Origin of the sequence: Falsiroseomonas sp. HC035 (genome assembly GCF_050563525.1) — a bacterium.
Classification (GTDB): domain Bacteria; phylum Pseudomonadota; class Alphaproteobacteria; order Acetobacterales; family Acetobacteraceae; genus Falsiroseomonas.
Genome location: NZ_JBNXUN010000001.1, coordinates 1 through 54521 on the forward strand (window position 1 = coordinate 1; position 54521 = coordinate 54521).

Annotated in this window: 59 protein-coding genes and 1 tRNA gene (1 of these 60 running past the window's edge); 46 read left to right on the forward strand and 14 right to left on the reverse strand. The window is 69.7% G+C overall.

The genetic code is table 11. The features are described from left to right. Positions 1-335: 335 nt before the first annotated feature. Complete coding sequence (locus ACLF3G_RS00005; protein ID WP_430667258.1) at positions 336-656, forward strand: hypothetical protein; 321 nt, start codon at positions 336-338, stop codon at positions 654-656. Positions 657-667: 11 nt separating this feature from the next. Here the strand turns inward: ACLF3G_RS00005 and ACLF3G_RS00010 are convergent, their stop codons facing one another. Beyond that, the gene (locus tag ACLF3G_RS00010) at positions 668-2179 is read right to left on the reverse strand and encodes an aldehyde dehydrogenase family protein (RefSeq protein WP_430667259.1); all 1512 of its coding nucleotides are present in this window, start codon (positions 2177-2179) and stop codon (positions 668-670) included. Between the two features lie 132 nt (positions 2180-2311). Between ACLF3G_RS00010 and ACLF3G_RS00015 the strand changes: the two genes are divergently transcribed. Together ACLF3G_RS00015 and ACLF3G_RS00020 are read left to right on the forward strand one after the other, a co-directional pair. Continuing rightward, complete coding sequence (locus ACLF3G_RS00015) at positions 2312-3520, forward strand: CaiB/BaiF CoA transferase family protein (protein ID WP_430667260.1); 1209 nt, start codon at positions 2312-2314, stop codon at positions 3518-3520. Next, the gene (locus ACLF3G_RS00020; protein WP_430667261.1) at positions 3521-4354 is read left to right on the forward strand and encodes an alpha/beta fold hydrolase; all 834 of its coding nucleotides are present in this window, start codon (positions 3521-3523) and stop codon (positions 4352-4354) included. It abuts the gene before it with no gap. Positions 4355-4358: 4 nt separating this feature from the next. Here ACLF3G_RS00020 and ACLF3G_RS00025 read toward each other — a convergent pair whose 3' ends face one another. The 3 genes from ACLF3G_RS00025 to ACLF3G_RS00035 are packed head-to-tail and all read right to left on the reverse strand — an operon-like array spanning position 4359 to position 7016. After that, positions 4359-4673, reverse strand: a complete 315-nt coding sequence (locus tag ACLF3G_RS00025; protein ID WP_430667262.1) for a hypothetical protein — start codon at positions 4671-4673, stop codon at positions 4359-4361. Between the two features lie 49 nt (positions 4674-4722). Then, positions 4723-5727, reverse strand: a complete 1005-nt coding sequence (hemB, locus tag ACLF3G_RS00030; protein ID WP_430667263.1) for a porphobilinogen synthase — start codon at positions 5725-5727, stop codon at positions 4723-4725. Further along, the gene (locus ACLF3G_RS00035) at positions 5724-7016 is read right to left on the reverse strand and encodes an O-acetylhomoserine aminocarboxypropyltransferase/cysteine synthase family protein (RefSeq protein ID WP_430667264.1); all 1293 of its coding nucleotides are present in this window, start codon (positions 7014-7016) and stop codon (positions 5724-5726) included. The genes hemB and ACLF3G_RS00035 overlap by 4 nt, the downstream gene beginning before the upstream one ends. A 233-nt stretch (positions 7017-7249) precedes the next feature. Between ACLF3G_RS00035 and rpiB the strand changes: the two genes are divergently transcribed. The 10 genes from rpiB to ACLF3G_RS00085 all read left to right on the forward strand — a co-directional run bounded on the left by rpiB (position 7250) and on the right by ACLF3G_RS00085 (position 15612). Continuing rightward, positions 7250-7711 carry a ribose 5-phosphate isomerase B gene (rpiB, locus tag ACLF3G_RS00040; protein WP_430667265.1) on the forward strand — a complete coding sequence of 154 codons (462 nt, stop codon included), beginning with the start codon at positions 7250-7252 and terminating at the stop codon, positions 7709-7711. Beyond that, positions 7708-9009 (forward strand): serine hydroxymethyltransferase, encoded by a 1302-nt coding sequence (gene glyA, locus ACLF3G_RS00045; RefSeq protein ID WP_430667266.1) that lies wholly within the window; start codon positions 7708-7710, stop codon positions 9007-9009. Before rpiB ends, glyA begins: the two co-directional genes overlap by 4 nt. A 200-nt stretch (positions 9010-9209) precedes the next feature. Further along, positions 9210-9662: a transcriptional regulator NrdR gene (gene nrdR, locus ACLF3G_RS00050; RefSeq protein ID WP_430667267.1), complete on the forward strand. Its 453-nt coding sequence runs from the start codon at positions 9210-9212 to the stop codon at positions 9660-9662. After that, positions 9662-10762, forward strand: a complete 1101-nt coding sequence (gene ribD / locus ACLF3G_RS00055) for a bifunctional diaminohydroxyphosphoribosylaminopyrimidine deaminase/5-amino-6-(5-phosphoribosylamino)uracil reductase RibD (RefSeq protein WP_430667268.1) — start codon at positions 9662-9664, stop codon at positions 10760-10762. The genes nrdR and ribD overlap by 1 nt, the downstream gene beginning before the upstream one ends. After that, positions 10763-11365: a riboflavin synthase gene (locus ACLF3G_RS00060; RefSeq protein WP_430667269.1), complete on the forward strand. Its 603-nt coding sequence runs from the start codon at positions 10763-10765 to the stop codon at positions 11363-11365. Beyond that, positions 11362-12486, forward strand: coding sequence for a 3,4-dihydroxy-2-butanone-4-phosphate synthase (gene ribB, locus ACLF3G_RS00065; protein ID WP_430667270.1), 1125 nt, complete (start codon positions 11362-11364; stop codon positions 12484-12486). Before ACLF3G_RS00060 ends, ribB begins: the two co-directional genes overlap by 4 nt. Then, positions 12483-12962, forward strand: a complete 480-nt coding sequence (gene ribH, locus ACLF3G_RS00070) for a 6,7-dimethyl-8-ribityllumazine synthase (RefSeq protein ID WP_430667271.1) — start codon at positions 12483-12485, stop codon at positions 12960-12962. Before ribB ends, ribH begins: the two co-directional genes overlap by 4 nt. Then, the gene (nusB, locus tag ACLF3G_RS00075) at positions 12959-13468 is read left to right on the forward strand and encodes a transcription antitermination factor NusB (protein WP_430667272.1); all 510 of its coding nucleotides are present in this window, start codon (positions 12959-12961) and stop codon (positions 13466-13468) included. The genes ribH and nusB overlap by 4 nt, the downstream gene beginning before the upstream one ends. 3 nt (positions 13469-13471) lie before the next feature. Further along, entirely contained in the window at positions 13472-14431 is a 960-nt protein-coding gene (gene thiL / locus ACLF3G_RS00080) for a thiamine-phosphate kinase (RefSeq protein WP_430667273.1), read from the forward strand. Beyond that, positions 14431-15612 (forward strand): MFS transporter, encoded by a 1182-nt coding sequence (locus ACLF3G_RS00085; protein WP_430667274.1) that lies wholly within the window; start codon positions 14431-14433, stop codon positions 15610-15612. Before thiL ends, ACLF3G_RS00085 begins: the two co-directional genes overlap by 1 nt. A 10-nt stretch (positions 15613-15622) precedes the next feature. On the opposite strand, the gene ACLF3G_RS00090 is transcribed toward ACLF3G_RS00085, so the two are convergent. Then, positions 15623-16168: an outer membrane protein assembly factor BamE gene (locus ACLF3G_RS00090; protein WP_430667275.1), complete on the reverse strand. Its 546-nt coding sequence runs from the start codon at positions 16166-16168 to the stop codon at positions 15623-15625. An 87-nt stretch (positions 16169-16255) separates the two neighbouring features. Between ACLF3G_RS00090 and ACLF3G_RS00095 the strand changes: the two genes are divergently transcribed. The 9 genes from ACLF3G_RS00095 to ACLF3G_RS00135 all read left to right on the forward strand — a co-directional run bounded on the left by ACLF3G_RS00095 (position 16256) and on the right by ACLF3G_RS00135 (position 21992). Further along, the gene (locus ACLF3G_RS00095; RefSeq protein ID WP_430667276.1) at positions 16256-16813 is read left to right on the forward strand and encodes a ubiquinol-cytochrome C chaperone family protein; all 558 of its coding nucleotides are present in this window, start codon (positions 16256-16258) and stop codon (positions 16811-16813) included. Beyond that, entirely contained in the window at positions 16810-17343 is a 534-nt protein-coding gene (locus ACLF3G_RS00100) for a YceD family protein (protein WP_430667277.1), read from the forward strand. Before ACLF3G_RS00095 ends, ACLF3G_RS00100 begins: the two co-directional genes overlap by 4 nt. Before the next feature lie 86 nt (positions 17344-17429). Beyond that, complete coding sequence (gene rpmF / locus ACLF3G_RS00105; protein ID WP_430667278.1) at positions 17430-17630, forward strand: 50S ribosomal protein L32; 201 nt, start codon at positions 17430-17432, stop codon at positions 17628-17630. Between the two features lie 58 nt (positions 17631-17688). Then, the gene (gene plsX, locus ACLF3G_RS00110; RefSeq protein ID WP_430668119.1) at positions 17689-18759 is read left to right on the forward strand and encodes a phosphate acyltransferase PlsX; all 1071 of its coding nucleotides are present in this window, start codon (positions 17689-17691) and stop codon (positions 18757-18759) included. 11 nt (positions 18760-18770) lie between these two features. Continuing rightward, on the forward strand, positions 18771-19757 hold the full coding sequence (locus ACLF3G_RS00115; RefSeq protein WP_430667279.1) for a beta-ketoacyl-ACP synthase III: 987 nt from the start codon (positions 18771-18773) through the stop codon (positions 19755-19757). A 137-nt stretch (positions 19758-19894) separates the two neighbouring features. Then, the gene (locus ACLF3G_RS00120) at positions 19895-20215 is read left to right on the forward strand and encodes an integration host factor subunit alpha (protein WP_430667280.1); all 321 of its coding nucleotides are present in this window, start codon (positions 19895-19897) and stop codon (positions 20213-20215) included. After that, positions 20212-20628 (forward strand): MerR family transcriptional regulator, encoded by a 417-nt coding sequence (locus ACLF3G_RS00125; RefSeq protein ID WP_430667281.1) that lies wholly within the window; start codon positions 20212-20214, stop codon positions 20626-20628. The genes ACLF3G_RS00120 and ACLF3G_RS00125 overlap by 4 nt, the downstream gene beginning before the upstream one ends. Positions 20629-20682: 54 nt before the next feature. Beyond that, a tRNA-Pro gene (locus tag ACLF3G_RS00130) sits at positions 20683-20759 on the forward strand. Between the two features lie 447 nt (positions 20760-21206). Further along, positions 21207-21992 (forward strand): TylF/MycF/NovP-related O-methyltransferase, encoded by a 786-nt coding sequence (locus ACLF3G_RS00135; protein ID WP_430667282.1) that lies wholly within the window; start codon positions 21207-21209, stop codon positions 21990-21992. Between the two features lie 9 nt (positions 21993-22001). Here ACLF3G_RS00135 and ACLF3G_RS00140 read toward each other — a convergent pair whose 3' ends face one another. Beyond that, positions 22002-23165 (reverse strand): multidrug effflux MFS transporter, encoded by a 1164-nt coding sequence (locus tag ACLF3G_RS00140; RefSeq protein WP_430667283.1) that lies wholly within the window; start codon positions 23163-23165, stop codon positions 22002-22004. 178 nt (positions 23166-23343) lie between these two features. Between ACLF3G_RS00140 and ACLF3G_RS00145 the strand changes: the two genes are divergently transcribed. From ACLF3G_RS00145 to ACLF3G_RS00230, 18 genes are all read left to right on the forward strand, one after another. Further along, on the forward strand, positions 23344-24120 hold the full coding sequence (locus ACLF3G_RS00145; RefSeq protein WP_430667284.1) for a cyclase family protein: 777 nt from the start codon (positions 23344-23346) through the stop codon (positions 24118-24120). Between the two features lie 100 nt (positions 24121-24220). Beyond that, positions 24221-25039, forward strand: coding sequence for an FAD binding domain-containing protein (locus ACLF3G_RS00150; RefSeq protein WP_430667285.1), 819 nt, complete (start codon positions 24221-24223; stop codon positions 25037-25039). Further along, positions 25036-25497 (forward strand): (2Fe-2S)-binding protein, encoded by a 462-nt coding sequence (locus ACLF3G_RS00155; RefSeq protein ID WP_430667286.1) that lies wholly within the window; start codon positions 25036-25038, stop codon positions 25495-25497. The genes ACLF3G_RS00150 and ACLF3G_RS00155 overlap by 4 nt, the downstream gene beginning before the upstream one ends. Next, the gene (locus tag ACLF3G_RS00160; protein WP_430667287.1) at positions 25494-27869 is read left to right on the forward strand and encodes a xanthine dehydrogenase family protein molybdopterin-binding subunit; all 2376 of its coding nucleotides are present in this window, start codon (positions 25494-25496) and stop codon (positions 27867-27869) included. Before ACLF3G_RS00155 ends, ACLF3G_RS00160 begins: the two co-directional genes overlap by 4 nt. Positions 27870-27885: 16 nt before the next feature. Then, positions 27886-28953: a C4-dicarboxylate TRAP transporter substrate-binding protein gene (locus tag ACLF3G_RS00165; RefSeq protein WP_430667288.1), complete on the forward strand. Its 1068-nt coding sequence runs from the start codon at positions 27886-27888 to the stop codon at positions 28951-28953. Between the two features lie 85 nt (positions 28954-29038). Continuing rightward, entirely contained in the window at positions 29039-29599 is a 561-nt protein-coding gene (locus tag ACLF3G_RS00170; RefSeq protein ID WP_430667289.1) for a TRAP transporter small permease subunit, read from the forward strand. Next, positions 29596-30909, forward strand: a complete 1314-nt coding sequence (locus tag ACLF3G_RS00175; protein ID WP_430667290.1) for a TRAP transporter large permease — start codon at positions 29596-29598, stop codon at positions 30907-30909. The genes ACLF3G_RS00170 and ACLF3G_RS00175 overlap by 4 nt, the downstream gene beginning before the upstream one ends. Positions 30910-31064: 155 nt before the next feature. Beyond that, positions 31065-31841 carry an ABC transporter ATP-binding protein gene (locus tag ACLF3G_RS00180; RefSeq protein ID WP_430667291.1) on the forward strand — a complete coding sequence of 259 codons (777 nt, stop codon included), beginning with the start codon at positions 31065-31067 and terminating at the stop codon, positions 31839-31841. Positions 31842-31902: 61 nt separating this feature from the next. After that, positions 31903-32595, forward strand: a complete 693-nt coding sequence (locus tag ACLF3G_RS00185) for an ABC transporter ATP-binding protein (protein ID WP_430668120.1) — start codon at positions 31903-31905, stop codon at positions 32593-32595. 54 nt (positions 32596-32649) lie between these two features. Continuing rightward, the gene (locus tag ACLF3G_RS00190; RefSeq protein WP_430667292.1) at positions 32650-33894 is read left to right on the forward strand and encodes an ABC transporter substrate-binding protein; all 1245 of its coding nucleotides are present in this window, start codon (positions 32650-32652) and stop codon (positions 33892-33894) included. Between the two features lie 108 nt (positions 33895-34002). Continuing rightward, the gene (locus ACLF3G_RS00195) at positions 34003-34890 is read left to right on the forward strand and encodes a branched-chain amino acid ABC transporter permease (RefSeq protein WP_430667293.1); all 888 of its coding nucleotides are present in this window, start codon (positions 34003-34005) and stop codon (positions 34888-34890) included. A gap of 3 nt (positions 34891-34893) precedes the next feature. Beyond that, a complete protein-coding gene (locus ACLF3G_RS00200; protein ID WP_430667294.1) occupies positions 34894-35883 on the forward strand; it encodes a branched-chain amino acid ABC transporter permease in 990 nt (329 codons plus the stop codon). A gap of 127 nt (positions 35884-36010) precedes the next feature. After that, positions 36011-36712, forward strand: a complete 702-nt coding sequence (locus tag ACLF3G_RS00205) for a DUF1028 domain-containing protein (protein ID WP_430667295.1) — start codon at positions 36011-36013, stop codon at positions 36710-36712. Next, complete coding sequence (locus tag ACLF3G_RS00210; RefSeq protein WP_430667296.1) at positions 36709-37695, forward strand: ABC transporter ATP-binding protein; 987 nt, start codon at positions 36709-36711, stop codon at positions 37693-37695. Before ACLF3G_RS00205 ends, ACLF3G_RS00210 begins: the two co-directional genes overlap by 4 nt. After that, positions 37692-38753 carry an ABC transporter ATP-binding protein gene (locus ACLF3G_RS00215; RefSeq protein ID WP_430667297.1) on the forward strand — a complete coding sequence of 354 codons (1062 nt, stop codon included), beginning with the start codon at positions 37692-37694 and terminating at the stop codon, positions 38751-38753. Before ACLF3G_RS00210 ends, ACLF3G_RS00215 begins: the two co-directional genes overlap by 4 nt. Beyond that, positions 38750-40264 carry an ABC transporter substrate-binding protein gene (locus tag ACLF3G_RS00220; protein WP_430667298.1) on the forward strand — a complete coding sequence of 505 codons (1515 nt, stop codon included), beginning with the start codon at positions 38750-38752 and terminating at the stop codon, positions 40262-40264. The genes ACLF3G_RS00215 and ACLF3G_RS00220 overlap by 4 nt, the downstream gene beginning before the upstream one ends. Positions 40265-40406: 142 nt before the next feature. Continuing rightward, the gene (locus tag ACLF3G_RS00225) at positions 40407-41354 is read left to right on the forward strand and encodes an ABC transporter permease (protein ID WP_430667299.1); all 948 of its coding nucleotides are present in this window, start codon (positions 40407-40409) and stop codon (positions 41352-41354) included. Between the two features lie 3 nt (positions 41355-41357). Next, positions 41358-42239 carry an ABC transporter permease gene (locus ACLF3G_RS00230; protein ID WP_430667300.1) on the forward strand — a complete coding sequence of 294 codons (882 nt, stop codon included), beginning with the start codon at positions 41358-41360 and terminating at the stop codon, positions 42237-42239. Between the two features lie 15 nt (positions 42240-42254). On the opposite strand, the gene ACLF3G_RS00235 is transcribed toward ACLF3G_RS00230, so the two are convergent. After that, complete coding sequence (locus ACLF3G_RS00235; RefSeq protein ID WP_430667301.1) at positions 42255-42608, reverse strand: pyridoxamine 5'-phosphate oxidase family protein; 354 nt, start codon at positions 42606-42608, stop codon at positions 42255-42257. Positions 42609-42858: 250 nt separating this feature from the next. Here ACLF3G_RS00235 and ACLF3G_RS00240 point away from each other — a divergent pair, with 250 nt between their 5' ends. Further along, a complete protein-coding gene (locus ACLF3G_RS00240) occupies positions 42859-43620 on the forward strand; it encodes a hypothetical protein (protein ID WP_430667302.1) in 762 nt (253 codons plus the stop codon). Next, complete coding sequence (locus ACLF3G_RS00245; RefSeq protein ID WP_430667303.1) at positions 43617-44771, forward strand: toxic anion resistance protein; 1155 nt, start codon at positions 43617-43619, stop codon at positions 44769-44771. The genes ACLF3G_RS00240 and ACLF3G_RS00245 overlap by 4 nt, the downstream gene beginning before the upstream one ends. A gap of 3 nt (positions 44772-44774) precedes the next feature. Here the strand turns inward: ACLF3G_RS00245 and ACLF3G_RS00250 are convergent, their stop codons facing one another. Continuing rightward, complete coding sequence (locus ACLF3G_RS00250) at positions 44775-45434, reverse strand: YidB family protein (RefSeq protein ID WP_430667304.1); 660 nt, start codon at positions 45432-45434, stop codon at positions 44775-44777. Between the two features lie 131 nt (positions 45435-45565). On the opposite strand from ACLF3G_RS00250, the gene ACLF3G_RS00255 reads away from it, so the two are divergent. From ACLF3G_RS00255 to ACLF3G_RS00270, 4 genes are read left to right on the forward strand one after another with little or no spacing between them, the layout of a single operon-like run. Continuing rightward, complete coding sequence (locus ACLF3G_RS00255; RefSeq protein WP_430667305.1) at positions 45566-46540, forward strand: tripartite tricarboxylate transporter substrate-binding protein; 975 nt, start codon at positions 45566-45568, stop codon at positions 46538-46540. Between the two features lie 50 nt (positions 46541-46590). Beyond that, entirely contained in the window at positions 46591-47652 is a 1062-nt protein-coding gene (locus tag ACLF3G_RS00260; protein ID WP_430667306.1) for an alcohol dehydrogenase, read from the forward strand. A gap of 28 nt (positions 47653-47680) precedes the next feature. Then, positions 47681-49069, forward strand: coding sequence for a cytochrome P450 (locus ACLF3G_RS00265; protein WP_430667307.1), 1389 nt, complete (start codon positions 47681-47683; stop codon positions 49067-49069). Further along, complete coding sequence (locus tag ACLF3G_RS00270) at positions 49048-50028, forward strand: lysophospholipid acyltransferase family protein (RefSeq protein WP_430667308.1); 981 nt, start codon at positions 49048-49050, stop codon at positions 50026-50028. Before ACLF3G_RS00265 ends, ACLF3G_RS00270 begins: the two co-directional genes overlap by 22 nt. A gap of 5 nt (positions 50029-50033) precedes the next feature. On the opposite strand, the gene ACLF3G_RS00275 is transcribed toward ACLF3G_RS00270, so the two are convergent. The 6 genes from ACLF3G_RS00275 to ACLF3G_RS00300 form a co-directional block, all read right to left on the reverse strand. Continuing rightward, positions 50034-50540 (reverse strand): cupin domain-containing protein, encoded by a 507-nt coding sequence (locus tag ACLF3G_RS00275; protein WP_430667309.1) that lies wholly within the window; start codon positions 50538-50540, stop codon positions 50034-50036. Between the two features lie 46 nt (positions 50541-50586). Beyond that, on the reverse strand, positions 50587-51360 hold the full coding sequence (locus ACLF3G_RS00280; protein WP_430667310.1) for a CHAP domain-containing protein: 774 nt from the start codon (positions 51358-51360) through the stop codon (positions 50587-50589). Between the two features lie 305 nt (positions 51361-51665). Continuing rightward, entirely contained in the window at positions 51666-52016 is a 351-nt protein-coding gene (locus tag ACLF3G_RS00285) for a RidA family protein (RefSeq protein WP_430667311.1), read from the reverse strand. 84 nt (positions 52017-52100) lie between these two features. Next, positions 52101-52400, reverse strand: coding sequence for a hypothetical protein (locus tag ACLF3G_RS00290; protein ID WP_430667312.1), 300 nt, complete (start codon positions 52398-52400; stop codon positions 52101-52103). Positions 52401-52428: 28 nt separating this feature from the next. Next, complete coding sequence (locus ACLF3G_RS00295; protein WP_430667313.1) at positions 52429-53406, reverse strand: Gfo/Idh/MocA family protein; 978 nt, start codon at positions 53404-53406, stop codon at positions 52429-52431. A gap of 12 nt (positions 53407-53418) precedes the next feature. Further along, positions 53419-54521, reverse strand: the 3' portion of a protein-coding gene (locus tag ACLF3G_RS00300; RefSeq protein ID WP_430667314.1) for an MFS transporter. 151 nt of this gene lie beyond the right edge of the window; only the last 1103 of its 1254 coding nucleotides appear in the window; its start codon lies beyond the right edge, outside the window; the stop codon is at positions 53419-53421.

Below are 54521 nucleotides of genomic sequence, written 5' to 3' on the forward strand. Positions count from 1 at the left end.
CCCCCCCCCGGCCGCCCCCCCGGGGGGGGGGGGGGGGGCCCCCCCCCCCCCCCCCGCCACAGCCACAGCTACGGCCCCGGGCAGCCGCAGTCCGGATGGCACGACTGCGAGGACCATGCCAGCAGGCGTCGCCTATGGCTGCCATCGGGGCCACCCCGATGGTTCTGCATCACGCTCTCCTATAGCTTGATTCTGTTCCGGCTCGACCGGTTCATCAGGTGCGAGGTTGTGTGGCGATGCCGGTTCGAAGTTCGAAGGCGCATCCGGGTCGGGCCCTCGCGATAGCGGCAGTATTGCTCCTAGGGTCATTCGGTACGGCGGAGGCGCAGTGGCCCTTGCAGCGGCGCGGCAGCGACCGCCCACATCTCATCTGCATCGAACAACAGGGTGCCTACGTCGCTGGCGTCATGGTCAGGGTGCTGCTGCCCATCGAGGGCGCGCCCGACGCGTGGCTGACCCTGATTTCACAGGACGACGTCCCGGTGGGCCGGCAACCCTGCGTCACGGCGCCGGCCGGTTCGCTGCGCCTGACCGTCTATCTTGCAGCCTTTACCGGGTTCAACTGGCAGGATGCCTGCAGGTTCGAGGTCGCCCCAGTCGTCGCGACCAAGGTCACGATGCGTGGCACGACCTTCCACCCGAGTTGTCATCGCTGACCCGCTTCGGGTCAGCTCATGTTCACCATGATGGTCTTCTTGTGGGTGAAGTGTTCCAGCATCGCCTCCAGCGAGGCTTCCTTGCCGAGCCCGCTGGACTTCACGCCGCCGTAGCTGAGGTTCGCCTGCACCACCAGGTTCTGGTTGATCTGCACCAGGCCTGCCTCCAACCGATGCGCCAGATCCAGGCCGACCTTCAGGTTGTTGGTCCAGAGCGAGGCGGCCAGGCCGTATTCGCTGTCATTCGCCTCCGCCAGCACCGCTTCCGGGTCGTCGAAGGGCTGGATGACGGTGACGGGCCCGAAGATCTCCTCCCGCACCAGCCGGCTTTTGGCATCGAGGCCTGTGAAGATGACCGGGCGGATGAACAGCCCCTTCTTCAGCGCCGGGTCGGACGGCATGGCGGAGCAGACATGCGCGGTGGCGCCCGGCGTCCTGGTGCCTTCCTCGATGAAGCCCTGCACCTTGTCGAACTGGTCCTGGCTGATGATGGTGCCGATGTCGGTCTTCTCATCCAGCGGGTCGCCCATCACCATCTTGTCGACCGCCTCCTTCATCGCCGCGACGAAGCGGTCGAAGATCGGCCGCTCGACATAGATGCGGGATGCGGCCGTGCAGGACTGACCCTGGCGGGTGAAGCGCATGGAGGTCAGCGCGCCGGAGACCGTCTTGTCGAACTCGCAATCGGCGAAGACGATCATCGGCGACTTGCCGCCGAGCTCCAGTGTCACCGGAATCAGCTTCTCGGCGGCTGCGCGGGCGACGATCTTCCCGGTCTCGACCGAACCCGTGAAGGTCACCTTCTTCACCAGCGGATGCGCCACCAGCGGCGCGCCGCATTCCGGGCCCATGCCGGAGACCATGTTGAAGACGCCGGGCGGCAGGATGCGGTTCAGGATCTCGCAGATCCGCAGCACGGTCAGCGGCGCTTCCTCCGCACTTTTCACCACCACCGTGTTGCCGGCCACCAGCGCGGGCGCCACCTTCAGCGCCATCAGCAGCATCGGCACGTTCCACGGGATGATGGCGCCGACCACGCCCAGCGGCTCCCGCACCGTCACCGACAGGACGTTGGGCGCGAAAGGCACGCTTTCGCCCTTCAACTCGCCGCCGAGGCCTCCGAAGAATTCAAAGACGTCGGCCACGACATTCGCCTCGACGCGCGACTCGGTGCGCAGCGCCTTGCCCGTTTCCAGCGCGATCAGCAGGCCAAGTTCATCGACATGCGTGCGGATGGCGGCCGCGCAGGCATGCACCAGGGCGCCGCGCTTGCGGGCGGGGACCTTGGCCCATGCCTTCTGCGCCTTGGCGGCGGATTGCACGGCCGCATCGACATCCGCCGCATCGCCCTCCGCGGCCCGGCCCACTTCGAGTCCGGTCGCGGGGTTCACCACGGCAAAGGTCCTGCCGGACCGGGCCGGGACGTAGCGGCCGTCGATCAGGTGCACGCCGGACAGTGCCTTCGCCAGCGCGAAGGGTTCGGTGCTGGGGGCCTCCGGAGTCTTCTGGGGCTGGTCGAGCATGGGTTTCCTCCCAAGTGGTCGCGGCCCTATAAGCGCGGGCCGCGGGGGCATGATGGCCGTCGCCCGGAACATGCGTCGGCAAGGGCCGCGCCGCAATGCCGGTCGGCCACCAAGGAAGGGACTGGAGTAATCATGGAGAAGGCGCCGAGTGGCCCGCTGCGGGGCCTCAGGGTCCTCGACCTCACCCGGGTCCTGGCCGGCCCGACCTGCACGCAGATGCTGGGCGACCTCGGCGCCGAGGTCATCAAGATCGAGCGTCCGGAAGCCGGTGACGACACGCGCGGCTTCGCACCGCCGGTGTGGCCGGAGACGAAGGAGAGCGCCTACTTCCTCGGCGTGAACCGCAACAAGAAGTCGCTCACGCTCGATATCTCGAAGCCCGAAGGGCAGGACATCATCCACCAGTTGCTGGATGGCTGCGACATCCTGGTCGAGAACTTCAAGGTTGGCGCGCTGGCCAAGTACGGCCTGGGCTTCGAACAGCTCTCGCAGAAATTTCCCGGGCTGATCTACTGCTCCATCACCGGCTTCGGCCAGACCGGCCCCTATGCGCCGCGTCCGGGCTACGATTCGCTGATCCAGGCGATGGGCGGGGTGATGTCGCTGACCGGGGAGCCGGATGGGCTGCCGCAGAAGGTCGGCGTGCCGGTCGCGGACCTGTTCGCCGGCCTCTACGGCTGCATCGGCATTCTGGCCGCGCTGCGCCACCGGGAACGCACGGGGCAGGGCCAGCAGGTGGATATCGGCATGCTGGACACCAGCGTGGCCTGGCTGGCGAACCAGGGCATGAACTTCCTGGCGACCAAGGAAAACCCACCGCGGCTCGGTAACCAGCACCCGAACATCGTGCCCTACCAGGTATTCCCGACGCGGGACGGGCACATCGTGCTGTCCGTCGGCAACGACCCCACCTTCGCCCGCTTCTGCGAGGTGACAGGCCAGCAGGCGCTGCTGTCCGACGAGCGCTTCGCCACCAACGCGTCGCGCGTCGCCAATCGGGACTTCGTGACGCAGACGCTGACGCCGGTGATGCAGTCGCGCAGCACCGATGAATGGGTGACGGCGCTGGAGGCCGCGAAGATCGGCTGCGGCCCGATCAACACGCTGGAGAAGGTGTTCGCGGACCCGCATGTTCAGGCGCGGAAGGTGGTGGTCGAGATGCCGCATTCCTCCGGCGCCACGGTGGAGGTCATCGCCAACCCGGTGCGGCTTTCCGCCACACCGACGGATTACCGGGTCGCGCCTCCGCTGCTTGGCGAGCATTCGGAGGATGTCCTCTCCGGCCTGCTTGGCATGAGCGAGGCGCAGATCGCGACGCTGCGCGCCAAGGGCATCGTCTGAATGCGACGCGGAAGGCTGCACTACCTGCTGGGTGCAGCCTTCTTCGAGCTGGCCTGGACGGAATGGGGCCCCGAGAACGGCGCGCCCGTGATCTGCGTGCATGGCCTGACCCGCAACGGGCGCGATTTCGACGTGCTGGCGCGGGCGCTCGCGGATACGGGTCGCCGGGTGTTCTGCCCGGACCTGCCGGGACGCGGCGAATCGCAATGGCTGGCAGATGCGCGGATGTACGCGCCGCCCGCCTATGTCACCGCGCTGGCGCATCTGCTGGCCCGGCTGGACGGGCCGGTCGATTGGGTCGGCACCTCGCTCGGCGGCATCTGCGGCATGATGGTCGCCGCCGCTGAGGGCCATCCGATCCGCCGCCTGGTGCTGAACGACATCGGCAGCCGGGTGCCCGAGGCCGCCGTGGCCCGCATCGCCACCTATGTGCAGCAGGACCTGCGTTTCGACGACCTGGCGGGGCTGGAGGCGCATCTGCGCGAGGTCCACGCGCCGTTCGGGGCGCTGAGCGACGCGGATTGGCATCACATGGCGGAAACCAGCGCCCGCCCGCTGCGTGACGGCGGCATCGCGCCGCATTACGACCCGGCGATCGGCCTGCCCTTCGCGCAGGCCGCGCAGGGACCGGTCGAACTCGGCGCGCTGTGGGATCGGGTAGCCGTCCCGGTGTTGCTGCTGCGCGGCGCCGAGAGCGACGTGCTGGACGCGTCGACGGCGGCGGAGATGGCGCGCCGGCCCGGGGTGCAGTTGGTGGAGATCCCCGACACCGGGCATGCCCCGGCCCTGGTGGGCGCGGCCCAGGTGGCGCGGGTCCTGGCCTTCCTGGCCTGACAGGTCAGCCGATGCGCCGCGCCAGTCGTGAATCGGGCCGCGCCTTCGCCAGGCTGAGCCAGCCGAGACGCAGACGCAGCGCCTGGAGCCGGTTCAGGGCCCCCGGCGGTGGGGCAGGGAGCGGGGGCAGCCGCGCGGATTCCGCCGGCCTCATCGCCGCCAGCCGAACCTGCCGTGCCCGCAGCAGGGTCCACCAGGCCAATGCCCTGGATTCCTCGTCCCTGGCATGGGTGTAGGCCAGCAGGGCCTCCACCTCCCGTCGCTGGGCGCGGATGCCGGCAACGCCGTCGAGGCTTGATGGCGCGGTGTCATGCTGCATTGCGGCAGGCTAGACCCGGCGGCGGGCACGGTTCAAGCAGGGCCTGTGCCTACTCCGCCTGCAGCTTCCGCGCGGCCTCCACCGCGAAGTAGCTCAGCACACCATCCGCGCCGGCGCGCTTGAAGCCCAGCAGGCTCTCCATCATCGCGCGGTCATGGTCGAGCCAGCCGTTGCGGACGGCGGCCATGATCATCGCGTATTCGCCGGACACCTGGTAGGCGAAGGTCGGCACAGCGAAGCGGTCCTTCACCCGGCGGACGATATCCAGGTAGGGCATGCCGGGCTTCACCATGACCATGTCGGCGCCCTCCGCCAGGTCCAGCGCCACCTCGCGCAGCGCCTCGTCCGAATTGGCCGGGTCCATCTGGTAGGTCTTCTTGTCGCCACCCTTGAGCGAGGCGCCGGAGCCGACCGCATCCCGGAACGGCCCGTAGAAGGCGGAGGCGTATTTGGCGGCGTAGGACATGATGCGGGTGTGGATCAGGCCCTTCGCGTCCAGCGCCGCCCGGATCGCTCCGACGCGGCCATCCATCATGTCGGACGGCGCGATGACGTCGATGCCGGCCTCGGCCTGGATCACCGCCTGGACTGTCAGCACCTCCAGCGTCTCGTCATTGGCGACATACATGCCGCCCGGCCCGTCGCGCAGTACGCCGTCATGGCCGTGGTCGGTGTAGGGATCCAGCGCCACGTCGCCGACCAGGCCAAGGTCGGGGAACTCCCGCTTCAGCAGGCGCGCGGCGCTGCACATCAGGTTGTCCGGATTCTTCGCCTCCGTCCCCTCGCCATCCTTCCGCGCCGGGTCGGTCGCCGGGAAGATGGCAATGGCGGGGATGCCGAGCTGCGCGGCCGGTGTGACATGGGCCGCAAGCCGGTCCAGCGTCACGCGCTTGACGCCGGGCATGGAGGCGACCTCGGTCTCGATGCCGGTGCCCTCGATCAGGAAGATCGGCCAGATCAGGTCGTCGACCGAGAGCTTGTTTTCCGCCACCAGGCGCCGGGTGAAGGCATCCACCCGGTTGCGGCGCGGCCGTATCGCTGGAAAGCCACTCATGCCGCGGCGGCCAGGGCCTGATCGAGATCGGCGATGATGTCGTCGATATGCTCGATGCCGATCGACAGGCGGACATAGCCGGGGGTGACGCCGGAGGACGCCTGTTCCTCCACCGAAAGCTGGCTGTGGGTGGTGGTCGCCGGGTGGATCGCCAGCGACCGCGCGTCGCCAATGTTGGCAACGTGGTAGAACATGCGCAGCGCCTCGATGAACTTCCGGCCGGCGTCGGCGCCGGCCTTCAGCTCGAAGCCCATCAGCGAACCGTAGCCGCCCTTCAGCGCGGCATCGGCCCGCCTGCGGCTTTCGCCGTCCTGCCGGCTCGGGTGGATCACCTTCGCCACGGCCGGGTGCCCGGCGAGGAAGTTCGCGACCTTCACCGCATTTGCGCAGTGCCGCTCCATCCGCAGCGGCAGCGTCTCCAGCCCCTGCAAGGTCAGGAAGGCGTTCATCGGCGCCATCGGCGCGCCGAGGTCGCGCAGCAGGATGACGCGCATCCGGATGATGTAGGCAACCGGCCCCATCGGCTTCACCGCCTGGGTCCAGACCGCGCCATGGTAGCTCGGGTCCGGCTTGTTCAGGGTCGGGAAGCGGGCGGCGTTGGCCTCCCAGTCGAAATTGCCGCCATCCACCACGACGCCGCCGATGCTGGTGCCGTGGCCGCCGATCCACTTGGTGGTGGAATGCATGACGATGGCAGCGCCGAGTGCCAGCGGCCTGCACAGGATGGGGGCGGCGGTGTTGTCCATGATCAGCGGCACGCCGATCTCACGGCCAAGCGCCGCCACCTCCGCGATCGGGAAGACCTGCAGCTTCGGGTTCGGCAGGGTTTCCGCGTACCAGCAGCGGGTGCGGTCGTCGGTGGCGCGGACGAAGGCCTGCGGGTCCGCCGGGTCCACGAAGCGGACCTCGATGCCGAGGGATTTCAGCGTGTTGGCGAACAGGTTCCAGGTGCCACCATACAGATCCGTGGAGGAGACGATGTTGTCGCCGGCCTCGCACAGATTCAGCACGCAGAAGGTCGTCGCCGCCTGGCCGGAGCCCACCGCGAGCGCCGCCACGCCGCCTTCCAGCGCGGCCACGCGCTTTTCCAGCACGTCCACGGTGGGGTTCATGATGCGGGTGTAGATGTTGCCCATCTCGGCCAGGCCGAACAGGCGCTGGGCGTGGCCGGTGTCCTGGAACTGGAAGGAGGTGGTCTGGTGGATCGGCACCGCCACGGACCCCGTGGTCGGATCGGCGCGCCAGCCGGCGTGCAGCGCGATGGTTTCCGGCTTGTCCGATGCGGCCATGATCGTGTTTCTCCTGGTCCCGGGGCGATTCCTTGGCCGCATCCGTTCCATGCCGTGGGGGGCGGAGGCAAGGGCGAGGCTGTGCCCCTCCGCCGCGGGGGCGCCGGAGACGATGTTTCTCCCGTTACGGTGGCGGTCGGAAAATGCTGCCCCGCACCATGCCGGCCCGTCCGCGACGCAAGATATGGCGGCGGAGGTTTCGTGGCGGCACACGGCGTGGTAACTCCGCCGGCATGAGCCCCGCCGATACCCCCATCGCCCTCGGCAACGACCATGCCGGAACCGAATTGAAGGCTGCGCTGCGCGCGGCGCTGAAGGCTGCCGGCCATCCGGTGCTGGACCTCGGCACGCATGGTACCGAGAGCGTCGACTATCCGGATTTCGCCGCCGCCGTCTGCGCCGCCGTCACCGAAGGCCGCGCCCGCTTCGGCGTGCTGGTCTGCGGCACCGGCATCGGAATCTCCATCGCCGCCAACCGCAACCCGGCCATCCGCTGCGCCCTGGTGCAGGACAGCACCGGCGCGCGGCTGACCCGGCAGCACAACGACGCCAACGTCCTGGCCCTCGGCGCCCGCATGATCGGCGTGGAAGTGGCGCTGGATGCCCTGCGCACCTTCCTCGCTACGCCATATGAGGGCGGCCGGCACGACCGCCGGGTCCTCAAGCTCAGCCCCGCATGGAGCCCCTCGCCATGAACGAGACCACCTTGGCGGTGACCCCCGCCCGCTTCTTCCAGGCCCCGGTGTCCGAGACCGATCCGGATATCGCCGCCACGCTGCGCGACGAGCTGATCCGCCAGCAGGACGGCATCGAGCTGATCGCCTCCGAAAACATCGTCTCCAAGGCGGTGCTCGATGTGCAGGGCAGCGTCCTGACGAACAAATACGCCGAGGGCTATCCCGGCCGCCGCTACTACGGTGGCTGCGAGGTGGTGGACGTGGCGGAAACGCTGGCGATCGAGCGGGCGAAGAAGCTGTTCGACTGCGGTTTCGCAAATGTCCAGCCGCATTCCGGCGCGCAGGCGAACCAGGCCGTGTTCTTCGCCCTGATGCAGCCGGGCGATACCTTCATGGGCCTGGATCTCGCCGCCGGTGGCCACCTGACGCATGGCGCGCCCGCGAACCAGTCCGGCAAGTGGTTCAAGGTCGCGCCCTACACCGTGCGGCGCGAGGACCAGATCATCGACATGGAGGAGGTCGCTCGCATCGCGCGGGAAACGCGGCCGAAGATCATCATCGGGGGCGGCTCCGCCTATGCCCGCACCTGGGACTTTCCGAAATTCCGCGAGATCGCGGATGAGGTCGGCGCCATCTTCATGGTGGACATGGCGCATTTCGCCGGGCTGGTCGCCGGCGGCGCGCATCCCTCGCCGTTCCCGCATGCGCATGTGGTGACCACAACCACCCACAAGACCCTGCGTGGCCCGCGCGGCGGCATGATCCTCACGAATGACGAGGCGCTGGCCAAGAAGTTCAACAGCGCCGTCTTCCCCGGGCTGCAGGGCGGGCCGCTGATGCATGTCATCGCCGCCAAGGCGGTTGCGTTCGGCGAGGCGCTGCGGCCGGAATTCCGCGCCTATGCCCGGCAGGTGGTGCTGAACGCCAAGGCGCTGGCGGCGGAGTTGAAGGGGCAGGGGCTCGACCTGGTCACCGACGGCACTGACAACCACCTGGTGCTGGTCGACCTTCGCCCGAAGAAGCTGACCGGCAAGGCCGCCGAGGGCGCCCTGAACCGCGCCCACCTGACCTGCAACAAGAACGGCATCCCCTTCGATCCCGAGAAGCCGATGGTGACCTCTGGCGTCCGCCTCGGCAGCCCGGCCGCCACCAGCCGCGGCTTCGGGGAGGCGGAATTCAAGCTGGTGGGCCAGATGATCGGAGAGGTGCTGGACGGCCTCGCCAGGTCCAACGCCCCGGAGGCGAACGAGGCCGTTGAGCAGGCCGTGAAGGCCCGGGTGCTGGAGCTTTGCCGCCGCTTTCCGATCTACGGCTGAGCGGCATGGCCTGCCGCCCCTTCGCCGTGATGCGGCCAGCAAAGTCCTCTCCCCCTGTAGGGGGGACAGGGTTGGATGAGGGGGGTATGCAGGTCGGCAAGCGTGTTCGGAACTGGGCACCGGGCCCCTCAACCAACGCTCTTCCCTTTGGAGGAGAGGGCTTTCCGGACGTGCCTCCGGCACAGCCGGGGGCCTAGGCCATGCGCTGTCCCTTCTGCGGGCACGACGACACGCAGGTGAAGGACAGCCGTCCGGCGGAGGATGGCGCCTCGATCCGTCGCCGCCGGTCCTGCCCCGCCTGCGGCAACCGCTTCACGACCTTCGAGCGGGTGCAGTTGCGCGAATTGCTGGTGATCAAGACCGATGGCAGGCGGGTGCCCTTCGACCGGGACAAATTGGCCCGGTCCGTCCGCGTCGCCTTGCGGAAGCGGCCCTTCGATGAGGAACGGATCGAGCGCATCGTGAACGGCATCCAGCGCCGACTGGAAGTGGAGGCCGACAGCGAGGTGCCGAGCCGCCGCATCGGCGAGGTGGTGATGGAAACGCTGCGCGACGTGGACGAGGTGGCCTATGTCCGCTTCGCCAGCGTCTACCGCAACTTCCGGGAAGCCAAGGACTTTCGCGCTTTTCTGGGGCAGATCGAAGGCTCCTGATGTCAGAGGATGTTGCGCATATGCGCGCCGCGCTGGCGCTGGCGGCGCGTGGGCTGGGCAATACCTGGCCCAACCCGGCGGTCGGCTGCGTCATCGTGAAGCACGGGCAGGTCGTCGGGCGTGGCTGGACGCAGCCCGGCGGACGGCCGCATGCGGAAACGGAGGCACTGAAGCGCGCCGGCGCGGCCGCACGCGATGCCACCGCCTACGTTACCCTGGAGCCATGCTGCCATTGGGGCCGCACACCGCCCTGCACGGATGCGCTGGTGGCCGCCAGGATCGCGCGCGTGGTCGTGGCGATGCGCGATCCGGACCCGCGGGTGGATGGCGCGGGCCTCGCCCGGCTGCACGGCGCCGGCCTGAGGGTGGAGGAGGGGCTGCTGGCAGAGGACGCCGCGCGGCTGAATGCCGGCTTCATCAAGCGACAGCTTCTCGGCCTGCCCATGGTAACCCTGAAGCTCGCCACCTCCCTCGATGGCCGCATCGCCACCGTTACCAAGGAAAGCCGCTGGATCACCGGGCCGGAGGCGCGCCGTGCCGCGCACGCCCTGCGGGCCCGGCACGACGCCATCCTGGTCGGCAGCGGCACGGTGATCGACGACGACCCGGACCTGACCTGCCGGCTGCCCGGCGGCGTGCCGGTGCCGGCGCCGCGCATCGTCGCCGATGCCCGGCTGCGCATCCCGGTGGGATCACGTCTGGTGCGGACGGCGCGGGAGATTCCGACGCTGGTCGCCACCACCCCTGGCCATCCCGAATCCGCCCTGGCGCCGCTGCGGGACGCCGGCGTCGAGATCATCGAGGTTGCGCCGGGGCCGGAGGGGTTGGCGGCGCGGTCCATTCTTTCCGCACTCGGCACCCGCGGCATCACCCGCGTGCTGGCGGAAGGCGGCTCCGGCATCGCCGCCTCCCTGCTGCGGGAAGGGCTGGTGGACCGTCTCGCCTGGTTCCACGCGCCGATGGTGATCGGCGGTGATGGCATCCCTGCCTCCTATCAACTGCCATTGATGGAACTTGCCAGGGCGCCCAAGTTCCGCCGCGTGGCCAGCCGGCCCCTGGGGGCGGATGTGCTGACCGAATTCGAGCATGAGGCGGGCTGAATGTTCACCGGGATCGTGACCGGCATGGGGGAGGTGGTCGCGATCACCCCGATCGGCGAGGGCCGCGACATGCGGCTGCGCATCGCGGCGCCGGCCGGCTGGCTGGAAGGTGCCGCGCTCGGCGCCTCCATCTGCTGTTCCGGCTGCTGCCTGACAGCGGTGACCTATGACGGCGACCAGTTCGAGGTCGAGGCGAGCGCCGAGACGCTGGCGAAGACGACGCTCGGTGCCTGGCAGGTCGGGCGCCGGGTCAACCTGGAACGCTCCCTGAAGCTGGGCGACGAGATGGGCGGGCACATCGTGTCCGGGCATGTCGACGGCGTCGGCACGGTGCTGGCGGCGGAGGCCGAGAACGGCTCCACCCGCTGGACCTTCGGCCTGCCGCCCAACCTGGCGCCCTTCGTCGCGCGGAAAGGCAGCGTCGCCGTGGATGGCTGCTCCCTGACGGTGAACGATGTGACGGCGGACAGCTTCGGCGTGAACATCATCCCGCACACGGCGGAGGTCACCGGCTTCGGCACGCTACGCGTCGGCGATGCGGTGAACATCGAGATCGACATGTTTTCCCGCTACGTCGCGCGGCTGATGGAGTTCCGGGCATGAACGTCCAGCCTGTCCGCACCAGCTTCCACGAATTCCTCAGCCCGACCGAGGAATTGCTGGAGGAGGCCCGCCGCGGCCGAATGTTCATCCTGGTGGATGACGAGGACCGGGAGAACGAGGGCGACCTGGTGATCCCGGCGCAGTTCGCGACGCCGGATGCCGTCAACTTCATGGCCAAGCATGCCCGCGGGCTGATCTGCCTGGCGCTGGCCCGGCACCGCGTCGAACAGCTCGGCCTGCCGCTGATGGCGCAGTCCAACGGCACGCGCCACGCCACCGCCTTCACGGTTTCCATCGAAGCGCGGGACGGCGTCACCACCGGCATTTCCGCCGCCGACCGGGCGCGCACCATCGCGGTGGCGATCAACCCGGAACTGGGCCGGGAGCATATCGTGACGCCCGGCCACGTCTTCCCGCTGGTGGCGCGGGAGGGTGGCACGCTGGTGCGTGCCGGGCACACCGAGGCGGCGGTCGATTTCTCCCGCCTCGCCGGGCTGAACCCCTCCGGCGTGATCTGCGAGATCATGAACGATGACGGCTCGATGGCCCGGATGCCGGACCTTGTCGCCTTCGCGCAGCATCACGGCCTGAAGCTCGGCACCATAGCCGACCTGATCGGCCACCGCCGCCGGACCGAACGCCTTGTGCGGCGGGTGGAGGAAGGCAGCATCGATGGCATCGGCGGCACCTGGCGCGTCATCGTCTATGCCTCGACGCTGGATCAGGGCGAACACCTGGCGCTGGTGAAGGGCGATCTTTCGACGCCGGCACCGGTGCTGGTGCGGATGCACGCAACCTCGCTGCTGCGGGATCTGGTGGCGGGGCAGGCGGAGGAGGATCTGCATGCAGCGATGCGCAGCATCTCCGCCGCCGGGCGCGGCGCGGTGGTGCTGATCCGCGACTGGCGGCCGGACGGGCTTTCGCAGCAGTTGCGGCTGGGGCGGGACCGCCGGGCGAACACGCCGGAAATCCGCGACTATGGCATCGGCGCGCAGATCCTGGCCGATCTGGGCTTGCGCGACATCATCCGCCTGTCCGACAACCCCCGGCCACTGGTCGGGCTGGAAGGCTACGGCCTCAGCGTGGTCGAGACGCGGCCGATACCGAAGGACCCGACGTGAGCACCAAGGACGCACCGCAACGCCAGGCCCAGGCCCTGGCCGGGTCTCCACCCCGGCTGCTGGTCATCCAGGCGCCGTACTACGCCGAGGTGGTGGGCGGCATGCTGGCCGGCGCGCAGCGGGTGGTGGAACAGGTTGGCGGCGCCATGGAAGTGGTGGAGGTCGCCGGGGCCTTCGAACTGGCGGCCGCGCTGCGCATGGCGCTTGCCGCGCCGGGGCGGTGGGATGGCTACCTGCTGCTCGGCTGCGTGGTGAAGGGCGAGACGGACCATTACGACTTCATCTGTGACGCGGTCTGCCAGGGCGTCATGGCGATCTCGGCCGAGACCGGCGTGCCGCTGGGCTTCGGCCTGCTGACGGTGGAAAACCTGGACCAGGCCATCGCGCGGTCGCGCGACGACAGCCACAACAAGGGCGCGGAGGCGGCGCATGCGGCGCTCGGCCAGATCGCGCTGAAGCGAAGGTGGGCGCTGTGAGCGGGCGGGAATCGGGTAAGGCCCAGGCTGGCCGGCCGCGGACCGGGGCACGCGTCGCCGCGGTGCAGGCCTTGTTCCAAAGCGAACAGGCCGGCGAGAACCCGGAATCGGTCATCGCCGAATTCGTCCGCCACCGCCTCGGCCCCAATGCGGCGGATGAGGGTTTCGGCGAGGGGCGCATCCCGGACGCCGACGCCAAGCTGTTCGCCCGCATCGTCCGCACTACCGCGGCAAAGATCGAGAGCCTGGACGAGACCATCGGCCGCGCGCTCGCCAAGGACTGGCCGCTGGAGAAGCTGGACCCGGTTCTGCGCGCCCTGCTGCGGGCGGCGGCTGGAGAACTGGCGACGCCAAACGATCCGCCGGCCCGGGTCGTCATCAACGAGTACCTGGACATCGCCAACGGCTTCTTCGTGGGCGACGAGCCCCGCTTCGCCAATGGCGTGCTGGACGCTCTGGCGCGCTCCCTGCGTGCGGATGAGTTCACCGCGGCACCGCGGGCCTGAGCCGTGTCGCTGCCCGCCGAGTTCGGGCTGATCGCGCGTCATTTCGCGCCACTGGCGGGTGAGGGGGCGCTCGGGCTCGGCGACGATGCCGCGCTGCTCGACCCGCCGCCGGGCCGGACCCTGGTGCTGGCGGCGGATGCGATGGTGGCGGGGGTGCATTTCCTGCCCGACGACCCGCCGGACGCCATCGCCCGGAAGCTGCTGCGGGTGAATCTGTCCGACCTTGCCGCGATGGGGGCGGTGCCGCTGGCCTATCTTGTCACCACCGCTTTTCCGCGCGGCGTGACGCAGGACTGGATCGCGGGCTTCGCGGCGGGGCTGGCGGCGGATCAGGCGGAGTTCGGCGTGGCACTGTTGGGCGGGGACACGGTGGCGACGGATGGGCCGGCGTGTTTCTCGCTGACCATTCTCGGCCATGTCGCACCGGGTACGGCGCTGCGGCGGCTGGGCGCGCGGGTTGGGGATGACGCCTGGGTCTCCGGCAGCATCGGCGATGGCGCGCTCGGGCTGCTGGCGCTGACCGGGCGGCTGCCGGCCGATGCCGAACTCGCGGACCGCTACCGGCTGCCGCGGCCGCGCCTGGGCCTGGGGCAGGCGCTGGTCGGGTTGGCGCGGGCCGCGATGGATGTCTCCGACGGGCTGGTGCAGGATTTCGGGCACCTGGCGCGGGCAGCCGGCTGCGGCGTGGAAATCCGGACAGGGGCTGTGCCGCTCTCGGGCCCGGCGCGTGCCGCGCTGGCGGCCGATCCGGCGCTGAGGGCGCGCATCCTGACCGGGGGCGACGACTACGAACTGGCCTTCGCCGCCGATCCCGCCGACGCCGACCGCGTCCGGGCCGCGGGCCTCGCGGCGGGCGTGCCGGTGGCGCGGATTGGCCGCTTCGTGGCCGGGGAGGGTGTTCGGGTGTTGGATGGCGCGGGCGAATCAGTTCAATTACCGGGCAGCGGCTGGAGCCATTTCTGATGCACGATACCGACCGCGCGATGAAGCGCGACGTCCGGCTGCTGTTCTTCTGCCAGGCGCTGATGAACGCCTCGGTGGTCGGGCAGGTCGCGATGGGCGCCTTGGTCGGCTACAGCCTGGCCAGCGACAAATCCTTGGCGACGCTGCCATTGGCCTTACAGATGGTGGCGACCATGGCGGCCTCCATCCCGGCCGGCATCATCTTCGCCCGGCTCGGCCGGCGCGTCGGGTTCTTCGTCGGCGCCGCGGGGTCCTTCATCGGCGCGCTGACCTTCGCGCTCGGCATCTGGATGGGCGATTTCTGGGTGTATTCGGCCGGCGCGATCCCGGCCGGCATCGGCTTCGGCATTGCCCAGCACTACCGCTTCGCCGCCGCCGAGGTCGCCTCCCCCGCCTATCGCCCCCGCGCCATCTCCCTGGTCATGGCGGGCGGCGTGCTGGCGGCGATCTTCGGGCCGGAACTGGTGAAGCACAGCAAGGACATGTTCGCGCCCTTCCTGTTCCTCGGCACCTATCTGTTGCTGGCGCTGCTGCCGATCATCTGCGCGGTGCTGCTGACAATGGTGCGCCTGCCGCCGGCACCGCCGCGGCCGAAGGTGGCCACCCCCGTCTTCGAGATCATCCGCCGGCCGGCCTTCCTTGCCGCCGCCGGAACCGCCGCCATGGCCTATGGCACCATGAACCTGCTGATGACCTCGACCCCGCTGGAGATGATGGCCTGTGGCTTCGGCGTCGGTGCCAGCGCCACGGTGATCCAGGCGCATGCGGTGGCGATGTTTGGACCGGGCTTCTTCACCGGGCGGCTGATCGCCCGCTGGGGCGCGCGGCGCATCATCGCGGCCGGCGTCGGGTTGAACGTACTGTGTACTGGCGTCGCCATCCAAGGCGAGACCTTCGGCCATTTCGTGGTCGCGCTGGTGCTGCTGGGGCTCGGCTGGAACTTCATGTTCGTCGGCGCCACCACCCTGTTGGGCGAGGCGCACAGCACGGAGGAGCGGGTGCGGGCGCAGACCGCGAACGACTTCATCGTCTTCGGCACCGTCGCCTGCACGGCACTGGCCTCCGGCGCGGTGCACGCCCAGGCGGGCTGGGTGGTCCTGAACCTTCTGGTACTGCCGGCGCTGGTGCTGGCGCTGGGACTGACGCTGTGGATGCGGCCGGCGGTCGCGAAGCCGGCGTAGGCAGCGCCGCCTAGCGGCTCGGCGCGCCGATGGTCTGGCCGGAGCCGCCGGTCTGGCCACCGACGCCGGGTGCGAGCCGGCCCAGGTTGCCGAACAGCTGCTGCAGGATGGTGCGGTCATTGCCGGGGGAGGGCGTGATGCGGCTCACCACGGCGACGTCGCGGCCTTCCTCCATCCCGATGCGCCGGATTTCCTGCACGATGCCGGTGTCGTTGAACACGATGGCGACGACGCGCTGATCCTCCACGGACAGGGTCCGGGCCGGGCGCTGCCGGGTGACGGCGCTCATGTAGTACCAGGTGCTGTTGTCGAAGGTGCCGGTATGGGACGGCGAGCCGATCAGGGCCTCGACATCGGCGCGGGAGCTGACGCCGGTGGTGATCTGCGCCAGCGCCTCATCCTCCACCGCGTGGCCGCGGAGCTGGCGAGGGCTTTCGAACAGGCCGACGCCGGGGATGCCGGACAGGTTTCCACAGCCCGCGAGGGCCAGCATCGCGGTCAGGGCCAGACCGGGCCGCAACCCGGACTTCAACCGCGCAATATTGACCGTGTGCATCGGGCGCTCCATGTGCCGGCAATGCCACCCTGGCGGGTCGCGGTCAACGGGCCGCCCCCCCGCGGGGTTTCGCCATGGGAGTGAGTGATGGGCCTTCTCGGCCTTCTCGGACGCAAGCCGCATGAGCGGGCGGGGTTCGATCTGTACACCGCCGCCGTGACCGCGGCCCGGCAGCCCGGTTTCTTCGAGGCCGGCGTGCCGGACACGCTGGATGGGCGTTTCGACATCGTCTCGCTGCATGTCGCGCTGCTGATCCACCGGCTGCGGCGCGATGCCGACCCGGATGGGCCGAAGCTGGCGCAGGCTGTGTTCGATGCGATGTTCTCCGACATGGACATCAACCTGCGGGAGATGGGCGTCGGCGACCTGGTCGTGGGCAAGCGCGTGAAGCGGATGTGGGAAGCCTTCCACGGCCGCGCAGCGGCCTATGAGGCGGCGGTGGATGCCTCAGACCGCGCGGCGCTGGCGGAGGCGCTGACCCGCAACATCTGGCGCGGGGAGCAACCGGCCGGCGGTGCCGCGGCGGCCCTGGCGGACCATGTCCTGGCCGTGACGGAGGGCCTGGCGGCGCAGCCGATCGCGACCCTGAAGCGGGGCCGCGCGGCGTTCCCGCTGCTGGCGCCGGGCGGGCTCGCCGCCGCATGATGCCCGAATTCTCCCGTCCGCATCGACTCGGCGCCGGCGAGATCCGTCGCGTGGAGCTCCGCGCCAACACGGGCGAATGTGCCGCACTGGCGGCTCGATTCGCCATCCCAGCGGTCGAGCGCCTTGAGGCCCGGCTGACCCTGGCGCCCGAGACCGGCGGCACCACGCGCCTGACCGGGACGCTGGAGGCCGATGTGGTGCAGGACTGCGTGGTAACGCTGGATCCCGTGCCGCAACAGGTCCGCGCGCGGCTGGACCTGCGCATCCTGCCGCCCGGCACGCCCGCCACGGATGACGATCCGGACAGCCCGGACGAGGTCGAGACCACCGGCAACAGCGTGGACCTGGGAGAGGTGGTGGCCGAACAGCTGGCGCTGGCACTGGACCCCTATCCTCGTGCGCCAGATGCGGCGATCCCAGCCGAGCTGGAGGGAGCACCGGACGAACCCGAGGTCGATTCGAGCTCGGATGAACCTGGCGCAGACCGGCCGAATCCCTTCGCCGCGCTCGCCCGGATCAAACGGCATTGACCAGTGCCTTGCTCCGCCTGCGACGCGGTGCTACTCCCCGCGGCTCCGCTGATATTGCAGCTTGTTGACGAGAAAGGCTCGGCACCATGGCCGTTCCGAAGAGAAAAGTTTCGCCCTCCCGTCGCGGTATGCGCCGAAGCCATGAGGCTTTGACCGCGTCTGCGCATATTGAATGCTCGAACTGCGGCGAGGCCAAGCGGCCTCACCATATCTGCTCGCATTGCGGCCATTACGATGGTCGTGAGGTGATGGCGGCCGACAAGGCCAAGGGCGTCGTCCGCGTCTGACCTGCACCAGGGGGCAACCGCGCATGCGGCGAGGTCTCTGAGCGTGGCAGGAAAGATCCTGGCGGGTCGAGGCTCTTCGGCTCAAGGCTCTGGCGAGTTCGCCCTGGCGATCGACGCCATGGGCGGCGACCACGCGCCGGAATCGGTGCTGGATGGCCTGGAACTGGCTGCGGAACGTCATCCGCAGGCCCGCTTCCTGCTGTGCGGCGACGAGGTGCGGGTGGGCGCGCTGCTGGCGCGCCGGCCACGCGCGGCCAAGGCGTGCAGCCTGCGCCATGCACCGGAGGCGATCCCGGGCGACATGAAGCCGACGGCCGCCTTGCGCGTCCGTGGGTCCTCCATGCGCGTGGCCATCGATGCCGTGGCGCAGGGGGAGGCTTCCGGGGTCGTCTCCGCCGGCAATACTGGCGCGCTGATGGCGCTGGCCAAGATCGTCGTGAAGACGCTGCCCGAAATCGACCGGCCAGCGCTGGCGGCGATCGGGCCTTCCGCGCGCGGCGACGTGGTCATGCTCGACCTCGGTGCGAACTTGCAATGCGATGCGCGCAACCTGGTGGAGTTCGCCATCATGGGCGACGCCTTCGCCCGCGCGGTCCTCGGCCTGACCAATCCCACGCTCGGCCTGCTGAATGTGGGCTCCGAGGAGCTGAAGGGCGACGAGCGTGTGCGCCTCGCGGCGGAGACGCTGCGGGACAGCCACATCGGCGCCAATTTCCGCGGCTTCGTCGAAGGCCATGACATCGCGGCCGGCACCGTGGATGTCATCGTGACGGACGGCTTCACTGGAAACGTCGCTCTGAAGACCGGGGAGGGGGCGCTGAAGCTGATGCGCGACCTGCTGCGCCAGGTCTTCACCAGCAGTGTGCCGGCCCGCATGGGCTACCTGCTGGCCCGCCCGGCGCTGGACCGGTTGCGCGAGTGGATGGACCCGCGGCGCTACAACGGCGCGGTGCTCATCGGCCTGAATGGCGTGGTGGTGAAAAGCCATGGCGGCACGGATGCCGTGGGCTTCGCCCATGCCGTCGATGTCGCGATGGACATGGTGACCCACCGCTTCAATGATCGCATCCGGGAAGGGCTGGCGCTGTTGCCGAGCCAGACCCCGCGGCTTGCCGCCACACCGCGCTGAGGCTTTTGGCAATGGCAGATGGAAGCGCGATTCGCGGCGTGATTGCCGGCACCGGGGGCTATCTGCCCGTCCGCGCCGTCTCCAATGATGAACTCGCTGCGGAAAAGGGCCTCGACACCAGCGATTCGTGGATCGTCGAGCGTACCGGCATCCGCCAGCGCCATTTCGCCGCCGACGGCGAGACCGCCTCCGACATGGGCCTCGCCGCCTGCCGCGCCGCGCTGGCGCAGGCCGGCGCCTCCGAGTCGGAGGTCGACGCCGTCATCGTCGCGACGGCGACGCCGGACAGCGCTTTCCCCTCCACGGCCTCGAGGATCCAGGGCGCCCTGGGGGTCACACGAGGCTTCGCCTTCGATATCTCAGCCGCCTGCACCGGCTTCATCTACGCCCTGTCCATCGCCGACGCGATGCTGCGCACCGGCCAGGCGCGCGGCGTGCTGGTGGTGGGCACGGAGGTCTATTCGCGCATTCTGGACTGGTCCGACCGTGGGACCTGCGTGCTGTTCGGCGACGGCGCCGGCGCGGTGTTCCTGCGCGTGGCGCGGGATGATGAGGCGGCGCGCGGCCTGCTGTCCACGCACCTGCACTCCGATGGCCGGCATGGCGACATCCTGGCGGTGAATGGCGGCGCCGGGTCCACCGGCGGCACCGGCGTGGTGACGATGGCGGGGCGGGAGGTGTTCAAGCACGCCGTCACCAAGCTGGCCTCGGCGGTGGACGAAGCGCTGGCAGCCAACGGCCTGGGCCATGACGACGTTGCCTGGCTGGTGCCGCACCAGGCCAATATCCGCATCATCGAGGCAATGGGCCGCAAGCTGCATCTCGGCCTCGACCGCGTGGTGGTGACGGTGGACCGCCACGCCAATACCTCCGCCGCCTCGATCCCGCTGGCGCTGGCCGAGGCGACGCGCGATGGCCGCATCAAACCGGGCGACCTGGTGCTGATGGAAGCCATCGGCGGCGGCCTGACCTGGGGCGCTGCGCTGGCGCGCTTCTGAGCCTTTCCCGGCGCTTGCGGGTCGTTCCTGACAAGCAGTCGCAGGGCGTCCAGGGCGTTCTCGATACCCAAGGTTGACGGCCCTCCCGGATACCGGCTTTGTTGTGACTTGAAGGGGTTGCAGGGACCTGTTCGGGCATGACGACGATCACGCGGGCCAATCTGGCGGAAGCCATCTATGCGCAGGTCGGCCTCTCGCGGAACGAGAGTGCCGAGCTGCTGGAAACGGTGCTGGAGCGCATGTCGGCGGCGTTGGAGGGGGGGGAGCCGGTGAAGATCTCCGCCTTCGGCTCCTTCGTGGTGCGGCAGAAGGGCAAGCGGGTCGGCCGTAACCCCAAGACGGGGGTGGAGGTGCCGATCCAGCCGCGCAAGGTGCTGGCCTTCAGGCCCTCCCACGTCCTCAAGGCGCGGCTCAATCCGGGCCAGGCCATCGCGCGCACGGCCGATGACGAATCATGAGTGAGGAGGGGCCGGAAGCGGAAGCCGCGCGCAACCGCCCGCGCAAGGCCCCGACCGCCTTCCGCACCATCAGCGAGGTGGCTGACGACCTGCAGATTCCGCAGCACGTCCTGCGGTTCTGGGAGACCAAGTTCCCGCAGTTGAAGCCGCTGAAGCGTGGCGGCGGCCGGCGCTACTACCGGCCGGAGGACATCGCGCTGCTGAAGCGCATCTCGGACCTGCTCTACACCCAAGGCTACACCATCAAGGGTGTGCAGCGGCTGCTGCGCGAGGGCGGGATGGAGGAGGGCGGCGTGCCGGAACTGCCGCTGGGTGAGATCGAGGAGCCGGAGGCACCAGAGCCGCTGCGCGACGCGCTGGATGCGCTGGAGCGCCTCGCGCATGAATTGCGGGCCCTGGCGGCACGCGGCTGAATCGGGGCACGGGGGTTGGCGACGGCGGCGCCAGGGTGCTATGGCCACCGCAGTCGGAGCGTAGCGCAGTCTGGTAGCGCATCAGTCTGGGGGACTGGGGGTCGTGGGTTCGAATCCCGCCGCTCCGACCATCCGATGAAATCCCCTCATCAAGCCACCGCTCCTGGCCAAGCAACCGTGAACACGTGTTCATTGTGTGCAGGTGAAGCCGGTGTTACCGCATTCCGATGATGTGCAACGCTCCGCCCTGAGGCCTTGATCCGAGCGCTCCCACCGGGGGCGATTGGACCTTGGTGCCCGACGTAGTTCCGGCGGGCTGCCTCTGACTCCACGACGACGGGTCGCGTGAGGGGTGCCATGGCACCCGCGGCCGGTCGCGCGCCGGAGCGCCATCATGCCTGCTGCCTGCTGCGCGCCGTCCAGGCGCATTCTCTCGACGATTCATCGCGTCCGGCCAGCCACGGCCGGGCGGCTATTCCGGCGCCGGCGCGACGACCCCCCACTCCTCCGCAGCATCGCCAGACGCTCGGGCGGCAAGCCCGACTCGCACCGATCCTGCACTTCATCGAGGAGGTGACATGGGAACCCCCCTGCATCATCTGCGCCGCGCCGCCATCCGTACGCTCCAGGCCACTGGGCTGAACGACGTGGCCTCCCGGGTCTACTACCGCCACTTCCACGGCTTCCGGTCCGCCAGCCCCGGTCTGGACGCGGGTTTCGCCGCCATCTTCACCGAAGCCGCACGCCGCGGCAGCTTGGCCGATGCGGACTACGCCGAGTTCGGAGTCTTCAAGGGCTATAGTTTCTGGCTGGCGCAGAAGCTGGCCGGGGAGCACGGCTTCCAGCCCCGCTGCTTCGGCTTCGACAGCTTCGAGGGGCTGCCGGAGGTTCGCGGGATCGACCGCACGCAGCATGGCGAGTTCCGCAAGGGGCAGTATGCCTGTTCCCTCGATGCTGTCCGCCGGAACCTCGACTCCGCCGGCATCGACTGGCGGCGGACGCACCTCGTGAAGGGCTATTTCGCGCGGACGCTGACCGCCGAGCTGGTTGAGCGGCACGCGATCCGCCGCATCGGCGTCGCCATGATCGACTGCGACCTGTACGATTCGACGGTGACGGCGCTCGGCTGGCTTGGCCCGTTGATCGGCGAGGGCACGATCCTCATCATGGATGACTGGAACTGCTTCAACGCAGACGACCAGCGCGGTCAGCGGCGGGCGACGCGGGAGTTTCTCGCCTCGCGGCCGGACCTCCGGCTTGAATCCTTCGCCACCTACGGGCTGAACTCGGAGGCTTTTGTGGTGCGGGAGACGAAGCGGGCCCGGCCGGCGGGCGTGAAGAAGCTGCCGGTGACGGTGGACTAGCCGCGGCCGTCAGCGCCGCGGCCGCGCCAACTCGGCCAGGACCGCGGCGCCGATGCCGATCAGCATCAGGATGGCCATGGGCTGCGCGGTGCCCGCCGTCAGCGCGCCGACCAGCGCCGCCCCCAGCGCCGCCAGGCCGAACTGCAGGGTGCCGAGCAGGGCGGAGCCGCTGCCCGCGCGCACCGCATGCCGCGCCAGCGCGCCGACGGCGGCGTTGGGAAACACCAGCCCGGTGCAGGCCAGCGCCAGGCAGGCCGGCAGGTACAGGCCCATGAAGCCGCCCAGCCCGGTGAAGGCGGAGGCCGCCAGCACCAGGACGGAGGCCAGCGCCAGCAGCAGCGCGAAACGTGGCACCCTCTCCCCGAAACGGCTGAGCAGCCAGGGGTTCAACTGGGTCGCGCCGATGAAGCCGGTGGCGCTGAGCGCGAACAGCAGGCCGAACTGTGCCGGAGCGATGCCAAACTGCTCGATGTAGACCTCGGGCGCGCCGGCGATGAAGGCGAAGACCATGAACATGGCCGCCCCGCCCATGACCGCATTCGTCAGGAAGCCGCGCTCTGCCGCGATACGGCCGAAATCACCGAGGAGCGTCATGGGCGAACGCCGCAGGCGGCGCTCGGGCGGCAGCGTTTCCGGCAGCAGCCACCAGGCCAGCAGGCAGGACATACCGCCATAGGCCGCAGCAACCCAGAAGATGGCGCGCCAGCCGCTGGCCTCGAGAAGCAGCCCGCCCAGGCTCGGCGCCAGGATCGGCGCCGCGCCCATCACCAGCATTAGCCGCGACATCAGGCGCGCGGCATCGAGGCCGGTCGCCAGGTCGCGCACCATGGCGCGGGGGATGACGGCGCTGGCGGCGCCGCCGAAGGCCGCGATGCAGCGGCAGACGGACAGCATGGCCATGTCGGTAGCCAGCGCGCAGCCGACGGAGGCCAGGGTATAGACCGCCGTGCCGATGATCAGCGGCCGACGCCGGCCGAGCCGGTCCGCCAACGTACCCTGCACCAACTGGCCCACCGCCAAGCCGAGGAACCAGGCCGAGAGGGTCGCCTGCACGCCGCCCCAGCCGCGGCCAAGCTCGGCCTCGATGGCGGGGAAGGCCGGCAGGTACATGTCGGTGGAAAGCGGGCCGACGGCAGCGAGGAAGCCGAGCAGCAGAGGAAGCCAGCGGGGCATGCAGGGCCTTGCGGTATACTGGCGCACCTTGCCCGCCTGGGCGCCCGCACGCCAACGCCGAATGCCGGACCCGGACATGCGGCGGAGATGGGTTGCCCGCTTCGCCCCGTCCCGCAGCTAGGCTGCGTCTCGCACCACGCGCTAGGCTCGGCGCCGCCAACCGGGGAACACCAGGACCATGCCACGCCGGATCATCGACCTGTCGATCGCGCTGGACAATGACGTGGTGCAGGACCCGCCGGGCTACGGGCCCGCCATCGAATACCGCGGTCATAAGGATTCGGCCGGGGAACTGGTGGCCTTCTTTCCCGGCATCACGGAGGACCAGCTACCGGACGGGGAGGGGTGGGCGATGGAGTGGATCCGCCTTTCCACCCACAACGGCACCCACCTCGACGCCCCCTGGCATTACGCCAGCACCATGGATGGCGGCGCGCGCGCCCTGACGATCGACGAGGTGCCGCTCGACTGGTGCATCGGCCCGGGCGTCCGGCTGGATTTTTCGGAATTTGCCGATGGCCATGTGGTGACGGCGGCGGAGGTCGAGGCGGCGCTGGCCGCCATCGGTCATACGCTGCGACCGGGCGACATCGTGCTGGCGCATACCTCGGCCGGCGCCTGCTACGGGCGGCCCGACTACGTGGCGCGCGGCTGCGGTTTCGGGCGGGACGCGACGCTTTGGCTGACTGCGCGCGGCGTCCGCATCGTCGGCACCGATGGCTGGTCCTGGGACGCGCCCTTCGTCCACACCAAGGCCCGCGTCGCCGCCACCGGCGATGCCAGCCTGATCTGGGAGGGCCACAAGGCGGGGCGGGAGGCCGGCTACTGCCAGATCGAGAAGCTGACCAACCTCGACAAGCTTCCGGGGAGTGGGTTCACCGTCTCCTGCCTGCCGGTGAAGATCAAGGCGGGCTCGGGCGGCTGGTGCCGGGCGGTGGCGATCCTGGAGGAGTAGGTTTCGCGCCGCTTGCGCTGGACAAACCGCGCGGCGGCGTGAAGTCTTGCGGCAATCACAAGCGGCCGAAGGCCGGACGTCCAGGGAGTGTTCCGAAGCGGTGAAACCAGCCCCCTTCGCCTATGCGCGCGCGGCCAGCCTGGCCGAGGTGTTCGACGTGCTGGAACGGCATGGCGACGCCGTGCGGCTGCTCGCCGGCGGGCAGAGCCTGGTGGCGGCGCTGAACCTTCGGCTGGCCAGCCCGGACCTGCTGCTCGACATCAACGGCGTGACGGCACTGCGGGGGGTGGCCTTCGCGGATGGGGTGCTGCGCATCGGCGCGCTGACGCGGCATGTGGAACTGGGGGCCGACCCGTTGGTGGCGCAGCACGCGCCGCTGCTGGCGCAGGCGGTGCCACACATCGCCCATGCGGCGATCCGCACGCGGGGCACCATTGGTGGCTCCCTCGCACTCGCCGACCCGGCGAGCGAGTTGCCGGCCTGCGCCCTGGCGCTGGAGGCGGTGCTGGTGCTGGCGAGCCGGGAGGGCGAGCGTCGCGTGGCGGCGCGCGACTTCTTCCAGGGGCTCTACCAGACGGCGCTGCGGCCGGCGGAAGTGCTGGCGGCGGTCGAGGTGCCGAGCCAGGCCGGGCTGGCCTGCACGGTGCAGGAACTGGCGCGGCGGCATGGCGACTACGCCATCGTCGGTCTGGCGGCGCAGCGCGCTGCGGCTGGGGTGCGGCTGGCCTGGTTCGGGGTCGGCGCAACACCGCTGCGCACGCCGCGGGCGGAAGCGGCGCTGATGGCCGGCGATGTGGCACAGGCACAGGCGCTGGTCGCGGAGGAAATCGACCCGCCGGAGGACCTGCACGGACCGCCGGCGCTGCGACGCCACCTGGCGCGGGTGCTGCTCGGCCGTGCGGCGGCGGTGCTGGCATGAAGATGGACCTGTCGCTGACGGTGAATGGAGAGGCGGTCTCGGCCCGGGTCGAGCCCCGCATGCACCTGGTGGACTTCCTGCGCGAGAAACTGGACCTCACCGGCAGCCACGCCGGATGCGAGCACGGCGTCTGCGGCGCGTGCTCCCTGATCGTGAACGGGGAGATGGTGCGCGGCTGCCTGATGCTGGCGGTGCAGGCCGAGGGTGCCGAGGTCTGGACCGTGGAGGGGCTGACGGAAACCGGCGCCATCAAGGCGTTGCAGGACGCCTTCGTGGCGCGCAACGCGCTGCAATGCGGCTTCTGCACGCCGGGGATGCTGGTCGCGGCGGCAACGCTGCTGAAAGCCAAGCCGCAGCCGACGCGAGAGGAGATTCGCGAGGGGATCAGCGGCAACTACTGCCGCTGCACCGGCTACCACGCCATCGTCGACGCGATTGAACAGGCCTCCCGCGCATGAACGAGCTTTCCGCCGTCGATCGCCCGAACTCCTACATCGGCCGCAGCGTGCCGCGGCCGAATGCGAAGCGACTGGTGGCGGGGCGCGGCAGCTACGTGGACGACCTGCGGCTGCCGCGGATGGTGCATGTCGCCTTCCTGCGCAGCCCCCACGCGCATGCGCGCATCCTCGGCATCGACAGCGCCGCGGCGAAGACTTCGCCCGGCGTGGTGCGCGTGGTCACGGGTGCCGAGATGGCGGGAATCTGCACCCCTTGGGTCGGTGTGCTGCACCACCTCAAGGGGCTGAAATCGGCACCGCAGCATGCGCTGGCGGTCGACCGTGCCTGCTGGCAGGGCGAACCCGTCGTCGCGGTCGTCGCGCGGACGCGGGCGGAGGCGGAGGATGCGGTCAGCCTCGTCGAGGTGACATGGCAGGAACTGCCGGCGGCCGTGGACATGGAGGTGGCGCTGGCGCCGGGCGCCGTGGTGATCCACCCGGAGCTCGGCGACAACCTTGCCTTCCAGCGCGAGCATGTCGGCGGCGAGCCGGATGCGTGTTTCGCCGATCCCGACAGTATCGTAGTGGCTGCCACGTTCCATACCGGCCGGCACACCGGTGTCTGCCTCGAAGGCCGTGCGATCCTGGCCGACTGGAACCCTTCGGAGGGGCGCCTGACGGCGTATCACTCGAACCAGGCGCCGCACATGATGCAGACGGTGTTCGCCAAGCACCTCGGCCTGCGCGAAGGCGATGTGCGTGTGATCTGCAAGGACGTCGGCGGCAGCTACGGCATCAAGGTGCATGTCTACCCGGACGAGATGGCGACGGCGGCGCTATCGAAGATGCTGGGCCGTCCAGTGAAGTTCGCCGCCGACCGGATCGAGGGCATGGTCTCCGACATCCACGCCCGCGACCATCGCATCACCGCACGTGCCGCGGTGACGAAGGACGGCACGATCACCGCGATGGAGATCGACGACCTGACCGGCATCGGGCCGTACTCCGTCTATCCGCGCACCTCGGCGGTCGAGGGCAACCAGGTGGTGAACCTGACCGGCGGGCCCTACGCGCTGCGCGGCTACAAGGCGCGCACCAGCGTGGTGTTCCAGAACAAGACGCCGACCTGCCAGTACCGCGCCGTCGGCCATCCGATCGCGACGGCGGTGACGGAAGGCTTGGTGGACCTCGCAGCGGAGGCCATCGGCATGGACCCGGCCGAGATCCGCCGGCGCAACCTGATCGCCGATGACGCCTATCCGTTCAAGAACCTGGCCAACCTGTCCTTCGAGGGCCTGTCGCATCACGCGTGCCTGTCGAAGCTTCTGGCGATGATGGACTACGAGGCGCTGAAGGCAGAACGCGATGCGCTGCGGGCGAAGGGCGTGTATCGCGGCATCGGGCTCGCCAGCTTCATCGAACTGACGAATCCCTCGCCCTTCATGTACGGCGTCGGCGGCGCGCGGATTTCCGCGATGGATGGCGCGACGGTGCGGCTCGACCCGGATGGCAGCGTCGCCGTCTCCTCTGGCGTCACGGAGCAGGGGCAGGGGACGGAAGGCATGCTGGCGCAGATCACCGCCAGCGCGGTCGGCGTCGACATCTCCCGCGTGCGGGTGACAACGGGCGACACCGAGACCACGCCCTATGGCGGCGGCACCTGGGCCAGCCGCGGCGCCGGCATTGGCGGCGAGGCGGCGTTGCAGGCGGGCACCGCGCTGCGCCAGCAGATATTGGTCATCGCCGGCGCGATGCTGCAGGCGGCGCCGGAGACGCTCGACGTGCGCGCCGGCGTTGTCGTGGACCTCACAACGGGGGCGGAGCGGCTGCCGCTCGAGGAGCTCGGCCGCATCGTCTATTTCCGCGGCGACACGCTGCCGAAGGACCTGCCGCGGGAGCTTGTGGCGACGCGCCACTACACGCCCAAGGAGTATCCCCTCTGCTTCACCAACGGGGCACAGGCGAGCTACCTGGAGGTCGACATCGACACGGGTTTCGTGAAACTGCTCGGGCATTGGTGCGTGGAGGATTGCGGCACCATCATCAATCCAATGCTGGTCGATGAGCAGATCCGTGGCGGCGTGGTGCAGGGCCTGGGCGGCGCGCTGCTGGAACACTGCGTCTATTCGCCGGAAGGCCAGCTTCTGACGGGATCGCTGGCGGACTACCTGCTGCCGATGGCGGGCGAGATGCCGGACATCGCGGTCGGCCATGTCGAGACACCGACCCACGAATCCGCACTCGGCGCCAAGGGCGCCGGCGAGGCCGGCACGGCGGGCGCGCCGGCCGCCGTGCAGAATGCCATCAACGACGCGCTGCGGCCCTTCGGCGCGCGCGTCTTCGCACAGCCCTTCAAGCCCGCGCGCATCCTCGACGCGCTCGGCAAGATATAGACAGGGAGAAACGAAGATGACGAATTGGACCCGCCGGGCGCTGCTCGGCACCGCGGCCGCCGCGCCGCTGGCCGCGCCGAACGTGCTGGCGGCACAGACGCAGATCAACATCACCATCGCCGCCTCGCACCCGACCACCATCGCCTGGATCTGGGCGATGCAGCAGGCGCTGATGCCGACGGTAAACAAGGAATTGGAGAACACCCGCTTCCGCATCCGTTGGCGCGAGGCGTTCGGCGGCACGCTGTACCGCTTCACCGAAACCCGCAACGCGGTGAAGGACGGCATCACCGATGTCGGCTTCGTCGGCACGCTGTGGGAGGGCAGCGCGATGCCGCTGCAGAACGTCACCTACTTCACGCCCTTCGCCACCGACAACCTGCGCCTGCAGGTCGACGTGATGGAGAAGATGCACGCCGAGATGCCGGAGATGCAGCGGGCCTGGACCGAGAACACGATGGTGTATCTCGGCAGCTGCGGCACCGAGACCTACGACCTGTGGACCACCTTCCCGGTGCGCACGCTGGACGACCTGCGCAACCGCCGCATCTCCGCGCCCGGTGTGTCCGCAAGCTGGCTCGGCGGCACCGGCGCGGTGCCGGTGAATGGTGCGCTGACCACCTACTACACGGATATCCAGACCGGCGTGTCGGAAGGCGCGCTGTCCTTCCCCTCCGGCATCTTCCCGGTGCGGGTGCATGAGGTCGCGAAGTACATCACGCGGGTCAATGTCGGCTGCATGTATGTCGGCGGCATCGGCATGAACCGGCAGACCTTCAATCGGCTGGACCCGGTGGTGCAGGCGGCGTTCCGCGCCGGTGGCAAGGCGTATACCTCCGCCCTGACCAACCGCGTGCTGGAGACCAGCGAGGCGAACCTGGCCGAGATGGCGGCGAAGGGCGCCGAGATCTCCACCTTCCCGGCTGCCGAGCGGCAGCGCTGGGTCGACGGCCTGCCGGACATCGCCGGTGACTGGGCGCGCGCCAACGAGGGCCGCAGCCAGCCGGCGAAGAAGGTACTGGCCGCCTACATGGACGGCCTCCGCGCCGGCGGCGCCACCCCGGGCCGCGCCTGGACCGCCTGATCCATGAGGCCCTTTTCCCCACGGGGGAGAGGGGTGGATTAGGGGCCCGCGCTGCCCCATGACAACCAGAGACAAGGCAGCGCCGATGAGCGAGCTCGATACCGTCAGCGACGCGGCGCAGGAGGAAGCGGCGCGGCCGCCGAAAGATGCCTTCGGCCTGGTGCTGTGGGTGCTGAACAGCCTCGGCACGCTGATGATCGCGGCGATGATGGTGCTGATCGTCGGCGACGTGGTCGGCCGGTCCTTCTTCAACGCGCCGCTGGATGGCGTGGCGGAGATTTCCGCCAAGCTCATCGTCGCCATCGTCTTCCTGCAACTGCCCGCGGCCATACATGCGCGGCGGATGACCCGCGCCGACATGTTCCTGAACCGGCTGGAGGCGCGTAGCCCGCGCGCGGCGCAGCTGCTGGAGGCGGTGTTCGCCGGCATCGCGGTCTTCGTCTTCTGGATCATCTTCCAGGCGACACTCCCGCAGTTCCTTGATGCGTGGGAGCAGAATGAGTTCTTCGGCGTGCAGGGCGTCTGGACGCTGCCCACCTGGCCCATCCGGCTGTCCATCCTGATCGGCTGCGCCGGCGCGGCACTCGCCAGCGCGCTGCACATGGTGGTCGGCCTGAAGCGCGCCGCAACAGGGCAGCCGGCATGATCGAGATCGAGATCGGCCTGGCGCTGATCGCCATCATGGCCGGCCTGGTGCTGGCCGGCGTGCCGATCGGCATCGGGCTGGTGTTCCTGTCCTACATCGGCATCGGCCTGATCCGGGAGAACTGGGACCTGGCGGGGCGGCTGCTGGCGCTCGCCTCCTACGCCGCCATCTCGGATTATCTTTTCGCCACCATTCCGCTGTTCGTGCTGATGGGGCTGCTGGTCTCCGTCAGCGATGTGGGGCGTGACACCTTCGAGGTTGCGCAACACCTGCTGCGGCGCCTGCGCGGCGGCCTCGGCATGGCGACCGTGCTGGCGAATGCAGTATTCGGCGCGGTGACGGGGATTTCCATCGCGTCCGCTGCGGTGTTCACCAAGGTCGCCGTGCCGCAGATGGTGCGCTTCGGTTACACGCCGCGCTTCGCCGTCGGCTGCGTCGCCGGCAGTTCCATCCTCGGCATGCTGATCCCGCCCTCGCTGCTGCTGATCATCTACGGCGTGCTGGCGGAGGTCTCGATCGGCGGGCTGTTCCTCGCCGGCATCGTGCCCGGCCTGGTGATGGCGGCCGGCTTCATGCTGATGATCTGGCTGATGGCGACCTTCCGGCCGGACTGGGTGCAGCCCGTCAACGCCCACGTGGCGCCACCGCCGGAGGAGACCGCGGCAAGCCTGCTGGCGAAATCCGTGCCGATCACGACGCTGATCGGCCTGGTGCTCGGCGGCCTCTACACCGGCTTCTTCACCCCGACCGAGGCCGGTGCCGTCGGGGCCTTCGGCGCCCTGGTCATCGCCGTGGTCCGGCGCCGGCTGAGCCTGGCGAAGTTCTGGCGCATCCTGGTGGAGACGGGTTTCGTCTCGGTCGGCATCCTGTTCCTGCTGATCGCGGCCAGCATGTATTCGCGGATGCTGACCATGGCCGGCATCCCGGCCTCCATCGCCGATTTGATCCAGGCGATGGGGCTCGGGGTGTATGGCTTCCTGCTGGTCTACATCGTCTTCGTCCTGCTGCTTGGCATGATCGTCGACAGTTCCTCGATCCTGCTGATCGTCACGCCGATCGCGGCGCCGATCGCCATGGCCTTTAACCTGGACTTGATTCATTTTGGGATCATCACGGTCATCGCCGTGGAGGTCGGACTGCTGACGCCGCCCTTTGGCATCGGTGCCTTCGCCGTGAAGGCAACGCTGAACGACCGGCGAATCGGCCTGGAAACGATCTTCGCTGGTTGCATCCCTTTTATTGGTGTCATGCTGGCGGTCTTGGCCCTGATCGTGGCGTTTCCCGGCCTTTCGCTGGTTTTCGTTGGCTAGAACTGCCTCCCATTCAGGCAAGGCATCGGCACCCTTGCGTCCGCCGCGCGCAGCCTTCATGAATGCGGCTACAGCGCATCGGCCATGCGCCAGGGGCAGGGCGCCCCGGTGACGGGGCCGCTCGCGCGACAACGAACAATTGGGGGCGTCCGCGAGTGGTCGATTCGATCCTCGAGACAGAGGGGCTGACGAAGGAGTTCCGCGGTTTTGCCGCGGTCAGCGACGTGCGGCTGGAGGTCAAGCGTGGCAGCATCCACGGGCTGATCGGGCCGAACGGCGCCGGCAAGACCACCTGCTTCAATCTGCTGACCAAGTTCCTACCGCCGACGCGGGGCACCATCCGCTACGATGGCCGGGACATCACCGGCATGAAGCCGGCCGAGGTTGCGCGGCTGGGACTTGTGCGGTCCTTCCAGATCTCGGCTGTGTTTCCGAATTTGACGGTGCTGGAGAATGTGCGGCTCGCCCTGCAGCGCCAGCGCGGCGGGTCCTTCGACTTCTGGCGGGGCGAAAGCCTGCTGCGGCAGTACGACGACCGCGCCATGGCGCTGCTGGAGGATGTCGGCCTTACCGGCTACGCGCGCTATTCGGCCGGCCAGTTGCCCTATGGCCGCAAGCGGGCGCTGGAGATAGCGACGACGCTGGCGCTCGACCCTGTGATGCTGCTGCTGGACGAGCCTACCGCGGGCATGACGCATGAGGATGTGGACCGCATCGTGGCGCTGGTGAAGCGCGTGGCGCAGGGCCGCACCGTGCTTCTGGTGGAGCACAACCTGAAGGTCGTGGAAGGTCTGTGCGACACCATCACCGTGCTGACGCGCGGCCGCGTGCTCGCGCAGGGCGACTATGCCAGCGTCTCCCGCAACCCTGAGGTCCAGGCGGCCTATCTCGGCACCGATCCTGGCATTGCCGGAGGCACAACACATGTCTGAAGCGCGGGGCATGTCTGAGGCGCAGACCATGAACCGGGCGGCGACGGGGCAGGGGCACCTGATGCTGCAGGTCCGCGACCTCGAGGCCTGGTACGGCGAAAGCCACGTGCTGCACGGAGTCTCGCTCGACATCCACCAGGGCGAGGTGGTGACGCTGCTCGGCCGCAACGGCGCCGGCAAGACCTCGACCCTGCGGTCCATGATGGGGCTGGTGGGCCGGCGTTCCGGCAGCATCAGGTTCGAGGGGCAGGAGACCATCAGCCTGCGCTCCGACCTCATCGCCCGCGCCGGCATCGCCTATTGCCCGGAGGAGCGCGGCATCTTCGCGAGCCTCGACGTGACGGAAAACCTCATGCTGCCGCCGGTGATCGCGCCCGGCGGCCTGGGGCTCGATGAAATCTACACCTTGTTCCCGAACCTGAAGGAACGCGCCCGCAGCCCGGGCACGAAGCTTTCGGGCGGCGAGCAGCAGATGCTGGCCATCGCCCGCATCCTGCGCACCGGGGCCCGGTTGCTGCTGCTGGACGAGCCGTCGGAGGGACTCGCCCCCGTCATCGTGCAGCAGATCGGCGCCATGATCCGCGAGATCAAGCAGCGCGGCTTCACCGTGCTGCTGGTGGAACAGAACTTCCGTTTCGCGCAGACTGTGGCGGACCGCCACTACGTGATGGAACATGGCCGCATCGTGGACATGGTGCCGAACGACCAGCTCGGCGCCAGCCTCGAACGGCTGCATGAATACCTGGGCGTCTGAAAACCCGGGCTGAACCTGCCAATCCAAGTCTGTGATTCTGGGGAGAACACGAGAATGACCATCAATCGCCGCACGCTTCTGGGCGCCGCCGCTGCCCTTCCGGCCCTCGGTGGCCTGCCCTTCCGCTCCGCCCGCGCGCAGGCGGCCAACACCATCCGCATCGGCGTGCTGAACGACCAGTCCGGCCTGTACCGCGACCTGTCCGGCCCGGGTTCGGCCCAGGCGGTGGAGATGGCGGTGAAGGAATCCGGCATCGCTGCGCGCGGTGTGACGGTGCAGGTGGTGCAGGCGGACCACCAGAACCGCCCCGATGTCGGCTCCACCGTGGTGCGGCAGTGGATCGACCGCGACGGGATCGACGTGGTGGTGGACGTGCCGACCTCCTCCGTCGCGCTCGCCGTCAACACGCTGGTGCGGGAGAAGAACAAGGTCTTCCTGAATTCCGGTGCCGCGACCTCCGACCTCACCGGCGCGCAGTGCTCGCCCAACACCATCCACTGGACCTACGACACCTGGATGCTGGCCAATTCCACCGGCGGCGCCATGGTGCGGGCCGGCGGCAAGTCCTGGTTCTTCATCACCGCGGACTATGCCTTCGGCCATGCGCTGGAGCGTGACACCGGCAACTTCGTGAAGGCTCAGGGCGGCGAGGTCCTGGGTTCCGTCCGCACGCCGTTCCCCGGCACCACGGACTTCTCCTCCTACCTGCAGCAGGCGCAGCGGTCCCGCGCGCAGGTCATCGGCCTGGCGAATGCGGGCGGCGACACCATCAACTCCATCAAGCAGGCCTCCGAATTCCGCATCACCCGCGGCGGCCGGGTCAAGCTGGCCGGGCTGCTGGTGTTCGTCACCGACGTGCATGCGCTCGGGCTGGAAGTGGCGCAGGGGCTGGTTCTGTCCGAGACCTTCTACTGGAACCTCAACGACAAGACGCGGGGCTTCACCGAGCGCCTTGGCGCCATGCCGGGCAACGTCAAGCCCTCCATGGTCCAGGCCGGCTGCTATGCCTCCGTCCTGCACTACCTGAAGGCCGTGGGCGACATGGGCGTGGCGGCGGCCAAGGCCTCCGGCACCGAGGCGGTGACGCGGATGAAGGCGATGCCGACCAGCGACGACTGCTTCGGCGAGGGCACGATCCGGGCCGATGGCCGCAAGCTGCACCCCTGCTACCTGTTCGAGGTGAAGCAGCCCTCCGAGAGCAGCGGCGCCTGGGACTACTACAAGCTGCTCGGCACGACCGAGGCGAACCAGGCCTTTCGCCCGGTTGCCGATGGCAATTGCACACTCGTGCGGAGCTGATGGAAGGCCCTCTCCCCCCCACTTCGGGGGGAGAGGGTTGGGTGAGGGGGGCCTGAGGCCGCCCCACCGTACCGATCTTGCCTTGACCTCCTCGAAGGCCCGCGCCCGGTGATCGAAAACCTGCTGTTCGAACTCGAGATGGCCGCGCCGCAGGTGATCCTGGGCCTGGTGAACGGCGCCTTCTACGCGCTGCTGTCGCTCGGCCTCGCCATCATCTTCGGCATGCTGAACGTCATCAACTTCGCCCACGGTGCGCAGTTCATGATGGGCGCCTTCGTCGCCTGGATGCTGCTGGCCTGGGCCGGCATCCCCTACTGGGGCGCACTGGTGCTGGTGCCGCTGATTGTCGGTGCCTTCGGCGTCGTCATTGAACGAACTATGATCGCCCGATTGTACAAGCTGGACCACCTGTACGGCCTGCTGCTGACCTTCGGCCTGGCGCTGATCATCGAGGGCGTTTTCCGCAACCAGTTCGGCTCCTCCGGCCTGCCCTACGCGCCGCCGGCGGCCTTCAACGCGCTGAACATCGACCTGCCGATCATGTTCCTGCCGGGCTACCGGGTCTGGGTCGTGATCGCCTCCCTCGTCGTCTGCCTGGCGACCTGGCTGGTGATCGAGAAGACCAAGATCGGCGCCTATCTGCGCGCCGCGACGGAACGGCCGGAACTGGTACAGGCCTTCGGCGTCAACGTGCCGCGGATGATGACGCTGACCTATGGCGCGGGCGTCGCGCTCGCGGCCTTCGCCGGCGTGCTGGCGGCGCCGATCTATTCGGTGAACCCGGCCATGGGGGCCAACTTCATCATCACGGTCTTCGCCGTCGTCGTCATTGGCGGCATGGGGTCCATCATGGGCTCCGTTGTCACCGGCTTCGGGCTGGGGCTGATCGAGGGCATGGCCCGGGTGTTCTACCCCGAGGCCTCCGCCACCGTCGTCTTCGTCATCATGGCAATCGTGCTGCTGACGCGGCCCGCCGGCCTGTTCGGGAGGGGCTGAGCCATGGCCGACACCACCATCGATGCCGCCGTGCCGGTCAGTGCGCATGAAGAAGCCGGATTCCTCGGCTTCACCCGGGCGCAGGCGCTGGCCTTCGGCGTGCTGGTCGCCTTCGTGCTGATCAGCCCGTTCTTCCTCTACCCCGTCTTCCTGATGAAGGTGCTGTGCTTCGCGCTGTTCGCCTGCGCCTTCAACCTGCTGATCGGCTATGTCGGCCTGCTGTCGTTCGGCCATGCCGCCTTCTTTGGCATGGGCGGCTATGTCGCGGCGCACGCGGCCAAGGTCTGGGGGCTGACGCCGGAGGTTTCGATCATCGGCGGCGGGCTGGTGGGCGCGGTTCTCGGCCTGTTCATTGGCTGGCTGGCGATCCGGCGGTCCGGCATCTACTTCGCCATGATCACGCTGGCGATGGCCCAGATGGTTTACTTCTTCTGCCTGCAGGCGCCCTTCACCGGCGGCGAGGACGGCATCCAGCAGGTGCCGCGCGGCAGCCTGTTCGGCGTGATCCCGCTGGGCTCCGACTTCACCCTGTACTGGGTGGTGGCCTTCATCTTCCTGGCCGGCTTCCTGCTGGTCCATCGCGTGGTGCATTCGCCCTTCGGCCAGGTGATGAAGGCTGTGCGGGAGAATGAGCCGCGCGCCACCTCGCTCGGCTACCGGACGGACGACTACAAGCTGATGGCCTTCGTGCTGTCCGCCGCGCTTGCTGGCGTCGCCGGCGGCACCAAGGCGATCATCTTCGGGATTGCGACGCTGGTGGACGTCAACTGGACCATGTCCGGGGAGGTGGTTCTGATGACCCTGGTCGGCGGGCTCGGCACCGTGTTCGGCCCGGTGGTCGGCGCGGCCGTCATCGTCACCATGCAGAACTACCTGGCCGAATTCGGCGCCTGGGTCACGGTGATCCAGGGCGTGATCTTCGTGGCCTGCGTGCTGGCCTTCCGGCGCGGCATCGTCGGCGAGATCGGCAACGCGCTGAAGGTGAAGCTGTAGGACGCGACCACGCCGCGGCCAATTGCGCGGCAGAATGGTCATCGGTGAGGCAGGCCGGTGCCTCGCCTCGACAAACGCCCGGCATATCCGGGTTGCGCGCATCAACCAGCCTGTCATGAAGCAATGCATGACGTGGTCGATCCTGATGCGTGATCCTGCGACCGGCGAGGTCGGCGTGGCGGTGGCGAGCCGGTTTCTTGCGGCCGGCGCCTTGTGCCCCCGGGTCGAGGGTGGCGTCGGCGCGGCGGCCAGCCAGGCGCTGGTCAATCCCTATCTGGCGCAGGACGCGCTTGTTCGGCTGCGCGCCGGGGAGGCACCGGAATCGGCGCTTGCAGCCCTGATCGCGGCCGATGCAGGACGTGCCACGCGGCAACTGCATGTGCTGTCCGCGGATGGGCGCAGCGCCGCGCATACCGGGGCGGCATGCATCGGCTGGTGTGGGCATCTGGCGGGCCAGGATGTGTCGACAGCCGGCAATATGTTGGCAGGGCCGGCGGTGCTGGAGGCGACGCTGGCGGCGGCGCTGGCCTCCACCGGCCTTCCGCTGGCCGAGCGCCTGCTGCTGGCGATGCAGGCCGGGGAGGCAGCGGGCGGCGACAAGCGCGGGCGGCAATCGGCGGCGATGCAGGTGGCCTCCGCCGACTCGGTGCCGGATCTCGACCTGCGGGTGGACGACCACCCGGACCCGCTGGCGGAACTGCGGCGCCTGCATGGTGTCTGGCGCGGCTACCTGCGCCATTTCCGTCGGTTCCTGCCTGGACGGGACCATCCCGGCGTCTTCGACCGCGCCGTGATTCAGGCCGCCATCGAGAAGGCGCAGGCTGAATGAGCACGCCCGTCCTGGAACTTGTGCGCGTCAGCGTCGAATTCCCGACCGATCGCGGCCGGCTGCGGCCGGTGGATGGGGTGTCCTTCAGCGTGCAGGCGGGGCGCACGCTGGCGGTGGTCGGCGAAAGCGGCTGCGGCAAGTCCGTCACCGCGCTGGCCATCATGGGCCTGCTGCCGCAGGGCGGCGAGGTCGGTGGCGGCATCCGCCTGGGCGGCGAGGAATTGCTGGCGCTGACGCCCGACCAGCGCCGGGCGCGGCGCGGCGGCGAGATGGCGATGGTGTTCCAGGAGCCGATGACCAGCCTGAACCCGGCCTTCACCGCTGGCGAGCAGGTGGCGGAGGCGCTGCGCCTGCACCAGGGTCTGGCGCCGGAGGCTGCCTTCGCCAAGGCCATCGAGATGTTCGCCCGCGTCCGCATTCCGGAACCCGAGCGCCGCGCCCGCAGCTACCCGCACCAGCTTTCGGGCGGTATGCGGCAGCGCGTGATGATCGCCATGGCACTGGCCTGCCGCCCGCGCCTGCTGATCGCGGACGAGCCTACCACGGCGCTGGACGTGACGGTTCAGGCCCAGATCCTGTCGCTGATCGACGAGTTGAAGCGGGAGACCGGCACGGCCGTCGTCCTGATCACCCATGACCTCGGCGTGGTCGCGGACCACGCCGACGAGGTCGTGGTGATGTATGCCGGCCGCATCGCGGAACGCGCCAGCGCGGCGGATCTGTTCGCTCGGCCGCAGCACCCCTACACCATCGGCCTGCTCGGTGCGGCGCCGCGGCTGGAAGGCGGCGCGGCGCGGCTCGCCAGCATCGAGGGCACGGTGCCCGACCTGATGCACCCGCCGCCGGGCTGCCGCTTCGCCCCGCGCTGCCCCTTCGCCGTTTCGAAGTGTGCCGAACAGCCGCCGCTGGCCGACATCGTCCCGGGCCACCAGGCGGCCTGCTGGCGCGCGCCGCTGGATACGCTGCTGGAGGGCGCGGCATGACGGAAGCGCTGCTGGAACTACGCGACGTCTCCAAGGGCTTTCCGGTGCGCGACGCCATCGGACGCCGCCGCGGCGCGGTGCGGGCGGTGGATGGCGTCTCGCTCATCGTCCCGAAGGGCAGCGTATTGGCCATCGTCGGCGAGAGCGGCTGCGGCAAGTCCACGCTGGGCCGGTTGGCGCTCAGGCTCATCGAGCCGGACTCGGGAAGCATCCTGTTCCAGGGGGAGGACCTCCGCAGCCTGTCCGCCAGCGCGCTGCGCGCCCGGCGGCGCGACATGCAGCTGATCTTCCAGGACCCCTTCGCCAGCCTGGATCCGCGCATGACGGTGGAACAGGCGGTGGCGGAGCCGCTGCGGCTGCACGGCATCGTGCCGCGCGCGCAGGAGCCCCGGCGGGTGGCGGAGTTGCTGTCCCGCGTCGGGCTGCGGCCGGAGCTCGCCCGGCGCTGGCCGCATGAATTCAGTGGCGGCCAGCGCCAGCGCATCGCCATCGCGCGCGCGCTCGCCAGCCAGCCGAAGCTGATCGTGGGGGATGAGCCGGTCTCGGCCTTGGATGTATCCGTGCAGGCGCAGGTGGTGAACCTGCTGCAGGATTTGATCCGCGAGCTCGGCCTGACCTTCGTGCTGATCAGCCACGACCTCGGCGTGGTGCGCCACATCGCCGACCGGGTGGCGGTGATGTATCTCGGCAAGATCGTGGAGCAGGGCGCCACGGATGTGGTGTTCCGCACCCCGCGCCACCCCTACACCCGCGCCCTGCTGGCGGCGGTGCCCGGGCAGGGACTGGGCAGCACGCCGCTGCTCGAGGGCGATATCCCGAGCCCGATCAACCCGCCTTCCGGCTGCCGCTTCCGGACCCGCTGCCCCTATGCGCAGGCGATCTGCGCCGAGCAACAGCCGGAACTGGCAGGGCCGGCCGGCCACGAGGCCGCCTGCCACTTCCAGGACAGCCTGCCGCCGGCGGTGGCCGGGCGCGAGGCCGATGCCGGTGGCGAGAGGCTGCGCCGCCTGCAGGCCTACTTCACCGACCAGACACAAAGAACAGGAGAACTGGCATGATCCGAAAGACCCTGGCCGCCGCGCTGCTCGGCTTCACGGCCCTGGCCGCGGCACCCGCCGTGGAGGCGCAGCACCTGCGCATCGCGCTGCGGGAGGACCCGGACATCCTCGACCCGACCCTGTCGCGCACCTATGTCGGCCGCATCGTCTATATGGGCTTCTGCGACAAGCTGTTCGACATCAACGCGGCGCTGGAGCCGGTGCCGCAGCTCGCCACCGGCTACACCTGGGACGACCCGACGACGCTGACCATCAAGCTGCGCTCCGGCGTGCGCTTCCATGACGGGGAGATGATGGATGCGGAGGCGGTGCGGTATTCGCTGAACCGGCACCTGACCCTGCAGGGAAGCTTCCGCCGCTCCGAGATGGGCAATATCACGGCGATCGAGGTGGTGGACCCGCTGACCGTCCGCATCAAGCTCGGCGGCCCGAACGCCGCCTTCCTGTCGACGCTGACCGACCGTGCCGGGATGATCGTCTCGCCCAAGGCCGCCGAGGCGGCCGGCCGCGACTTCGGCACCCGCCCGGTCTGCGCCGGGCCGATGCGGTTCGTCGAGCGTGTGGCGCAGGAGCGCATCGTGCTGGAGCGCTTCCCGGAATACTGGGACGCCGCCAACATCCACCTGGCCCGCGTGACCTACCTGCCGATCCCGGACAACACCGTGCGGCTGGCGAATGTGCAGTCCGGCGCCGTCGAGTTCGGCGAGCGGATGGAGCCGGACGATCTGCGATCCATCCAGCGCAACCGCAACCTGCGCGGCGTGCCGGTGGAGGAACTGGGCTACCAGGGCATCACCATCAACATCGGCAACGGCCCGCGCGCCAACACTCCGATGGGCCGCGATGCCCGCGTGCGCCAGGCCTTCGAGCTGTCGCTGGACCGCGCCGCCATCAACCAGGTGGTCTATGAGGGGATGTACACCCCGACGCGCCAGCCCGTGCCGCCCGCCAGCAGCTTCCATGTCCGCAGCTTCCAGCCTGAAGCCCGCGACGTGGCCCGTGCCCGCGCCCTGCTGCGCGAAGCCGGCCACACCGCGCCGGTGCCGGTCGAACTGACGGTGCCGAACAACCCGGATCTGCGGCAGGCCGGCGAGGTGATCCAGGCGATGGCGCGGGAGGCCGGGTTCGAGGTGACGCTGCGCGCCTCCGAATTCGCGTCTGCGCTCGCCGGCGCCGTGCGGGGCGAATTCGAGACCTTCCTGCTCGGCTGGTCGGGCCGCACCGATCCGGACGGCAACATCTACGCCTTCATGCACAGCCGCGGCGGCCAGAATGACGGGCGCTACGCGAATGCGGAGGTCGATGCCCTGCTGGAATCGGCCCGCACCGAGGGCGACGTGGCCAAGCGCCAGGACCTGTACCGGCAGATCATGGAGACGGCGCTGGGTCGCGACCGCATGCGCATCTACCTGTGGCACCGCAAGAACGTGATGATCCACAGCACGCGCCTGACCGGCTACCAGCCGATCGCCGATGGCATGATCCGCCTGCAGGGCATGAGATTGAACTGATGCCCTCAGACGCCGGGCGCCGCCTCCCGCGGCTTGGCTGCGCGCAGGCGACGGTCGTGCGGATGAGATCTGTTGGTTTGTGCGCGGCGGCCCTTCGGCCGCCCGGCACGGCATCGCCGTGCCGCGATTGGGGATTGCGGGAATGTGGGCCTGGCTGCTGAAGCGCCTCGGGCAGATCCTGCCGACGCTGGTGATCCTGTCCTTCATCATCTTCGGGCTGCAACAGCTCATGCCCGGCGACCCGGCCGTGATCCTGGCCGGGGAAGAACGCGGCGATCCGCAGGTGCTGGTGCAGATCCGGGCAGAACTCCGCCTGGATCAGCCGCTGTGGAGCCAGTATCTGTACTGGGTCGGCAACGTGCTCCAGGGGGATTTCGGCTTCTCCTGGCGCATCCGCATGCCGGTCTCCGACCTGATCCTGGAGAAGCTGCCGGTCACGGCGCAGCTTGCCTCCATGGCGTTTCTCATCGCCATCGTCATCGGGGTGCCGCTCGGCATCCTGTCGGCGGTGAAGAAGGACACGCCCTGGGACTGGGCTGCGAATGGCATCGCGCTGTTCGGAATTTCTACGCCGAATTTCTGGCTCGGCATCATGATGATCCTGTTCTTTTCAGTGCAGCTCGGCTGGCTGCCGCCATCGGGATATGTTCCCTTGTGGGAGGACCCGGTGCAGTCGCTGGCGACGACCATCATGCCGGCCTTCGTGCTCGGCACCGGCGTCGCCTCCGTGCTCATGCGGCACACGCGCGCGGCGATGCTGACGGCGCTGAGCCAGGACTACGTCCGCACGGCGCGGGCCAAGGGGCTGACGGAACGCGTGGTGGTCTGGAAGCACGCGCTTCGCAACGCGCTGATCCCGGTGGTGACGCTGGGCACCATCGAGTTCGGTCGGCTGTTGGCCGGCGCGGTGCTGACCGAGCAGATCTTCACCATCCCCGGATTCGGCAAGCTGGTGGTGGATGCCGTGTTCAACCGGGACTACCCGGTGGTGCAGGGCGTGGTGCTGGCGACCGCGCTGATCTTCGTGGCGCTGAGCCTGGTGGCGGACATCCTGTATATGCTGATCAATCCGCGGCTGAGGCAGGCCTGAGCCATGGGCACCACAACCGCTCCGGTTGCCCTGGCGCGCGGCGAAAGCCCGGGCCGCCGCGCCGTCCGCCGCTTCCTGCGCCACCGCCTGGCGTTGTTCGGCCTGATCGTCGTGGTCGCCTTCGTGCTGATCGCGGCCTTCGCGCCGTGGATCGCGCCCTTCGACCCGATCGAGACCAGCTGGTCCCGCATCCGCCGCCCGCCGTCGGAGGCGCATTGGTTCGGCACGGATGAGAACGGACGGGACGTGATGTCCCGGCTGATCTGGGGCGCGCGAGCCTCGCTGATGGCTGGCGTCATCTCGGTGCTCGGCGCGGTGGCGCTGGGCGTGCCGATCGGGCTGCTGGCGGGGCTGGCCGGCGGATGGGTCGATGCGGTGATCTCCCGCATCTCGGACGCCATGCTGTCCATCCCGTTCCTGATCCTGGCGATCGCGCTGGCGGCCTTCCTCGGCCCGGCGCTGGAAAATGCGATGATTGCCATCGCCATCAGCGCCAGCCCGATCTTCGTCAGGCTGGCGCGCGGCATGGCGCTGGATGCGAAATCGACGGATTGGGTGGAGGCGGCGCGATCCTTGGGCAACCCGCCCTGGCGGACCGCCTTCGTCCACGTCCTGCCCAACATCATCCCGCCGCTGCTGGTGCAGTCGACGCTCTCGATCGCGGAGGCGATCATCGCCGAGGCCTCGCTGAGTTTTCTGGGTCTTGGCCAGCAGCCGCCGCAGCCGAGCTGGGGCTCCATGCTGAACAGCGCGCAGCGCTTCCTGGAGACGGCGCCCTGGCTCGCCATCGCGCCGGGCGCTGCCATCTTCGTGGTGGTGCTGGCCTTCAACCTGATGGGCGACGGCCTGCGGGATGCGCTGGATCCCCGGGCCGACCGGCGCTGAAAGGCGGGCTCCGCGTCAAGTCGTCAGCTCGCCCTCCTCCTCGCCATGCCAGTAGCGGATGCGCTCGGCATGGATGTGGATCATCACGACGCCCCTGGTGTCCATGCCGTCCGGGAACCAGCGATCCAGGCCGCGGGACCGATGCTCCGCGAAGGCAGCCTTGATTCGGACGAGGCGGGCCGTGCCCTGCACCGCGACGAAAAGGGGCGGCTTGCCGCGCAGGCCGGCGCTGCCCTGGAAGGACAGACCCACCTGCGGATCCGCGGCGATATCCCGCACCGTCCGGGCACTGTCCCAACTGAAATAGAAGGAGTCGCCCTGGTACTCGACCTCGCCCTTGTTGCTCATTGGCCTTGTCGCCATGCCCATGCCAATGCGCCGGCTCCATTTCGGTTCAGCGACCCAACGCGCGTCGGCCGTTCAAGATTTGCCGCGGCGCAGTCCGGCGCCCCTTGCTGCCTCTTGATCCGGCGCTCCGTCGGGTCGATCTATTCGCGGCCATGGCACGCCCCCCGAAGATCCTCCTGCCGACCCTGCCGGCGCCCGCACGCCGCGTTGCCGGCTTCTGGCTGCTGACGCTCAGCCTGTGGCTGGCCAGCGCCCTTGCGCTGTTCCGCTGATGCAGCGGCCCATTTGGCAAAACGACCCCTGGCGCGACGGCCGCGCCAAGGTCGAGGGCGCCTTCAGCACCTTCCGCAACGGCACGCGCGGCCTGCTGCTGCCGCTGTTCACCTGGCCGCTGCTGCCCGACGTGGTGGTCGAGGTCGTGCGCGGCAACGCGCAGGGGCTGGTCGCGGCCGGCCTCGGCCTGCTGCTGCCGATCCTGGCAGTGCGCACGCTGCGGCGCGGCCGGCGGGGCGACACGCGGCGCGCGGCGGTCCTGACGGCGGTCGCGACCGGGTTGGTGGCGGGAATGGGCGCCCAGACCGGGGTGCCGGTCGCGCTGCTGCTGGCCGCCGGAGCCTGGCTCGGCACGCGCCTGATGTATGACGGCGCGCAGGTTGAGGTCGAGGCGCCCGCGCCACCGCCCCCGCCCGGCCCGCTAGCCGAGGCCCGCGAAAGGCTGGCCCGCATCACGGCCGAGCCGCGCCTGGCAGGCATCGCCCAGGCCATGGACGCGGTGCTGGACGACCTCGACGCGCGGCCGGACCGGCTGCCGCTGGCCCGCCGTTTCCTGGCCGTTCACCTCGATGGCCTGGACCGCATCGCCCAGCGCCTGTCCGCCGGCGCCGAGCCGCCGCCTGGCATGCCGCAATTGCTGGACGACATGCAGACCGCCGCCGACGAGCTCCGCAACAAGCTGCGCGCGGAGGAAAGCATGGCGCTCGATATCCAGGTGAAGGTGCTGGCCGAGAGGCTGCGCCAGGAGGGCTACGCATGAGCACCACCAAGCCGAACAGCCCGAAGCCCTACGGCGCGCCCGCTGCCAGCCCGCCCGTCGCTGCACGCGAATTGGCGGAACGCGACCTGCGCGAGGACGCGCCGAGCCCGGTGGCGGAGGCGGTGATCGGCGAGCTAGCGCAGCAGATCGACCTCTCCGATCCCGGCTCCATCCTGCGCTTCGGCCAGCAGACCCAGTCCCAGGCCCAGGCCGCTGCCGATTCCATGTTGGAAGGCGCCCGCAACCAGGAGACCGGCGAGGCGGGGCGGACACTCGCGAGCCTTTTGCAGACGCTGCGCGGCTTCGACGTGACCAAGCTGGACGAGCGCCCGAGCTTCCTCGCCCGCATGTTCACCAAGGCCGGCGCCGAAGTGACGGAAATCATCGGCAAGTACGAGACGGTGAAGGGCCAGATCGAGGGCATCGGTGACAAGCTCGACACCCACCGCACCCGGCTTCTGGAAGACGTGGAGCGGCTGGAGCGGCTGTACCAGGCGACGCTGGAGTGGTTCCACGCCCTCGGCACCCATGTCGCGGCCGGCGAGACCGTGCTGCGCAAGACGGATGCCGAGGCCATCCCGGCCATGGAAGCCGCCGTCGCCAATTCCACCGACGACCTTGCACCCCAGAAGCTGCGCGACCTGCGCGGCGCACGGGACGAGTTGGACCGGCGGGTGCATGATCTGCGCCTGACGCGGCAGGTGGCGATGCAGGCGCTGCCTTCGATCAGGCTGATTCAGGAAAACGACAAGGCGCTGGCCAGCAAGATCCACTCGGTGCTGGCCAACACCGTGCCGCTGTGGCGCCAGCAACTCGCGCAGGCGCTGGCGATCCACCGGATGCGGGAGGCCGGCCAGGCCGTGAAGGCCGCGACCGATCTGACCAACCAGCTTCTGACCGCCAATGCCGAGACGCTGCGCCGCGGCAACCTGGAGGCGCGGACCGAGCTGGAGCGCGGCGTCTTCGACCTCGCCGCCGTGCAGAAGGCCAACGCCGCGCTGGTCGCGACCATCGAAGACAGCCTGCGCATCGCCGACGAGGCACGCGGCCAGCGTGCCCGGGCGGCGGAGGAGCTGGAGAAGCTGGAGCTCGACATCCGCCGGGCCTTGAAGGCCGCGAAGCCGCCCCCGGCGGCACCGCGGCCGGTCTGAGCCTCAGCCGCGCGGGTCGCGGCCGAAGCCGAAGCCGCTCATCAGCGTGTCGGCGTCCTCGTCCGGCAGATCCTCGTCACGCTCGGGCAACTGCCCACGCGGCGTCAGGCGGTCCACCATCTGCGGCAGGCCACGGCTGAGCTGCGACAGGATCTCGTTGCGGCCCATGCCGGTGTGGTTTTCGACCTCCGCCAGCGCCTCGGGTGGAATGGCGCGGGCGAGTTCGTCCGGGTCCACCGGCTCGTTGCCGCCCGGGCCGACCCAACTATCCACCTTGTCGCCGAGGCCGGCGCCGCGCAGCTGTTCGGTCAGGGAGGACAGGCCGCGGGCGCCACCCTGGCCGCGCATCAGGTAGGACAGCAGCGCCATCAGGGCCATGCCCTTGATGCCGCCCATGCCTCCCATCTGGCTGCCCCCCATCTGGCTGCCACCCAGCAGGCCGCCCAGCAGCCCGCCCAGGCCACCGGAGCCGCCGCCCAGCCTATCGATGCTGCCGGACCCCGGCGCGCCGCCGAACAGGCCACCGCCGGCTCCGGGCTGGTCGCCCGGCAGCCGAGGCGTGCCCAGCGGCGAGTCTCGCGTCGCCATGCCGCTGCCTGGGCCGCCCGGCTGGCCACCGCCACCCAGGACTCCGGACAGAATGCGGGACAGGATATCGCTCATCTTGGATGTCTCCCTGGCGGGAATTCGAACCGTGTCCCGCAGCAGGCGCAACGCCCACCCGTTCCGGGCGGTTGCGCCGCCCGCGCACAGGGCGCCAAATGGTTCACAAGAAAACCGAGGGAGGATGAAGCATGACGCATCTCACGCGCCGGCTGCTGCTGGCCGCCGGCGGCAGCGTGCTGGCGGCACCGGCGTTGCGCGCCCAGCGTGCCTGGCCGAACGACACCATCCGCATCATCGCGCCGTTCCCGCCAGGTGGCAGCACGGATGCGCTGGCGCGCCTGCTGCAACCGCATCTGACCCGCAGCCTCGGCGTCTCCGTGGTGGTGGAGAACCGGGCAGGGGCCTCCGGTTCGCTCGGCACGGCGGCGGTGGCGCGCAGTGCGCCGGATGGCAACACCTGGGTTCTGGTCTTCGACACCCACGCGGTTAACCCGGCGCTGATCCCGAACATGGGCTTCGACACGGAGCGCGACCTGACGCCGCTGCTGCTGTTCGGCACCGCGCCGATGGTGCTGACGGCGCATCGCACCCGCCCGTACAGGACCTTCGCCGCGATGGCAGAGGCGGCGCGGGCGAAGCCGGATACGTTGACCTACGGCACCATCGGCAACGGATCGCTCGCCCACCTGACGATGGCGCTGGTTGGCAAGGCCACCGGCCTGCAACTGGTGCATGTGCCCTACCGTGGCGGCGGGCCGCTGGCGCTGGCGGCACTGGCCGGGGAGGTGGACCTTCCAATCGCGACGCGGCCGGCGATCGGCGTGCATGTCGACAGCGGCGCGCTGGTGCCGCTGGCGCAGACCGGTGCGACGCGCTCACCCTCCATGCCGGATCTTCCGACGCTGGCGGAATCCGGCGTGCCGGGCATCGATGCGCGCGCCTTCTGGGGCTTCCTCGGCCCGGCCGGCCTGCCGGCGTCCATCAAGCAGCGCATGGAGGCGGCGATCCGGGAGGCGCTGGCGATTCCGGAGGTGCGTGCTCGCGTCATCGCGCTGGGCATCGACCTGGAGCCACAGGGGGAGGCTGGCTTCGCACCCTTCCTGTCCACGCAGATCGCCACCTGGGGCCGCGTGGTGCGGGAGAACAACATCCGCCCAGATTGACCGCAGGCGCGCTGGCTGTTGCCATGCTCCCAGACAATGGAGGAACGACGATGAAGGCATGGGCCGTGGTCGAGGCGGGGAAGCCGCTGCAGGAAATCGAGATGCCGACGCCGGAGCCCACCGGCAAGCAGGTCCTGTTGGAAGTCACCCATGCGGGCGTCTGCCATTCCGACCTGCATATCTGGGAAGGCGAGTACGACCTCGGCAGCCGCGGCACCATGAAGCTGTCGGATCGCGGCGTGGTGCTGCCGCTGGCGATGGGGCACGAGGTGGTGGGCCGCGTGCTGAAATGGGGACCGGAGGCGACCGGCCTTAAGGTGGGTGAGACCAAGCTGGTGTTCCCCTGGGTCGGCTGCGGCCATTGCGCGCGCTGCCTGGCGGAGGAGGACAACATGTGCCTCCAGGGCAAGGCGCTCGGCGTCTTCCAGAATGGCGGCTATGCCACCCACATCCTGGTGCCGGAACCGCGCCACCTGATCGAGATCGGCGACCTCGACCCGGCGCTGGCCGCGACCTACGCCTGTTCCGGCGTTACAGTCTATTCGGCGATCAACAAGGTGATGCCGATGCCGCCGGAGGCGCCGATCGTGGTGGTCGGCGCGGGCGGCCTGGGCCTGTCGGCCATCTCGGTTTTGAAGGCGATGGGCCACCGCAACATCGTTTGCGTCGACATCGGCGAGGACAAGCTGGCCTCTGCCAAGGCCGCCGGCGCCACGGCGACGGTGCTCGCCACCGGGGAGGACACCGCGCAGCGCATCATGCAGGCCGCCGGCGCGCCGGTGGAGGCGGTGATCGACCTTGTGAACGGCAGCACCACCGCCCGCTTCGCCTTCGACGCGCTGACCAAGGGCGGCAAGCTGATCCAGGTCGGCCTGTTCGGCGGCGAGTTGGCGCTGCCGCTGCCTCTGATGGCGATGCGCGCGCTGACCGTCCGCGGCAGCTATGTCGGCGACCCGAAGGAATTGCGCGCCCTGGTAAAGCTGGCCCGCGGCGGCACGCTCCCCGCGATCCCGATCACGAAGGAGCCGCTGCGCAACGCCGACAATGCTTTGCAGCGGCTGCGGGCGGGCAAGGTGACGGGCCGCATCGTGCTGACGGCGGACGCTGCCTGAGGCCTGCGACTTGTGCTAAGCGTCACGCATGGCCGATGGTCCCAGCGTGACGCCGCCCTACGTTCCGCCCTATCCGCACCGGCCTGCCAAGGGCCTGCCGCTGCGCCAGATGCTGCGCCTGGCGCGGGAAAACTGGCTGGCGATCTGGGCCACGACCTCCTTCGAGCGGGATGTGCTGGGCTCGAGGCTCTGGCTGCGGGACGTGGTGGTCTGCAACAGCCCGGAGACGGTGCACTACGCATTCGTCGAGCGGCATGAGAACTTCCAGCGCAAAAGCCCGCAGCACCGCCACGCGCTGATCCCGCTGCTCGGCGATGGGCTGTTCGTCAGCGACGGCCCGCTGTGGCGCGAACGCCGCCGCGTGGTGGCACCCGTGACGCATGTCTCGCGCCTGCCGGAACTGGCGCCCGCCATCACGGAGGCTGCGGCGGAACGCCGCGCGCAGTGGCTGGCGCTGCCGTCCGGCGAGCCGATCGACGTGCTGGCGGAGATGGGCCACCTGACCGCCGAGATCATCTGCCGCACCATCTTCGGCCGGGCGCTCGGCGCGGATGCCGCGGGCACCGTGGTGGCTGCCTTCGCGGAATATCAGGCGGTGATTGGCCAGACCGACCTGCTGTCGCTGTTCGGCCTGCCGGACTGGTTTCCCCGCTTCCGCAGCCCGCGCGTCCGCGCCACCGCGCGCCGCATCCACCAGGTGGTAGATGGGCTGATCGACGGCATCCTGGATGGCTCGCAGGCCGGCGAGGCGTCGCTGATCCGCGCCATGTCGGAAGCCAAAGTGGCCGGCACCGACGCGCCGATGGACCGCCGCGCCTTCCGCAACGAGGCCATCGTACTGTTCATGGCCGGGCACGAGACCACCGCCAACACCCTCGCCTGGGCGCTGTTCCTGATGTCGCAGGACCCGGTGAGCGCGGAGCGGCTGGCGGCCGAAGTGGCCGAGGTCCTGGGCGACCGCGTCGCCACCCTGGCCGACCTGCCGAACCTGCCCTTCACCCGCGCCGTGGTGGAGGAAACGCTGCGCCTGTTCCCGCCGGTGCCGCTGCTGTCGCGGGAGGCCTTGGGGCCGGACCGGATCGGCGACCGCGTGGTCAAGAAGGGCACCATCGTGCTGGTCTGCCCCTGGCTGCTGCACCGCAAGCCCTCGCTCTGGGAGCAGCCGGATGCCTTCGTGCCGGATCGCTTCATGCCCGGCGCACCGAAGCCGCCGCGGCACGCCTACATCCCCTTCAGTACCGGCCCGCGCATCTGCACCGGCCAGCATCTCGGCCTGGCGGAGGCGACCATCTGCCTGGCGGCGCTGGCCGGCCGCTTCCGCTTCACGCTGGAGCCGGGGACGGAGGTGATGCCGGTGGCGCGGCTGACGCTGCGGCCTGGGGAGCGGCTGCCCATGTGGCTGTCGCCGCGCTCCTGATGGTCGGGAATCTCTACCCCGCCCCGCCCTGGGCCTGGGCGGAGCGAAAGGCGCTGATGCGCCACTGGCTGCGTGACCCGATCCAGGGGCTGGCGGACCTGATCCCGCACCACGCCCTGCGCCTCCTGCCGACGGAGGCCGCCTCCGCCGTCGGCGCCCACATGGGTTTGCGCAGCGGCAGCCGGCGGAGTGAGGGTTCCGAGCGCGCCCGGGCGCTGTTCCGCGCACTGCGACCCGACGCGGATGCGGCGGAGATCCAGGCATTGCTCGTCGCCCACTGGTCCCATGTCGGACGTTGCTTCGGCGAATTCGCCGGGTTGCACCGCTTCTGGGCGGAGGGCCGCATCGAGGTCGCCGGAGGCGCCGTCCTGCGCGAGGTCCAGGAATCGGGCCGGCCGCTGGTGGTGGCTGGCCTGCATGTCGGAAACTGGGAGGTGGTGCATGCCGGGCTGTCGGGCCTTGGCATCCGCTTCTCCGGCATCTACCAGCGGCTGCCCAACCGTTTCCGGATGCGGATCGCCGACACCGCGCGCAACCGCATCCGCCAGGCGGGTGGGCCGGGCCGCGCCCTGGCGCCGAGTCTGGGCGCGGTGTTCGAGGCGCATCGCCTGCTGGAGAGTCGCGACTCTGCACTGCTGTACTACGTCGACGAGTACTGGGACGGACGGGTGCATGCCCCGGCCCTCGGCCGGCCATTGCGGATGGATGGCAACATCATGCGCGCCGTGCGCCTGGCCGCCGCCACCGGCGCCGCGGTGGTGCCGGCCTACGCGCTGCGCCTGGGCGACGAGGCGCGCTTCCGACTGACTTTCCTGCCGGAGATCCCGGTGGGGCCGCCAGGACGCGGCCGAAGCGCCGCGCTGGAGGATATCGCGGCGCTGGATCGGGTGGTGGAGACCGTGGTGCGCGCGCATCCGGAGCAGTGGTTCATGGCGCACGTCTTCCAGCCGGATCGCTGAGGCCGCTACCGGTACGGCTGGCCCGTCACCGGGTCGCCGGGCGGATCGGGCGTTGCCGGGATGGCGTGCAGGGCGCGTTCGCGTTCGCCCGGACGCACCGTGTACTGCTCCGGCGGGTCGCCCGGCGGATAGGCGCCGACCACGAGCAGGTCCGTCGACTGCCCCAGGTTGCGGTGCGCTGTGCCGGCAGGCAGCACCACCACGTCGCCGGCAGCCAGGTCCAGCACCACCCCAGACTCCGCCCCCAGGCGCACCCGGACGTGGCCGCGGGCGATCGCCAGCGCCTCATGCGCGTTGGGGTGGTAGTGGTCGTAGGGGTAGATGCCATCGCGCCAGGCGGGCGGCCAGCCGTGGCGGCCGAACAGGGCCTCCGCGGCGTCTGGATCACCGACGGGCACGGCACCGCGGTGGATCAGGACGGGCAGGCGGGGATTGTTCGGGATCTGGCCGCCGCGCGGTTCGCTGTCGGTCAGGAACAGGCGTTCGGCGCCATCGGTGCCGCGTTCATGCATGGAAGGACCCTCCGCAGGGCCAGACGCGCCGGCCCCGGGACGGGTTCTACTCGAAAAGCTGCGAGGTCAGGCGCAGATGCTGGCTGGCATGCGGGGCGCCGTCCTGCGCCACCTCGATCAGCGCCGGCGCCTCCGCGGTCATCATGCGCGTGCCGGCGGGGCGGTTGTAGATGAAGCCATGCGTCGGGTAGGTGCGGCCGAAGCTGTCGCTGGCGTGGCCGACCTGGACCCGGACCGCGGTCCAATCGTTGCGGTCGGAGACGTCCATCACCACGACGCCGCGCATCACGCTGCCGCGGCGGATGCCGGGGCCGCCCCAATTGGCGTGGTCGATATGGATGGTGCGGCTGCCAACGACACGGCTGACCACGGCCACATGGCCCCGGCTCATGCCACCGGATGCTGTGAAGGCCAACACGGCGCCACGCTCGGGCTGCTGCCCGCGGGCATACGTGCCTGCGGCCGCGCCCCACCACAGCCGCGCATCGCCGCTGATGTTCATTCCGGTCGCCATGCGCGCGAAGGGCACGCAGGACAGGCCGGAGGTAGCGGCAACCGGCAGGATGGGCGTGCCCATACCCACGTGCGGCACGGCGGCGCGGAAGGAGGCGAGTTGCGGACCGTTGATGGTGCGGACGGGGCGGGCCTGGGCATCCTGGCGCGGAGAGGCCGCGGGGCGGGCGGCGCGCTGGCTCGGCGTCGATCGCTGCGCGGCCGCCTGCGCCTGCGGGTTGATCCGGTCGGCAAGGGCGCTGGGCAGGCTGATGGCGGATGTTCCCATCAGGACGCAGAGTGCGGCCAGCGTGCCTCTTGCCCGCATGTGTTGATCCCCGTTCGTGTGCCTCAAGCGCGCCGTTCGGCTCGCCTGAAACATGCGGTAACCGCCGGGGATGGGCCGGGGCAACCCGGCGTGATCGCAACGGCGCCCAAGCGGGGCGATTTGCTCAAGCCGGCGTGATCACCTGCCCCAGGAACAGATCATCTTCCTAGGATGAAACACGCCGAAACACGAAGACACAGTGTAGCGGCAAAAAAGCCACACCCGACGCACGGAATCGGGAGGCGCTAAAACCTGGTCACATGGCTGACATGTGACCAGGGAATGAATCGGCCTTCGCCGCTGCCTCAGCGGCAGGCGGTGACCATGATCTCGACCAGGTGGCGCGGGTCCGCCATGTTCGCCTCGACGCAGGCGCGCACCGGCCGGCCGGCCTCGCCGAGCCAGGACACCCAGTGCTTGTTCATCGCGTCGCGGTCGCGGATGTCCTTCAGCCAGATCTGCGCCTGCAGCAGGCGGGTGTTGTCGGTGCCGTTGGCTTCCAGCGCGGCATCGATCTTCGCCAGCACCTGCTGGGTCTGCCCGCTGATGTCCTGTGACAGGTCGTCGGCCGTGATGCCGGCGAGGTAGACGAAGTTGTGGTACTCGACCGAGGTCGACAGGATCTGGTTGCTGCCCTGGCGGGTGATCTTGGACATCGCGCGGTTCTCCTCGTGGTATTTCGCGCGGTGTTCGTAGGACGGGGGTGGCAGGGCGACAAGACGGGGCTTGGCCTGCCCGGATCAGCCTTCCGGGGGTGGTGCCGCCTCTCCATGGTCGGCGGCACCGGCCACGGCACAGCCACAGAAGGGGCAGCGGGCCAGCCGCGCCAGTTCGGGCGCCAATTCCGGTGGCACCGGCCGGCCCTCCAGCATCCGTGCCAACTCCGCCTCCAGCGCCGCATGGCTGTCCGTCGCCGGGCAGCCCCTGCCGTATTCGGCGGCGATATCGGCGGATGGCGCCTCGAGCCGGAAGGCCTGCGCGGCCACGGGAAGGGCTGCGGCGGGCAGGCAGGTCAGCAGGGTGCGGCGGCGGGTCGACATGCGCCGATCCTACCGCAGCGCCCGGCCGCTACGCCACCACGGCGTAGCTGCTGCCGGATGCCGCGGCGCCGATCATCGCCTCGAACACCGCGACACCGTGGATCGCCTCGGCGACCGGCAGCGGGTAGGCCGGGCCGCCAGCGACGGCAGCCGCGAATGCCGCAAGTTCAGCGGCTTCAATGTCGGTCTTCGGAAAATTCTTCACCCAGGGCTCACCTTCGCGCGGGGTGAAGCTGAGCGTCTCATGGCCCTGCAACTGCAGGATGCCCTCCGTCCCGAACAGCGCCACGCGCCAGAAGGATGGCGTCAGCGCGAGGGTCGCGAAGTTCAGCGTCGCGCCGCTTTCGAGTTCCGCCAGCATCGCCGTTGTGTCGTCGATGGTCTTGGAGACCTGCGCCTTGCTGACGACAGAGACCTGCCGGAAGCGCCCGGCGAGGTGGATGATCATGTCAATCATGTGGATGCCCATGCCGCCCATGCCGCCGAGCGGGCTTTCCGCGCGGTCCGCGCGCCACATGCCGGGCTGGTACGCGCGTGCGCCGGGGCCGCTGAACTGGCCCTCGACGTGCAGCAGGGTGCCGAGCCTGCCCTCCGCCAGCATGGATTTCATCAGGGCCACGGACGGCAGGAAGCGCCGGTTGTGGCCGAGCGCCATCACCACGCCCGCCTTCTCGCAGGCCGCCACGGCGGCGGCGGCGCTGGCGCGGTCCAGCGTGAAGGGCTTCTCGCAGAACACGTGCTTGCCGGCGCGCGCGGCAGCGATCACCTGATCCGCGTGCTGGGCGTGCGGCGTCGCCAGGACCACCGCCTGAACCTCCGGGTCTGCCAGCACGGCGGCGAAATCCGGCAGCAGGCGCAGCTTCTGCTCTCCGGCCCAGGCGCGCGCCTTGTCCGGGGACCTTGTCGTGCCGGCGACGAAGCGGATGGGCGCGCCTTGCTGGCCCTGGACGCTGTTGACCAGCACCTGACCCCAGCGGCCCATGCCGACGATGGCTGCGTTCAACATTCTTGCTCGCTCCTAACGGCTGGCCGAGGATGCCGGCTCGCCTTCCAATTCACGTTCCATCCGGCGCAGCCGCGTCAGGCCCCAGGCGAAGACGCCGAGGAACAGCGCCACCGCCACCAGCGTCGGCCATTGCAGCCCGAACAATTCCCCCGCCGCGCCCAGCGTCAGCGCGCCGAGCGCCGGGAAGGCGCGGGTGATCAGGCCCCAGAGGCTCAGCATCCGGCCGCGATAGGTCGTGTCCGTGGCACTCTGGATCAGGGTCTGCACGCTGATGCCGTGAATCGAGGCGGTGCCGCCGATCAGCGCCGCGCAGAGCATGCCGAAGGGGAAGAAACTGGTGGCGACGAAGCCCACGGTTGCCACCGCCTGAGCCAGTCCGGCGAAGACCGCGAGCCGGGTGGTTCCCTCCAGCCGCCCGCGGGAGGCCACCCATAGCCCGGCGACCAGCGCGCCGACGCCGAAGCAGGCGGTCAGGATCGCCAGGCTCTCGGCGCCGCGGCCGAACAGGCGCTCGACGAAGGGCGGCAGAATCTCCTGCACCCCGCGCAGCAGAAGCGCACCCAGCGCGGCATAGAGCAGGATCGGGCCAAGGCCCGGATGCCGCGCGGCGTAGCGCAACCCCTCCATCACCTCCCCGAACAGGGATGCCGAGGCCGGGTGGCCGCGGCGTTCCTTCGGGTCGATCCGCAGCAGGAAGATGGACAGGCAGGCGAACATGTAGCCCACGGCATTGCCCGCGATCGCCGGCACCACACCCCAGATGGCGATGACCGGGCCGGCGATGGCGGGGCCGATGAAGCGCGCCGTGGCGAAGCACAGCGAATTGGCAGCGACGGCGGCTGGCAGGTCGGCGCGGGCGACGATGCCGGGCATCAGCGTCTGCCGCGCCGGCTGGGCGAAGCTGGCCGCGATGCCGCCCATCACCTCCAGCACCAGCAGGATCGCGATGGTCATGTGGCCGCTGAAGGTGATGCCTGCGACGAGCGCGGATTGCAGGGCGATCGCCGCCTGCGTCCACATCGCCAGCTTGACCCGGTCGACCCGGTCCGCCATCGCGCCGGCCAGCGGGCTGATGAACACCGCCGGCGCCAGGTCGCAGAACGCCACCATGCCGA

Coding starts and splice junctions, on each gene's coding strand:
- ACLF3G_RS00010 (WP_430667259.1), bottom strand. CDS start 2,179: ATGCTCGACCAGCCCCAGAAGACTCCGGAGGCCCCCAGCACCGAACCC.
- ACLF3G_RS00015 (WP_430667260.1), top strand. CDS start 2,312: ATGGAGAAGGCGCCGAGTGGCCCGCTGCGGGGCCTCAGGGTCCTCGAC.
- ACLF3G_RS00020 (WP_430667261.1), top strand. CDS start 3,521: ATGCGACGCGGAAGGCTGCACTACCTGCTGGGTGCAGCCTTCTTCGAG.
- ACLF3G_RS00025 (WP_430667262.1), bottom strand. CDS start 4,673: ATGCAGCATGACACCGCGCCATCAAGCCTCGACGGCGTTGCCGGCATC.
- hemB (WP_430667263.1), bottom strand. CDS start 5,727: ATGAGTGGCTTTCCAGCGATACGGCCGCGCCGCAACCGGGTGGATGCC.
- ACLF3G_RS00035 (WP_430667264.1), bottom strand. CDS start 7,016: ATGGCCGCATCGGACAAGCCGGAAACCATCGCGCTGCACGCCGGCTGG.
- rpiB (WP_430667265.1), top strand. CDS start 7,250: ATGAGCCCCGCCGATACCCCCATCGCCCTCGGCAACGACCATGCCGGA.
- glyA (WP_430667266.1), top strand. CDS start 7,708: ATGAACGAGACCACCTTGGCGGTGACCCCCGCCCGCTTCTTCCAGGCC.
- nrdR (WP_430667267.1), top strand. CDS start 9,210: ATGCGCTGTCCCTTCTGCGGGCACGACGACACGCAGGTGAAGGACAGC.
- ribD (WP_430667268.1), top strand. CDS start 9,662: ATGTCAGAGGATGTTGCGCATATGCGCGCCGCGCTGGCGCTGGCGGCG.
- ACLF3G_RS00060 (WP_430667269.1), top strand. CDS start 10,763: ATGTTCACCGGGATCGTGACCGGCATGGGGGAGGTGGTCGCGATCACC.
- ribB (WP_430667270.1), top strand. CDS start 11,362: ATGAACGTCCAGCCTGTCCGCACCAGCTTCCACGAATTCCTCAGCCCG.
- ACLF3G_RS00085 (WP_430667274.1), top strand. CDS start 14,431: ATGCACGATACCGACCGCGCGATGAAGCGCGACGTCCGGCTGCTGTTC.
- ACLF3G_RS00090 (WP_430667275.1), bottom strand. CDS start 16,168: ATGCACACGGTCAATATTGCGCGGTTGAAGTCCGGGTTGCGGCCCGGT.
- ACLF3G_RS00095 (WP_430667276.1), top strand. CDS start 16,256: ATGGGCCTTCTCGGCCTTCTCGGACGCAAGCCGCATGAGCGGGCGGGG.
- ACLF3G_RS00100 (WP_430667277.1), top strand. CDS start 16,810: ATGATGCCCGAATTCTCCCGTCCGCATCGACTCGGCGCCGGCGAGATC.
- rpmF (WP_430667278.1), top strand. CDS start 17,430: ATGGCCGTTCCGAAGAGAAAAGTTTCGCCCTCCCGTCGCGGTATGCGC.
- ACLF3G_RS00115 (WP_430667279.1), top strand. CDS start 18,771: ATGGCAGATGGAAGCGCGATTCGCGGCGTGATTGCCGGCACCGGGGGC.
- ACLF3G_RS00120 (WP_430667280.1), top strand. CDS start 19,895: ATGACGACGATCACGCGGGCCAATCTGGCGGAAGCCATCTATGCGCAG.
- ACLF3G_RS00125 (WP_430667281.1), top strand. CDS start 20,212: ATGAGTGAGGAGGGGCCGGAAGCGGAAGCCGCGCGCAACCGCCCGCGC.
- ACLF3G_RS00135 (WP_430667282.1), top strand. CDS start 21,207: ATGGGAACCCCCCTGCATCATCTGCGCCGCGCCGCCATCCGTACGCTC.
- ACLF3G_RS00140 (WP_430667283.1), bottom strand. CDS start 23,165: ATGCCCCGCTGGCTTCCTCTGCTGCTCGGCTTCCTCGCTGCCGTCGGC.
- ACLF3G_RS00145 (WP_430667284.1), top strand. CDS start 23,344: ATGCCACGCCGGATCATCGACCTGTCGATCGCGCTGGACAATGACGTG.
- ACLF3G_RS00155 (WP_430667286.1), top strand. CDS start 25,036: ATGAAGATGGACCTGTCGCTGACGGTGAATGGAGAGGCGGTCTCGGCC.
- ACLF3G_RS00160 (WP_430667287.1), top strand. CDS start 25,494: ATGAACGAGCTTTCCGCCGTCGATCGCCCGAACTCCTACATCGGCCGC.
- ACLF3G_RS00165 (WP_430667288.1), top strand. CDS start 27,886: ATGACGAATTGGACCCGCCGGGCGCTGCTCGGCACCGCGGCCGCCGCG.
- ACLF3G_RS00170 (WP_430667289.1), top strand. CDS start 29,039: ATGAGCGAGCTCGATACCGTCAGCGACGCGGCGCAGGAGGAAGCGGCG.
- ACLF3G_RS00175 (WP_430667290.1), top strand. CDS start 29,596: ATGATCGAGATCGAGATCGGCCTGGCGCTGATCGCCATCATGGCCGGC.
- ACLF3G_RS00185 (WP_430668120.1), top strand. CDS start 31,903: ATGCTGCAGGTCCGCGACCTCGAGGCCTGGTACGGCGAAAGCCACGTG.
- ACLF3G_RS00190 (WP_430667292.1), top strand. CDS start 32,650: ATGACCATCAATCGCCGCACGCTTCTGGGCGCCGCCGCTGCCCTTCCG.
- ACLF3G_RS00200 (WP_430667294.1), top strand. CDS start 34,894: ATGGCCGACACCACCATCGATGCCGCCGTGCCGGTCAGTGCGCATGAA.
- ACLF3G_RS00205 (WP_430667295.1), top strand. CDS start 36,011: ATGACGTGGTCGATCCTGATGCGTGATCCTGCGACCGGCGAGGTCGGC.
- ACLF3G_RS00210 (WP_430667296.1), top strand. CDS start 36,709: ATGAGCACGCCCGTCCTGGAACTTGTGCGCGTCAGCGTCGAATTCCCG.
- ACLF3G_RS00215 (WP_430667297.1), top strand. CDS start 37,692: ATGACGGAAGCGCTGCTGGAACTACGCGACGTCTCCAAGGGCTTTCCG.
- ACLF3G_RS00220 (WP_430667298.1), top strand. CDS start 38,750: ATGATCCGAAAGACCCTGGCCGCCGCGCTGCTCGGCTTCACGGCCCTG.
- ACLF3G_RS00225 (WP_430667299.1), top strand. CDS start 40,407: ATGTGGGCCTGGCTGCTGAAGCGCCTCGGGCAGATCCTGCCGACGCTG.
- ACLF3G_RS00230 (WP_430667300.1), top strand. CDS start 41,358: ATGGGCACCACAACCGCTCCGGTTGCCCTGGCGCGCGGCGAAAGCCCG.
- ACLF3G_RS00235 (WP_430667301.1), bottom strand. CDS start 42,608: ATGGGCATGGCGACAAGGCCAATGAGCAACAAGGGCGAGGTCGAGTAC.
- ACLF3G_RS00240 (WP_430667302.1), top strand. CDS start 42,859: ATGCAGCGGCCCATTTGGCAAAACGACCCCTGGCGCGACGGCCGCGCC.
- ACLF3G_RS00245 (WP_430667303.1), top strand. CDS start 43,617: ATGAGCACCACCAAGCCGAACAGCCCGAAGCCCTACGGCGCGCCCGCT.
- ACLF3G_RS00250 (WP_430667304.1), bottom strand. CDS start 45,434: ATGAGCGATATCCTGTCCCGCATTCTGTCCGGAGTCCTGGGTGGCGGT.
- ACLF3G_RS00255 (WP_430667305.1), top strand. CDS start 45,566: ATGACGCATCTCACGCGCCGGCTGCTGCTGGCCGCCGGCGGCAGCGTG.
- ACLF3G_RS00260 (WP_430667306.1), top strand. CDS start 46,591: ATGAAGGCATGGGCCGTGGTCGAGGCGGGGAAGCCGCTGCAGGAAATC.
- ACLF3G_RS00265 (WP_430667307.1), top strand. CDS start 47,681: ATGGCCGATGGTCCCAGCGTGACGCCGCCCTACGTTCCGCCCTATCCG.
- ACLF3G_RS00275 (WP_430667309.1), bottom strand. CDS start 50,540: ATGCATGAACGCGGCACCGATGGCGCCGAACGCCTGTTCCTGACCGAC.
- ACLF3G_RS00280 (WP_430667310.1), bottom strand. CDS start 51,360: ATGCGGGCAAGAGGCACGCTGGCCGCACTCTGCGTCCTGATGGGAACA.
- ACLF3G_RS00285 (WP_430667311.1), bottom strand. CDS start 52,016: ATGTCCAAGATCACCCGCCAGGGCAGCAACCAGATCCTGTCGACCTCG.
- ACLF3G_RS00290 (WP_430667312.1), bottom strand. CDS start 52,400: ATGTCGACCCGCCGCCGCACCCTGCTGACCTGCCTGCCCGCCGCAGCC.
- ACLF3G_RS00295 (WP_430667313.1), bottom strand. CDS start 53,406: ATGTTGAACGCAGCCATCGTCGGCATGGGCCGCTGGGGTCAGGTGCTG.